Here is a 57,671-nt window from a genome sequence, read left to right as displayed (position 1 = left end):
GCAGGAAGCCGCATTAGAAGCTATGCTTTGCGCTGATAGTCATCGATAAATTTACCCAATGAATACTAGGAATTCCCTGATGTCAGAATTACAAACAATTATTGAGCAAGCATTCGAAGAACGCATGAATATTACCCCCGCAAGTGTATCTTCAGAAGTTAAACAAGCGGTATTAGATGCACTAGCGGCATTAAATGATGGCTCTGCGCGGGTTGCAGAGAAAATTGCCGGAGAATGGGTTGTTCACCAATGGCTTAAAAAAGCGGTATTACTTTCTTTTAGGATTTGGGATAACGAGGTTATCGATGGTGCTGAAAGCAAGTTTTTTGATAAAGTGCCAATGAAATACAGTAACTACAGCCATGCTGACTTTGTAGCTGATGCCGTTAGAATTGTACCCGGTGCATCAGTTCGTACCGGTAGTTACATTGGTAAAAATGTTGTTGTTATGCCAAGTTTCGTTAACATAGGCGCTTATGTCGATGAAGGCTGTATGGTTGATGGTTGGGCTACTGTCGGCTCTTGTGCGCAGATAGGGAAAAATGTACACCTCTCAGGTGGCGTTGGCATTGGTGGGGTTCTAGAGCCTCTACAAGCAGGCCCGACGATCATTGAAGATAATTGTTTTATTGGCGCTCGTTCAGAGATTGTAGAAGGGGTAGTCGTTGAAGAAGGTGCGGTAATTTCAATGGGCGTTTATATTGGTCAAAGCACACGTATTTTTGATCGTGAAACGGGTGAAACCCTTTATGGACGAGTACCTGCGGGCTCTGTCGTTGTACCCGGAAACTTGCCTTCAAAATGCGGAACTTATAGTTTATATGCTGCGATAATCGTGAAAAAAGTTGATGCTAAAACACGTGCTAAAGTAGGTATTAATGCCCTACTGCGTTCGGTATCAGAAGAATAAAATCAGCAATAGTGTTAACAATAAATGATGATGTGCCATTAACCCATAACATTATTTATTGTTAGCAAATACACAAAAAAGCTTATAGTGTGGTTTTTTTGACGCTTTATTCACCACAGTTTAAAATCATCAAAACTCACTAAAATAACATTCCTCAGTACCATTGTAATGATTTAATAATATTAGAGGTTTTATTTTTTATACCTTAAATTCAAACAATTAACCTCTTTTTCTTGCTAGAAAATTTCATACTACATAATTAAAATTATAATTGGCATAACCTTTGCTATAGAGATAACAAGTTATCTTAATTATCACAAAAATTATGAAAAATTTATTAACCCTATACACTATTTTAATTATCACGCTACTATCGGCTTGTAGTTCAACATCCAAAACTATTGTTGAGAAAAAGCCGCTTGTTTCGGACCATTATTTAATGCTGAGTTTGCTAAATCGTCCGATGACACAAGACCAACAAATGATATTGGCCTTCACGGAACAACGTGAAAATAATCAAAGTCTTTATTTTGTCAATGCCATAGCAATAAAAGGCGCCAAGAATGAAGAACAAACAACAAGAGCACAACATAATTACAGTAGCTTAATTACGCAAGACTTTAACTCAGTGCAAATTTTTGGCCCAAACTAAATTATCTTAAACATGCCTTAAATTAATATCATAGGACAAGCTATTTACAAGCTGTCTTGCTCCCATGTCAATTTAGAAAAAATTTGCTGCCATTGCTCATCGAACTCAGCTTCTATAGTGATCGGCAACTCCGTAACAGGATGAATAAAGTCTACACGCTTAGCGATTAGCATCAATCGTTTGAAGCCAAAATACTCACCAAAAAATGGATTTTGCTTATTATCACCATAGTTTATATCGCCAATAATCGGGTGACGCAAATGCGCAAGATGTCGACGTATTTGATGGCGACGACCCGTATGAGGCAGACATTTAATCAACGAATACCGCACACTTGAATATTTACCTAAAGGCACAGGTAATGAAGCGATTGTTATTGACTGATAGTGAGTTTTTGCACTTTGTGCTTCCTTATCCCGGCTAACATTTTTATCACCTAAATCATCAAGTTTCTCTTTTAATGGGTGCTCAATCACACCATCACTCAAAAGATGCCCACGTGTTAAGGCATAGTAAGTCTTTTGAATTTTTCTATCACTAAACGCCTGTCCCATTAAGCGAGCAACATCTTGTGTTAAAGCAAAGAGCAACACGCCTGAGGTCGGTCTATCTAAACGATGTAGAGGATAGACGTACTGGCCAATTTGATCACGTACTAACTGCAAGGCAAAATAGATTTCATCTTTATCCATAAAGCTACGATGAACAAATAGTCCTGCCGGCTTATCAACGGCAACAAGAAACTCATCTTGAAATAAAATTTTTAATATCGGCTTATCAACAATAACCGTACCGGCACTTTTAATGGTCATGCGTAGTTATATTCTCTATTATGCGAAGGCATTAAACTTATAAAACCATGATTAAAATAACTCATTTCAAAAAATTTTAAAATATAGTGAAAAAATATTCACTAACCTTACTCATTTATTAGCTAGATGAGCTATGAATTAGCAAAAATACATAGTGGAGTTAAAGTCTCATTATCTCTATAATGGCGCGTTATAACAACTTATCTCAACTTTAATAGTGATAGAATTATTCTATGAGCACAACTTCCGACCCTATCTCTTCGATTTCAGCACTACTGAGCTTATCTGACTCCCAATACCGTATTTACGATATTGGCCGTCGAGTCGATAAAATATCAACAGAACAATTTGAAAAAATTGAAGCGGCTCAATTACCTTATCCATACCCATCTCAAGGTCATGCTTTACTCGCTATTGCATTTTGGCAGAAACAGGCGAGCAGTCCATATTTATGGTTTGTAAAATTACCGCTTGATGAACGTGGCTTATTAAACCAAGGCGCTCGAAATCACTTTATTGCCATAATAATTGAAGCCTTAGGCAAAGATCTATCGGTCAATCCTAGCGAACAACAAGATGCATTATTGAAAAAAAATCCCTATCACTTCACACCGGCTCAATATAAATTAGCGGCAATAAATAGCACAGTATCGACATCATTAAAGTACCCTGCTAGTAAGTTTTATCTTCCGGTTCAACAATACTTGTCAGGCAAAAACGGCTGGGGAAATTGGCAAGATATTGGTGTACAAGGCTTATCCGACTTTGCATTTAGATTAAGTGAAAATAACAATATCAACATACTCGCTAATGCTATTGCTTTCTTACCAGCGCAAGTATTGCTGCCATTATGCTCGGCATTAGAAAATATTGTTTTGCCCGCAAAGATCATTGAACAGATAACTGCACGCTTTATAAAAACAGACATTACAAGCGATCTTAATATTACTATTGCGCTATTACGTGCTTTAGCCTCAAGTACTGATCATCCATTCTGTCAAAAATTGCTCACTAATTTAATGACGAATAAAACATTAGATGAAGAAATACTCATTATCATCGCCGGTCGCTTATGGCCAATACTAAGTACTGAAAAGATGCTCTTTATCTATTTAGAGCATTTGATACAAAACCATGATAACGAATTATTTTCGGCAATATTTAAAGACTTAGTTGCAATACCGACAATACGCCCCGTACTATTGCAAGCCATTCGTTCACCACAGCGTAGCCCTGACTTGGCTCAAGCCATTGGTATGTTGTTTAAATAAGAGGCTTAGTTATGGAAAACATTTATTACTTACTTTTTATCGGCTTGTTATTTTGGTATTTCGTGTATTTACGAAAAGTAGCAGAATATGCCCGATCACATGCTGATAAGTATTGTAAACATGAGAACTTGCAGTTTTTAGCTATCGCAAGACTATCTAGTAGATTGAGGTTTTCTAAGCAGTTTGGACCACATTGGCTGAGTAATTTTGAGTTTGAATTTAGTGGTGACGGTGAATCAACCTATCACGGCACGATGACCTTAAGAGGCTATAAATTAGATAATATCGATACACCTGCATATCGCGTTAACTAATACTTCTTAGCGTAAATTAGACAAATAAAAGCGACATAATGTCGCTTTTATTTTTAACTATTCAACACTATCCTTGGCTTACTATTCCTTAGCAAGTACTCCATTACTTGCTTATTAATTATCATTAACAAGCTGTGCTTCCTGCACGATATCCTTACTTACCTCAGTTTAAATAATCTCTTCCCTTTTATTTTGCAAAATCCATTTCAGCTATAAGTACAATACGCTGCTTGCAATGTAAATATTTGCTTTCCTTAACTTGTTGTCTCCCTGACAAAATTCAGTTTAATCGAATGGGCAATTAAATACAGGCTGATGAAATTTAACTTTACTATTTTATTATTAGTTTTTTATTAAATAAAGTTAAGAGAAATTATAACCTATTAGAATCATGATGATATAAAGCGCTAACAATAACAAAGTAAAATACCTATCGTCTAAACTGACAAGTTATACAGATATGTCTTACATAGTTAACATCTCACTGGCAATTAGTCTCTCATCTATAGCCATTTTAACGGCATAAACAAATTGCCATATAGACTGACTTTGTAGATAAAATTGGTTACCCTTGCATAACTCACACTGGGTTCTTATTTTAGTTATTTCAGGTTAGCCAATATTGATTAAAGCTAATCTACTTTCCGGAGGTTTTGTGCAACTTATTAAGTCATTATTTTGCTGGCATGGTGTTGATAATCGTCAACGTTTTATCATTATTAGTATTATTTGCTTTGTTACTTTTATTTTTTTAACTGTCAGCTTAATTAATCATAAATTAAGCTCGATGCTGCTACTATTATTCTGTTCAGCTATTTATCTGTTCACCACTCAGCGTCGGCTCAATGATGCTAAATTAAAGAACCAATTGAGCATTATATCTACTACTAGCTTTATTATTACCGGCCTAATAACTATTTTCTTTTATGATCTTGTCAGTTACTGGCTATTATTACTGCCCTTGCTACCGGCATTATTTATTTTAACCTACCCAAGTCAGGGGCAAAAGCCATATATCTTTGGCTATCATGGTCCCGTTGATTTAAGTGACTTGCAGCAAACAACAAAAGTTAACTCGCACACCAGTAGGCGTGTCGAACCAACAATGCACAGTATTAACATTAATCAACCATCAAACAATGAAAGTCAATACTCGGCACCTGCTGAAAATAGCAAGTATAATCCCTCGACCACAAGTAATATTAACCAAGCTGAAAACAGTAAACAGAGTCGTTTTGATCTTGGTGAGACCATTCGATTAACGCTATTAAGCCATAACAATTCAAGGCTTATTTTTGCTGCTATTAGTTTTGTATTACTGCTAGCATTAATCATATCAATGATGACTAATCGCTCTCCAACAGCAGAGATTTATCCTGAAAAGATAAGTGAAGCCCCCAAGAGCACGAATAGTTTTCAGCACTCAATCACTTTACCCGATAATTTTTCGATAATGATGTCTTCAAGCAATGGCATTGTTATTAACTGGCAAGCTGACGTCAATAGTAATCAAGAAGGTTGGACATTAGCCACTGCAACGGGTGATAAAAACTGTGAAAATATAGCCTTTGATAAAGGAGAGGCAATCAGACCTTTCAGTGTCAGCGTAATAGATAGTGATTATTATGCATATTTTTCACCATTAGACACAAAAACATTACTGCAAAATATAGCTTTTAAAAATAAGTTCTCACTCTGCGGCTATAATTTTTCACTAAAAGGGAGTCAAGCAACATTAGGTAAATCTAACTTCTATGCAAACTTAATTGAATATTAATGACTAAAAATATTTAATTAAACCATCAATCTTAGCTCATACCAAGTCTAGTTAGTCTATATAAAGGAAATTAACGGCGGTTATCGAACCGCTGGTGAGCTCCCGAAAGAGGATTTTAAAAAGCTTACAGGCCGCGTTATTGATTTCGATAAGGTTCTCACAGGGATGTGAGTCATTAGAACAACGCAGGAGCAGTTGTCGAGAATAGCCATTATCTTCAATCTGGCCTTATGCCTTCATGGATGTAGGTACTGAGGTTCAGTCTGGAACGGTGAACCTGTGCCGCTAAAGCTTTTAAATTTCATTGAGTGGGAATAAACTTAGTAGCATTGGTATCAGTTATAAAAATACAATCAGCTAAATTTTAGATAAAAAAATGCGGTTCAATGAACCGCATTTCTATAACTAGCTTATCTGCATCCTGCATCAATATATAATGTTCTCGCTTCATCCATAAAGAACTTTCCTTAGTTTTTTAGCAAATCATTTGCTGTCCTAATTGTCCTTAACAGTAGTTATCCTCACTACATCAATTGTCTGTATCCATCATCCTGACGATTATTCCGTAACAATTACTCCCTCTATCCTGATGAGATATCCTATCTCTTCGCTATACTAAGCTTCCTCTGGTATGCCTTTACCGTGATTGATAATCCGTTTGTCTTCCTGACCCTGATAATATTAGCCTAATCTCTATTTTTTAAAAGCTAGTGGTTAAAAAAAATAACAGCAACATTATTTTAACAAACTACAAACTAAAATAAAATATATATAAACAATGAGTTAAATATATCGAGTGGATTTTACTCCACAAAAAAACCATTATATCTTACAGCAATGTAAGACATGTCTTACATTGAATAGGCACATTTAGCCAAACAGATAATAATCACTATGTGTGGATCGTCAAACATAATGAGAAATGCGTCACACGATGAGAAAATTTAACATTTAAGTTACACCTGAGAAAAATTTTGTAACTCGTCAACAATCCAATAAGGTCAGCAAAGCCACCATTGCCGCCAGTCACGAATTCACATTGGCATAACTTCAAAGTACATTGACGACATTAACCCCAAATAATTAGCCTATTATCTAATGCGTGACTTTTTGTTCTGTTACTGAGGTGATTATTAAAAATAATTTCTTTGCTAAACTAAAATAAGGCTATGAAAGTGTGAGTTGATAACTATGTTCAAGTTAAACATAACGGAAAATATCGTTTACTCATATTCAATATGCCCTCGAAAAGCTTACCTCATTCTTTATGGTTTCTCACTCGGTAAACAGCAAACATTTTCACTATATATTGATGAAAAAAAACTTAATATACAACGTCAATATCTAGAGGGTAGAGAGTGCTGTCAGTATCAAAAAAATCATTTAACCGATGTTGATATTACCTTAAACGCATACTTTGATACCCCTTACGGTTCTGTAGAGTGCATTCATTTAGAGAGGGTTAGTAAAAAATATTTAAATGAACTGTCTTATGAGCCATTACTATTTTCTGATTATCCTGTACTAAAGAATGAAGATAGAGTTAAAGCTTCGTTTATAGCTGATATCTTATATAAAGCAGAAGGCATTAAACCGAAAAGATCTGTTGTTATACTTCAAAATGGTCTAAAAAAAACTATTCAGCATAAAGTCGATATTCACCTACCTATCATTGAAGAGCTTGAACATTGGAAGCATTCAAAGCCCGAAATTCCAGCAGTGATACTTAATAAGCATTGTTGTATTTGCCCTTTTGAAAAAGAATGTTTAGAAAGCGTAAAAAAGAATGACAGTATCAATTTACTAGCAAATATGACAAAAAAGGTAATAAGAAAATTTGAGTCTAAAGGGATTTTTACAATTAAGCAGCTTTCATATTTGTATAAACCAAGGCGTAGATCACGTTTTTTGGGAGATAAAAAACCTACCCATCAATATGAATTACAAGCATTAGCTTTGCGAACTAAAAAGATATACACCGATAATTTGAAAGAACTACAAGGGGCAGATACTGAAATATTCATTGATGTTGAGTCGATGCCTGACGATAAATTTCACTATTTAATTGGGATTATAGTATCAAACCCCGACAAAGATGAATGTATCTCTTTATGGGCTGAAAATAAAAAAGACGAGTTAATTATTTGGAAATCCTTTAATGAAATTATCAACGAATCCCCTAAAGCACCAATTTATCATTATGGGAGTTATGAGAAACGTGTAATTAAAGAACTTGGACTACGCTATAACACAGATGTTGATAGTATTAACCTGCGGCTGTGCAATATAAATGAGTACATCTATGGGCGAATTTACTTCCCAACTATAAGTAATAGTTTAAAAGATATTTGTAATTATCTTGGTTATACATGGGACGATGAAGATGCCAATGGATTAACAAGTATTGTTTGGCGACATAATTATGAAAAGACACAAGTTCAAGTAATTAAAAAAAAGCTAATTACATATAATCAAGAGGATTGCCTAAATTTAAAAAGATTGAAAGGTGTTATTTGTGAAATAGCTCTACATGACAAAGCTAACTCTAATGTAATAGCGGTTAATTCTGAAGATCAATGCCTTGATGAAACGAATAATTTAATAATTCAAGATTTTAAGAAAATAATCAAATCTGCTCATGGCATCTATGAGCAATCAAAAATATCCTTGAATAAAAACAGAAAAAAAAATAGGGAAACGATCAAGCATAAAAAATACCTTTACGGCAAAAATAAAAATAGACAAAAAGGTTCGTGTTGTACGTGGAAGAACATGCCCAAAACATAAAAGATTACTAATAACTAAAGATATAATTGCAGAGAAAGTTATTATTGATTTAGTTTGCCATCCAAAAGGAATAAAAAAAACAGTAATTAAATATTGGGGTTATAAAGGTCGATGCACAAAATGTAAGAAGGATATTACTCCTCCAACTATCAGAAGGTTTGGTAAAAGTAGTAAGTATGGATACGGTATTAAAGCGTGGATTGCATATCAAAGGTTAGCAATGAGGTTGCCATACAGGAAAATAACACAACTGCTTGAAGATTCATTCAATCTCACTGTGAGTCCTTCTAGTATTGCTGAACTTTTTATGTCGATAAGCAGTATTTACAAAAAAACAGAAAGTATCATTTTAAAAAAAATTCTAGGTTCCTCTAAAATACATGTTGATGAAACGCTTATAAATATTCATGGTAAAATACAGTATATATGGGTATTTACAGATGGAAATCACGTCATATTTAAGCTTACACCAACTCGTGATTCGGCAATAGTACATGAAGTTTTAAAAGGGTATACAGGGGTATTGATTTCTGATTTTTTTGCGGGATATGATGCCGTAGATTGCTGCCAACAAAAGTGCTTAGTACATTTAATTCGAGATATAAATGATGCTCTTCATAAATTCCCTTTCGATTTAGAGCTTCAAAATTTTATATACAATCTACAGCAAGTTTTATCTCCCATTTTTGGGGCCGTTGATAAGTATGGGCTGAAGAAAAGAAATTTGAGAAAATTTAAAGTTAAGATTGAAAATTTTTATCAATATCATATAGATGAAAACACATACAAATCAGAAGTGACTAGTACGTTTCAAAAGCGTTTCAAACGTTACAGAAATAGCTTATTTGTTTTTTTAGAGAAAGATGATGTCCCTTGGAATAATAATATGGCAGAAAGAGCGCTTAGACACCTTGCTGTACAGAGAAAGATATCAGGATCTTTTTCTGAATCAGGTATGATTAACTATCTAATTTTATTGGGCATAGCTCAAACTTGTAGGTTTAAAAACATCCCTCTTTTAGAGTTTTTAATGTCTAAAACCCAAGATATTGATAATTTTAAAGGAAAGAAAAATATTAGAGGATGGGATATGTAATAACTGAATTTCAATTAAGAGCAAAATTACAAGTAGAATGGTTCATCCTATACAAGACATTTAAAATTCACTCGTATAAAGCTCGCTAACACTTGTCTTTTATTGCCGTGTTTGTGGCATTGTTAGCGTTCTGATATGGACAGCCACTGGCAGCAATGAGCTTGAAGCTAACAATAGACCATACTTAGTTCTCCATTAATAACGGAGAACTATCATGTTTTCTTTAACCGTTTATAAACCAACTGAGCCATGGAATAAAAACAAAATTGTTGGGCAAAAATTACCACTTAAGCTACAACAAATTTGGGCAATCCGAATCAGATTAGAATTAGTGAATAATATAAGAGACCTTGCGCTTTTTAACCTTGCTATCGATAGTAAATTGAGAGGATGCGATTTAGTTACTCTAAAGATTCGAGATATTGCTCACGGAAAAATTATTCAGTCGAGAGTCATTATTGTTCAACAAAAGACGGGATTACCCGTTCAATTTGAACTTACCGAAAATACACGTAATTCAGTTCAAACTTTAATTACAAATTTTCAACTAAACTCAAATGATTATTTATTCAAGTCTCGTATTCATTCATCAGAACACCTATCAACACGTCAGTATGGAAGAATTGTTGATGCTTGGGTTTCCATGATTGGTTTAGATCAAACCCAATATGGAACTCATACGATGAGAAGAACGAAGCCATCATTGATATACAAAAAAACTAAAAATCTACGAGCGTGCCAATTGTTGCTAGGTCATCGAAAGCTTGAAAGCACTGTTAGGTATTTAGGGATTGAAGTTGATGATGCTCTTGAGATTTCAGAGAGTATCGACTCTTAGGTATTGTGCCAGATCCATAACTGGTATCTGGCAACAACGCCACCAAAGCCGCCAGTAACGAAGTTGAGAAGGATGACTTAAAAGTGCAACAAGCATCAATTAACTAAAAATATTTTTCCATATATTATCTAATGAATTTCTTGTGTTATATTACTGAGAAGCCCTCATGATAAGCGGTTATAACTACAAGGAAGCATATGCGTAAAATTGTTAGTTCAGGTTCTCACCTTGAAGAGCCTATTGGCTTTTCTCGTGCTTGTAGAATTGGTAATTCTATCTCTGTTTCAGGAACGGCTCCGATCAATAATGGTAAAACGGTTCATATTGATGATGTATATAATCAAACTAAATACTGCCTTGAGCTTTCAATTACTGCAATAGAGGAAGCAGGTGGTAGTATTCAAGATGTTATTAGAACTCGAATTATGCTCACTGATATTTCCCGTTGGAAAGAAGCTGCACAAGCACATGGAGAGTTATTCTCATCTATTAAACCAGCTTGTACCTTCGTTGAAGTAAGTAGATTCATAGATCTACAATGGCTAGTAGAGACAGAAGTTGATTGTGTAGTATCGTAGCTGCATATTCTCATGCATCGCGATCACCTAATACCATCTAAGCCGATCACCTAATACCATCCATCGCGATCACTCAATACCATCGATGCCGATCACTTTTCGGTCAAAATGGTATTGAGTGATCGGCTTGAATAGTATCGTTCAATATTCACACTCTTTGTCTAGCCAGTAGGTGTTTTTAACCGTTATTCTTTTCATTTTTGATGATGAGAATGACCATGCCAACGGCACCTATTTCAATGCGTAAACTTAAAGAGATTTTAAGATTAAAATACGGCTGTAAACTCAGTCATCGTCAGATAGCAAAAAGCTTATCTGTTTCACCTTCAATCGTATCTAAATATGCCTGTAAATCAGCAGAGCTAGATATTACTTGCTGGCCGCTTGATGAGAAGTGGGATGATCACTCTCTGCAACAAGCGTTCTTCAAAACAAAGCCTCGACTCAAAGGTTTTACGATCCCAGACTGGTCATTAGTTCAGCAAGAGCTACGACCAAAAACCATGACGTTGTTATTGCTTTGGGAGGAATATAAAGAGCGACATGCGGAAGGATTTTACAGTTACACCCACTTCTGCCGCCAGTACAAGGCGTGGCTTAAATGCCAAAAACCCTCGATGCGACAAAACCATAAAGCAGGAGAAAAACTGTTTGTGGATTACTGTGGCCCAACCATGAGTATTGTTGATGGAAGTACAGGTGAGTGCCGTACTGCACAAGTGTTCGTCGCAGTCATGGGTGCATCAAATTATACCTATGCCGAAGCGACTTACAGCCAGAAACTCGAAGATTGGGTGATGAGTCACGCCCGTTGTTTTGAGTTTCTTGGTGGTGTTCCTGAGCTGATCATCCCTGACAACCTTAAAAGTGCCGTCACCAAACCCTGCCGATATGAGCCTGACTTAAACCCAACCTACCAACAACTAGCGACACATTATGATACGGTCATTGTGCCTGCTAGACCTTATAAACCAAAAGATAAATCCAAGGCTGAAGTGGGTGTACAAATTGTTGAGCGTTGGATCATGGCACGCCTTCGTAATGAAACCTTCTTTAGCTTGCGTCAATTGAACCTGAAGATACAAGCATTACTGGTCGATTTAAATCAGAGGAAAATGAAAAAGCATCCTGGCTCACGGCTCAGTCAGTTTGACGCTATCGACAGACCTGCGCTCAAACATTTACCCACACAGCCTTACAGCTATACATTGGTAAAACAAGTTAGCGTGCATATTGATTACCATGTGGAAGTTGAAAAACACTATTACTCTGTGCCTCACACCTTGATCAAGCAAAAGCTTGAAGTCCATGCCTCAGGGAAATTGGTGACACTCTACCATCAAGGCATACGAGTCGCTGTTCATCCCAGATCATACCGAGAAGGTGCACACACTACGCTTGAACTGCATATGCCTATCGCTCACCAAAAACAACAGCAATGGACACCGCAGCGATTTGAGCGCTGGGCAAGTAAATTCGGCAAATCAACGGAGCAGTTTGTTATGCAATTGATGCAAGCTAAAAAGCATCCAGAGCAAAGCTACCGTGCTTGTATGGGGTTATTAAGCCTAGGCAAGAAGTTTACAGACCAACGTCTTGAAGCAGCCTGTCATCGTGCATTAGCCACAGGTGTTACTCGCGTAAAACAAGTAACAACCATCTTAGAAAAAGGCTTAGATAAGCAACCCTTGCCACAAGCTCAAGGTGATTTACTACAAGATATTGCTCATAAAAATATCCGCGGCAACAACTATTACCATTAATAAAAACTAACAAACCAAAGGAAACCTTATGCAAAACATCAATCAACAAGTCAATAATCAGTTAAGTCACTTAAAGCTAAGCGGTATATGTGATGCGCTATTACAGCAATACGAGCAACCCAATCTATACGTTGAACAAAGCTTCGAAGAGCGGCTAAGTTTATTGCTTGAGCATGAAATAACGCAGCGTGATCAACGTAAAATTGACCGACTAACTCGACAAGCAAAGTTCAGAGTTGGCGGCACGCTTGCTCAACTCAACTATGGCGCAGCACGACAACTCGATAAAACTCAGATCCGTTCATTAGCACAAGGTGAATGGCTTCGCCTTCACCAAAACATTTTGATCACGGGCGCAACGGGGTGTGGCAAAACTTACCTCGCTTGCGCGCTTGGTCAAAATCACTGCCAACAAGGGAGTAGTGTTTATTATTTTAGGCTCAAGGAGCTATTAGAAAAGATGTTCTTAGCGCAAGCCGATGGGAGTTATCGAAAACTGATCAACAAGCTTAGCTCTGCCAATTTACTGATCTTAGATGATTGGGGATTAGAGCCATTAACGGCTCAACAACGCAGTGATTTACTGGAATTAATTGATGCGAGATATGACACAAAATCGACCTTAATTGCCAGCCAATTACCGATAGAAAATTGGTATGAAATGATCGGAGAATCGACACACGCGGATGCGATTCTAGATAGGCTTGTTCACGGAGCAATAAAGTTGGAATTAAAAGGCGAATCGATGCGAAAAAAACTAAATTCCTTGACTGATGCCGATCACTCAAGTTAGATTTTACTGAGGTCTACTGGCAGACAAAAAAGTGATCGGCTTGAATGGTATTGAGCGATCGGCATCATGGTATTACGCAGTAGCTATACAAATCATTAAAATCGAATTGTTAATTGGAGAATTTAGGCGTGGGACAGCAATATTCAGAAATATCTGATAGAAACATTCAATTCATAAAAGAACAAAAAATATATTTCGTTGGCACTGCAACTAAAGATAGCCGAGTAAATATCTCTCCAAAAGGAATGGATTCTTTTAAAGTTCTAGGGCCAAACAGAGTCATTTGGCTTAATGTCACTGGCAGTGGGAATGAAACATCGGCACATATTCAAACAGATAGTCGCATGACAATTATGTTTTTAGCATTTGATGGTAGCCCTAATATATTGCGGCTTTACGGCCATGCAAAAGTTATCCATAGAAATGATGTGGAATGGAACGAGCTATCAGCTCATTTTACGTTACTTCCAGGTACAAGGCAGATATTTGATTTATCAGTAGATATTGTTCAAAACTCTTGTGGTATGTCAGTCCCTTTTTATAGCTATAACGAAGATAGAGAACAACTTAAAGATTGGGCTATTAAAAAAGGTGAACATGGCATTGAAAAGTATTGGGAAAAGAAAAACCAAAAAAGTTTAGATGGTTTAGAGTCTAATATTCTTGAAAAAAACATCATACAAACGGACTGAAAGCCGCTTATAAAACCTAAGGAAATATCGTGCAGCTCTTAGGTCAAAGGTTAATACTATCACCATTCGATAACACCGATTTAGATCTTAATCAAACCTGACAGTCGCAAAAGCCACCATTGCTGTCATAGGAACTTTAAATCAAAACGAATTATCTTGGCTAAATGACTATAGATATTTTGCATTTAGACTTCATATCAAAGCAGTATATTAAAATAAATCTAAACCAGGAATAGCTGAATTTTCAGGATGTAAACAATGATGCAAATAAATAGCAAGACCAGCATCACCTGTCCATAATGTGTATCTACCTTGACCATAATGCAAACGATCTCTCTTACACTGCTCAATAGCATGAATTGCAAATTTTCTAGCCCTATCAAGCCAAATAGAGTTACCCGTTCTTTTATATAAATATAAAAAGGCATAACCGTTGCCTGAAGTACCATGACAAATATTAGAGCCTTTTACTAGTGGACCAGCTTGCCACACTAACTCCCCCGTACTTTCAAGTAATTCATCAAGTAGCTTAGAGTTTGAAGAATTATCTTTGGGTGTCATTGCCATTGCAGTAACAATACCTGCGGCACCATGGCACCACTGTACAAGTAGTTTATCAATATTTGGTTTAGTACATAAAACCCAATTAGTTAAATTAGCTTCTCTTTTGGCTGAAATATTTAGTGTAGAAATAGTTCGGTTGATGATGACTTCACTATAACTACTTGGCAATAAATCAATACCTTGTAGTAGGATGTTTGCGTTACCAGATATACCGTGACAAGCTCCATAATAATGTCGTTTAAGGCCAAACACTTGACTTTGCCAATGCCATTCGCCTGTTTCAGTATCTTCTTTCCAATTATCCATTAATGACTTTGCACCTTTAATGAATATACTTTTCCAGCAGATATCACCTGTATTACGATACAAGGCTAATGCAGCATGCATCATTCCACTTTGCCCTGACGTTATCTCATAAAGAGGAAGATCTACTGTTTCTTCCATACATTTCAAAAGGTATTGAGATACTTCTTGATTATCAGGCTCTGCCAATAATCGAGGTACTAAAATACCTATCTCACCTATTTGCAGACCAGATTCTACTGATACATCAGGAGATTTTATGAATGATGAGTGAACGTCTTCAAGTAAATGTGATAAATCACGTACATCATAACCGTAGTTTTTTAAAATTTGTAAACCATGAATAGCTCCAGCCGCTCCTGCATAGGCAGACCATTTAGGTCCAACTCTAGGGTAACTTTCAGCATCGAGGGGATGTGTCGGCCAACAAGCATTAGGTAACAATGATTGTTCAATATCATTAATAATTGATATTACTTCTTTTTGAACAACATTATGATCCCATAAAGTTACGGTAAGCAATTCATGACGTTCCGTATCAAATAACATTAAATTTTTACTCTCTATATAGAACCACTGTATTTTAATACAGTGGTTCTATGTTTATAAATCGTGTAATAAAAGAATTTAACAAGAAAAACTTTGATAAAGAATTATACGCAGTCTTTATTTAGGATTTAATAATATCTTCTTTTTACTACAGAGAGCAAAATCTATCGTTGCTAACTAGAGCTTAAGGTTCATAGCTAATGTTAAAAATAGAATACCAACGGCATAATGAGCATAGGATATCAAACCTGATTGATTATCTCCTCAACTGGCTCCTGAGCCACCAAAGCGGTCATTAATAGCTTTAATAATACTTATTTTTGAACTGAAAATACAATGAAGATGCGGAGTACCTAGGTGGCTTATTTGTTGTTTTCTTGGCATCGCCATAATAAAAACCTCTCAACTATGTAGGTTGCTTTAACCTTAATTGAGAGGCTAAGTTAATTATCAAAGCGATTAATTTGACCAATTAATATCAACAGTAAATTTTGTTAGACGAGAGTTTTTAGTTCTACATTCATCTCTATCATAGTATGAAGGGCAATCAGAGTTAACCGCAGGGTTATTTACTCGTGAACGTAGCTCTAAATCTATTGTACGTAAAAGTTGGTTATTTACCCCATTATAAACCCCTCCTCCGACCAAAGGAATACCAGACCTCCTGGCCCATAATCAGCAGACGAAAAATTTCCATCTTCATCTACAAGCTTTAAAGAGCATGTACCAGCTAGAGTAGAAGTAGAAACAAATGCGGTAAAAATGAGTGGAACTAATGCATATATCTTTTTCATTATTAAAAAATCCTTTGTTAATATTAAAAATAACAGGGATGCAAAAACTCTGAATAGGAATATTTAGAGTAAATTAATAACAATAATGGTTAGAAATAATAATTACGATCAATGTAATAATTGGATGCTCCCTGCGAAATAAATAGGAACATAGACAAAATTTATTGTCAATAATAATTTTTTTTATTAGGGTCTGTTGATCTTTCGTGGTTAAATTTTGTTCGAGATAAAAGCGTTTTAGTCGCGGCGAGTAGTGTGTAGCCTAGTCACTCTAAGCAAATACTACTCAACAATGAGTAAGACGCTTTTAGCCGAATCCTTCGGACAGCGTTTGTTGGTCATTTGTACGGCGTTATCGCCTTTTTATATGGAACAAGCACATGGCAAAGGCTCTGCCTTGTATAAATACCCAACAAAAAGCTGCAAAAACAATCTCGAAAGATCAACAGACCCTAATAGTTTATGGTAATATTATTATGTTTTTTCAAGATGATGGCACATATTAAAATACGGAATATAGCCACTAGTAAACAAGGATGATAACCAGATGAAAAAAACGGCTTTAGCAGCACTTGCTATACTTTTTACTTTTATCCCGCAAACATTTGCAAATTTTAGCTATACCCCGAAAGACAAAAGTCAGGTTGGTTTATATCTTGGTGGTCAAATTTGGCAAAGTGAAGTAAATGGGACTTTTGGTGAAGAAAGTTCACCCATTGATGTTAATTCCAAAAAAGAACAGCAAACAAACTACTTTGTAGCAGTTAAACATCCTTATTCTTTTCTGCCTAATATACGTATTGAAAGTACTTCGCTTAATACCACAAATAAAAAAAGCTTAACACAAGGATTTAGCTTTGGTGGAGAAAGCTTTCCAACTGGTGACGATATTAATACAAACTTTAGCGTTAGTTATGTCGATTACACTTTATTTTACCAGTTGCTAGATAACAGAAATTTTTCATTTGATTTAGGGTTAACCGCAAGGGATTTTAATGGTGATGTTATAGTGACAGGAAAAAAAATTATTGTTGATAATGATGATGATTGCCCTCAAACGTCACAAAATCCGACTTGTCCTACAACATCAACATCAACTTCAACATCAGTTACTTCTACTGGTAAAATAAAAACCAATGACATCGTACCTATGCTGTATTTTGCAACTGACGTTAGCTTACCGTTAAAGAATATAAGCATATTTGCACAAGGCGATTTTTCATTAAAAGATCACCATAGTATTTCTGATTATCAAGTTGGTTTAAGTTACGATCTACTTGATACCAAAATGGGAGATTATCATCTGACATTAGGATATAAGGTAGTCAAAATGGAATTGGAAAATTTAAATAATTTATACACCGACCTTGAATTTAAAGGTACTTTTGTCGGTTTTATTGCACATTTTTAAATACTGCTGATTTCATGGTGTTTTTATGGCAAAAAGTAAGTTTATAGACAATATGTCACTGGCGGCAATGAGCTTGTAGGTGTCGCATTGACTAACTTATGTGCCACCACAGCAGTCATACAACATTGAACTAATAACGCTAGTGGGAGTTAGTTCCATTTTGGAACGTACTCATACCACTTGATTAGTTCGCTACTAGCGCACTATATTTATCACTGATCGTCGCCAAAGCCACCAAGGAATTATTAATGAAAGTTTATGCAGAAAAACTTGTTGAAACAGTAGTAGATAAGATTTGTGATGTTTGCGAACAGAGCGTTATGGTTGAAGTAAATGAACATAAATATGAAGAATGCGGTGAGTTAAAAGCAAGTTTTGGCTATGGCTCAATAGAGGATGGCAAGGTCTATCAGCTCGACTTGTGTGAGAGTTGCTTTAAAACAGCGCTGTATGCACTGAGAGATCAACGCAGAACAGAGTTCATGTTTGATGAAGCAAAAGATTTGTCAGGTGAAAAGTTCGGATTAGTTTCAGATAGTTTTATGATAGAGCAAGAAGAAATCATTGAAAAAGAAAAAGGATCGGCAGAAAGCATTCTGTCAGATGTTAAGATTAACCAAAATGTCAGTGACGATGAATCTTTACAAGATAGTATTGATGAAGATGTGAGCACTAAGTAAATTTCATTTCAGCAGTTAACATGCATTAGCTCAAACCTGGATTGACACTTTCTGTAAATAGGTTTTGATCAAGCCTGACAGTCGAAAAAGCCACCAAAGCAGTCATTTACGTATTTGTATTGACATGGCTTTAAAGTGCTGATTTGACATTACGCTAATGTTTTTTACTAGTAAATCGTGCCTTTTAAGTGCGAATCACCCAAGCGACTACCCTATTGCTTGAAAAAGAGAGTGATTGCTACTTTAATTATTTTGTACTTATTTAAAAGCGGAAGGCTGAGTAAAATTCAGAATAAAAGGTAGAGATATGCTTAAATTGGTTTTGTGTCTTGTGTCAATATTGATGTTGCACGGGTGCTCTCTTGTTAAATCTAATTTTCAGCCGAAAGGCCAAAAGTTATTAAAGATTGCGCTTATTGCTGACAGTCAATTTTTCAGCAAACAGGCTAGACCATTCAGACCAAAGTCATTATGGAATAGTCAAAGTTCGGACTTCATTACTAATGTAACTTTGAGGACTGTTGTTCAAAATGAATTGTCAGAACATTCATTAAGGGAATTACTAAAGAACACTATTGAGAATAAACAACCAGATATTATCCTTTATCTTGGAGATGGTGCAAATAGTGGTTGCCGTGATGAGTTAGAGCCATTATTCAAAGTTTTAGGGGAGCACGAATTTTCAAGTACACCTATATTTTATGTGCTAGGAAATCATGATTATCTTGGTGCTGGAAATACTTCCAATATATCGACTCGTAATATGCTCTGTACACCTGATGTAATGGATGACTTAAGTAAAACGACACTTAGTTCGAATTCTCTTTCTAAATATTCAGCTATCAAGATGATTCATAATTTCAATTATCGTTCTGTCGATAAAATATCGACTCTAGGGTTTGAATATGTAGATAATTATTCAGATAGTTTAGTTGAAGCTTGTGAAAAAAATGGAGTCGTTCAACATGGCGAATCAGATTGCTTCTATGCTGCATATTTAGAAAATGACTTTATAGAACTATTTCTTTTAGATAGCTCAAACTATGGGAATGAGAGCATACTTTATAGTAAGGTTAAGCAAGCTGTTATTGAGTTTAAAGACCATTCTTTTTCAGGAATATCAGGTTTTATAAGTTCCAAACAATGGGAGTGGCTTACTAACGTTAGAAAAAAAAGAGCTTTTAATAGAAGAATGGTTTTTGCTTCACATTACCCGCCAAGTGATATAGGTATATTCGGTAATAATACTAAGTCTATGACTGTTAAAGGGGGAAAAAGAGGTAGAGCTATTTACTTTAACAAACAACATAACAAAATGGTAAAGCCATTATTTTCTTTGATTAAAAATTCAAGTGATATGCCCGTGTGGTTGTCTGCACATACACATGTTAGACAACCTGAACTTAGTGGTTTTGCTAATATACTGGTCAGAAACTATACGGCAAAAGATAGACGAAAGGTCAGAAAATTTCATACATTTAATGTTGGTTCCACAACGGACTATGATCAACATACATTGGTTATCGATTTGCATGAAATATCCGCAACATCTCAAGCTGTACGTTTGATTGATGAAAGTCAGGAATCAACATGTGGCGACCTCATTTTAAGAATAGAAAAGCACATTTCCGCTAACGAAGAAAAATATATGCCTGTGAAAACCAAATCTTCTTATTTATCTTATGTTGGCATGACTACAGATTACAGAACATGGGAGTACGGTGATTACATAAATGCTGCTAAAAATCTTAAAAATTTGATGACTAAATTAGAATTAAATAGGTTAGAAAAAAGCTGTTTAATCTATACGGCTGCAAAAAATGAAGACGATGCATTCAGCTTAGACAAATAGAGCTAAACAGATTATCAATCCATTCAAAAGGACAGATTAAAGATAGAGCCTAGTCATAGCTAATTCTTGCTATGTGGTAGAAATTTCAATAACGGAACATGCACCAATGGCAACTTTGTTTAGGTTTGTTTGTCACCAGCCGCCAATCTCAAGCCAAAGAAGCACCCTCCATCCTAGTCAGGCTGGTGTCGAACAAAGCTCCATTGTGGAAACCGCGAGAACTAGATGCTTACTATGGGGATTGTTATATTGTGGCTGTTGTTAAGTGAGAAAATACTGAAAACATTGAAGGTTGATAAGCTATTTCATTGAGCATAAATCACTTTTATGTGGATTTTCTTAATTAAAGTATAGTTTGTTTTGTCGATTTCTTTTCTTTAGGCAAAGTTATCCCTTATCAAGTATTCGATAATTTTTAATACCTTGTCACGCCTATTAATTCACAAGTTTCATCGGTGGTGCCCGAGGTTTCAACTGACTGATTAAGATTTCGTTGATCACCATCGGCCCACCGCATTCTGGACAGACAAAGACTGGCCCTTGCTTAATAGGCTTTTCTTCAACTAAGTCCTTAGTTTCAGGAATAACTTCAATCACGTTGAGTAATTGACGAGCCTTCACCAAGTTCTTTTTACAACCCGTATTGGCGATCAAACCATAGTGACGAATGCGATGAAAACCTGAAGGTAGTGTGTGTAGCAAAAACCTGCGAATAAACTCATCATTATCTAACGTCATGGTTCGATAATGGCTAGAGGTTTTAGCACGGTAGTTTTTACAACGAAATGTCACACCATTGCTATCACACTTAACTAAGCGACTATTCGATATAGCTACTCGATGGGTATAACGCGACAAGTAGATGAATACTGCTTTTGGCCCAGAAAATGGACGCTTAGCATAGACAATCCACTCTTTTTTGCGTAATGGCGTAAGCCATTTAGCAAACAACTGCTCATTTTCGAGCTCGACATCGTTACCGAAAAACATCAGTGAGTTACTTTGATATGCCTGAGAGAGTTTTTCTAGATACAAGCGTCGAAACAATCTTGATAGCACGCGAACAGGAAGAAAGAAGCCTGATTTACATGATACCCAGTGCTCTGAGTCAGCAGATAAACCACCACCAGGAACAATACCATGCACATGCGGGTGATGAGTCATAGCACTGCCCCATGTATGCAGAACAAATGTCACACCTAGTTTGGCTCCAAGACGTTTTACATCAGCACCAATCGTCAGTAATGTTTCTGCGGCTACTTTCAACAACAAACCATACATCACCGACTTGTTGTAATACGCTAAGTTGGCAATCTCTTTGGGCAAAGTGAACACCAAGTGATAATAATCCACTGGCAACAGTTGTGCTTGCCTGGCTTCAAGCCATCTTTTTGCCGAGCTTGCTTGGCATTTAGGACAATGACGATTACGGCAGGAGTTGTACGATATGTGAATGTGCTCACATGATTGGCAACGTAATATATGCCCACCGAGTACTTGCGTTCGACAGTTTTCAATCGCTGACATGACTTTCAATTGGCTTAAGCCTACATGCCCTTGATGAGTGTCACGCCATTGTTGCCCATGATGACGAAATATATCGGCTATCTCTAACTGAGGACGAGTCATGATAAACGCTCACGACTTATCCTTATATTTTGTTTTATCCTTATTTTCTAGGGCATCAAGCGGGCTGATAACTTCGCGTAACAGATTAGTGGCAACTTGTGCATATAAAGCAGTGGTGCTTAATCTAGAGTGACCGAGTAAGACTTGAATGACGCGAATATCAACATGTGCTTCGAGTAAATGTGTGGCAAAACTATGTCGTAAGGTATGCATAGAGACTTTTTTATTAATCCCTGCTAGTTTAGCTGTTTCTACACATATTCGACTTAATTGTCGAGCAGACATAGGGTTCATGGGATCAAGTCCTGGAAACAACCAACCCTCACGATACATTTGTCCGTGTTTATTGGCAAAGCACCACCAATGTCGTAAATGCTCAAGCAAGGCGGGAGAAAGTTTTGCATATCGATCTTTGTTTCCTTTGCCTTGCTCAACACGAAGTACCATGCGCTCGCTGTCTACATCACTAACTTTCAGAGATACTACTTCGCTAACGCGAAGCCCCGCACCATAAGCTACAGAGAATGCGGCATGATATTTTGGGTGTGCGGCTACCGCAAGAAAGCGTTTCATTTCTTCAAGATTCAATACGACAGGTAAGTTACGTGCAACAGGAATAGTGCTTAACTTTGTGACAAGTTGTGGGCTATCTAACGTGATTTGATATAAGAATTTCAAACCAGAAAGGATGCCATTAATGGTTGTTCCCGTAGCTCCATCATTCACCAAGAACAATTGAAATTCACGCAACTCTTCATGAGTTGTGTTCTCAGGCGAATGTTGTAAATACTCACATAAGCGATTAATGGCTCGGATGTAAGATATTTGGGTTTTCGTGGCAAGTTTGCGCAGACTCATATCTTCGTTAATGCGTTGATGAAGGGCTGGGTCAAAATGTATTGAAATGTTCATAGTAAATACTCCTAGCAAATTGAGGCACAATACCTCAATGCTAAGAGTAGAAAAGAATACAGAAGTTAGAGAATGACACTGGACTAGAAAAGAGCACCATTACCGCGGGAGCGGTTTAGTTCTTTGAGCTTATAGGTGTCACATTGACTGACCTATTTGCCACCAAAGCAGTCATAGACACTTTAAATAAAAGAGGCTGTTGAGACGATCAAATAGTCATACCATTCTTATGCAGCAGGCTAACTTTTGATAATAATCTTCATTCATACTGATTGATACCTAAAGGTTACCATTGACAACTTAGGGTATCACAAGCAACCTACAGGTATCATTTTTGTGTTAATGGAATAAATCAATGAATACTCAAATCATATCGACAGCAATAAACGAACAGATTTTCTTAAAAAGAAATTCACTATTAGGGATATTTGTAGGGTTAATGTTTATATCTTCTCCCTTATACAAATTACTTGAGCCTTTTATTACTCTATATGATTGGTTATACATAACCTTAGGTCTATTAAGTATAGTTTTAGGTATATCTATTGTTTTTACATTATTTAAAACAATAAAATCAATGGGAAATATGGATAGATATACAATATGGTATAGTCATTTTAATGATGAGTATTTTAATCATATTAACAATAAAGGGTTTAAATATTCATTCAATACTTCCTGTGCTTTCCTTGTGTTTTTTTCTGTTTTCGGTCATCACTTTCAAAGCTTTTTAGTTAATCTATCCTTTAGTGACTTTGCTGAGTTTACACTTGGGCTGTCATTTATCAGTTATAGCTTACCAATATTACTTCTATTACGAGGCGAAGATGAATAGTCAATTAGATAATAATATTGCGAAATTACGGAGTAAAAGGAAGGTTTCTCAACAGCAACTTGCTGACTTAATTGGCGTGTCTAGAAAAACAATTAGTACAGTCGAAACAGGTCGTTTTACTCCATCAGTTGTTATTGCTCTAAAACTTGCTAGGTATTTCGAAGTTCCTGTAGAGTCAATATTCGCATTAGATGAATAAATAAAGTCCAATAATTTTATTTATGCTTTTAACTTGTAGTTATAAGTTGAAAAAGTAGATTTCAACACGATTCAGCTAACGACTGCTTTGAGCTTAAACCAGACCCACAAACGAGCAAATATTTTCAATAATATTACACTAAATATGCTCATGGCTTTGCAAAGGCTTAATGTCCGCAATTGGCTCAGCCTGTGTGAAAACGTTTTGATCACTTTTTCGAATAAGTACCGAATACTTATGGTCAGTCAATCTCAAAACAAGATAATAAATCACTCTATATTTGCTATAAAATTCATTAGGTTAATTGATTATATGTTGGCTATATGTCACGTCATATTAAAGGTTCATCTCGCTCCCAAGCAACCCTCTTTCCAGAAATGCTTGAAGATTTTGTCGCTAAAGAAAGTCCTGTTAGAGTAATTGATGTATTTGTCGATGAATTAGATTTAGAAAGCCTTAGTTTTAAAGGAGTTCAATCTAAAGCAACTGGACGTCCTGGTTATCATCCCGCCATATTACTCAAGATTTATATCTATGGTTATTTAAACAGAATTCAGTCGTCACGCTGCCTAGAGCGAGAGACACAACGTAATGTTGAACTTATGTGGCTCACAGAACGTTTGTCACCAGACTTTAAAACGATTACTGACTTTAGAAAAGATAACCATCTTGGAATTAAAAACGCCTGTAAAACGTTCGTTCAAATGTGCCATAAATTCAATATATTTAGTGAAGCGACCGTTGCCATTGATGGTAGTAAATTTAAGGCGTCCAATAACAAAGATAAAAACTATACACCGGGTAAAATAAAGTCACATATTGAGCGAGTAGAAAAACATATTAATAATTATTTTCAGCAACTTGAACAATCCTGACACAGGGGGAGTTCATCAAAATACTCTTCCCAACAAGTTTCTCAATTTTTTTTGTAATGAAAATTTAATCTAGAATGTGTCCAATTACTCGTCGACAACGCTTAACAAGCCATTAGTTATATATTTCAGTATTAAATAAAAATGGTGTTAGATTATAAACATCGCACGTTGAAAACGTTGTGTATAAGAGACAGACTTACATCCATGTAGGCAGGCATTGAATGAAGAGAGTGGTTATTCTCGACAACTGATCCTGCGTTGTTCTAATGACTCACATCCCTGTGAGAACCTTATCGAAATCAATAACGCGGCCTGTAAGCCTTTTAAAATCAACCTTCGGGAATAAACTTAATAGACTTGGTATTAGTTATAAATTAGACCAATAAACACGATATCACTTACTATCTATCGTGCTCATCAATAGTGGTAATTGTATAATATTACTAATAATTAACTTTCAGTTGTTTCTCGATAATAAACCATTAAAGAGCCGGAAACATTGCCAACCGTAACTTCTTTAATAAATTGATAGTTTACATCATTGAAAAATGCTTTATATTTTTTACTGGTCGCATAAACAGCAACACCTTCACTATCTTTATGCTCAGCTAGGATAGTATTTACCGCTGCCATAAGGTAGTGACCAAAACCATGATGTTGATGTAGCGGATGTATGGCGATAAAAGACAGCATGTGGAATTTTTTCAACGGTACCGCGCCTAAGACAATCTTTTCTTTTTCAATCATTTGTTTGGTGCCAAAATATCCAGCACCAAGTAACATTTTTAAACGCCAATGCCAAAAACGCTCAGATGACACACCTTCTTCTGGATTATTTAAACAAGCAGCACCGACCATAGTCTCACCTAAATATAAACCGATCATTGGCTGTTTTGCTTGCCAAAAAGCATTAAGCTCCTCGCGAATAGATGCACGCAAACGTTGTTCATAATCAACTTTATCAGCAGAGAATATTTCAAGAAAAACAGGATCATCATGGTACGCTTGATATAACAAGGATGCGGCTAATTTCAAATCTTCAGCCGAAAGGTAAGCGGCTTTTATATCGACGTTGGCTTTATCAATGACAGCTGATGACATCTAGAATTCCTTATTCAAGTAAGACAATTTTTTTTGTTTTTATTTGTTCACCATATCAGGATAGTAGAAATCAGGTCAAATGTTATTACTTTAGCGAAACACTAAATTACGCTATTTTCGTTAATCGAACACACTATTGTAGCTAAATAGCGTAACTTGGCGAGGTTAATTATGTGTATTAAGGTGTCAATATTGCCTCAAATACGACGATATAATAGTAATAATAAACTAACAATTAATAACCAACTACTACTGCCTCCGTGTTCAGCATAGTATTCGACTTCAATATATTCAGGATCATAGTCAGCACTTTCTAATGGTAAGGCATAAAGCATATTATTATCATTTGCGCTATAAGTTGCTACAACATCACTATAACCCACTTCATATAAGTCAATTAATACGTCGTAATGCTCAGCTAGGTACCCCGAATCTAATTGAGTAACGACCTCAAATTCATCTTCTGTATCTTCTCCTGTAATAAGAAAATTGTCAGTAGAAAAGTATAAAATCCAAGGCCCACCATTTTGACTTAAATATAACTCAGCGTAAACAAGTGCCTGTTCGTTCGCAATTGGCGATAGTATATCGGCGTCGAAAGTAACACTAAAAGTTTGGTAATAACCATCTTCATCAATATCTGAGATCAATTGGCTATAACCGGTGTAAATTGAAAAGCTATAGTGTGACATCCTACTATACTCAAGACCATCGTTCGATAATGTTGTTGCTAGCACTTGTTTTTCTTTTTGCTGATGAACAGCTTTAATATCGACGCGATCCATACCTTTAGATGCTATTTTTTCGCTTACCAATTTAATTTGCTCTATCAATATTATTTTATTCTTTTCACCAGTGGGCATACGCTGTTTTAGTCCTCCGATGGAACGACTTTCACCGTTATTTTTTGCAGGACTTTCGGCAAAAGACATTAGACTTACCAATAACGAAGCCAAAGTTAAGTACATTACTCTTTTTAATTTAAACATAAATAAACAACCTCCATATAAGATATGACGCTTATTTAACCTCAATAATACTGAACTGAAACTGAACAATGTTCATTAATAATTAAGGCGTCAACATGCTGTTAAGTAATAAACTCAGGCAACTTATGTTCAGAAAGCATTCAGTTTAAATCTTTTACACTATGCCCTACTTGGATTACGTTACTCATTCTTTTAAACTGTTTAATTATGTCGTATTGATTAGGTGTCACAATGAAAAAGCAATTATTTATTCTAAGCGTAATAGCCTCACTAATAGCAACGCCTGTGTTTGCTACACTTGAGGTTGCGCCTAATAACATAATGATTGTAAAAGCTAAGTATGCACAAACGAACAATACTAAATCACTTAGTCCGCAACAAGCTGCTCGTATAGTCAAAAACAAATTCGGCGGCAAAGTGCTAAAAGTTAGCAATAGTGGAGCTAAAAATAACCCAAGTTACCGAGTGAAATTACTTAAAGATAATGGTCATGTGATTTCTGTCAATGTTGACGCCAAATCAGGCCGTATATCAGGATATTAATCAATGCGTATATTGCTCATAGAAGATGATGAAAACTTACAAAAACACATTAAAGAACATTTGATCGCGGCAAAATACAGTGTTGATGTTGCCAGTGATGGCGAGTCGGGTTTATTTCAAGGTCAGGAGTTTCCTTATGATGCTGCTATTATAGATTTAGGTTTACCAAAGCTTGATGGCGTTAGTGTTGTGAAATCATTGCGTGAGCAAAACTTCACTTTTCCGATATTAATATTGACCGCGCGTGGCAGCTGGCAAGATAAAGTTTCGGGCTTAGATGCGGGCGCTGATGACTATTTAACTAAACCTTTTCACACTGAAGAACTATTAGCTAGATTAAATGCCTTAATTCGCCGCAGCGCTGGACAAGCCAGTCCGTTAATCGAAAATGGACCATTTTCAATAAACACGGCGAGTATGCAAGTTAGCGTTAATCAGCAAATCATTTCGCTAAGTAGTTATGAGTACAAATTATTTGAATATTTAATGCATCATCTAGGTGAAGTGAAATCCAAAACGCAATTAACTGAACATATTTACGATCAAGATTTTGACTTAGACTCCAATGTCATTGAAGTTTTCATTCGTCGATTACGAAAAAAGCTTGATCCCGATAATCAGTATCAGTTTATTGAAACCTTACGCGGCCAAGGCTATTTACTAAAAGATTTAACATCAATGTCGTCATAATCAGTTCGTTGTCAAAACAAGGTAAGCCTAGTTGTTAAATGCCCTAAAAATGTCACTAAAAGGTGCTCTAAACTCATTAAAAACTAGAGTACTATTTAGTGCTTTGTTAATGATTTTCATCTTGCTACCTATCGTTGGCATAATTATCAGTAATGCTTATGAAAAGCACATGGTTGCTAGCCTTGAAAACGAACTTTCAGCTTATTCATACTCAATTTTAGCTATTATTGAAGTAGAATATAATACCCTAATAATGCCAGAGCAATTATTAGAAACCCAATTCAATGTCAGTCAATCAGGCTTATATGCAGCGCTAACCGCTAGTAAAGTAACTAAAGATAATAATTCTGTCGATAAAAACTTGCTGGCTTCAGAACAACTTTGGAGTTCTCAGTCCTTGTTATCGCCATGGCAAGCAGATAATTTTCAACAACCAATACTAGGAGATAGTGCCTTCTATCAAGCTGAAATTGCGCAGAAAATGCATTTTGTTTATAGTTTAAGTGTCAGTTATGGTAGTGAACAGCACCCTTTCCCGATGACCTTACATATCATTAAACAGCAAGACAATTTAACTAGCATGATGGCAGAGTTTCATCGCCAACTACTATTGGGCTTAGTCGGTTTGATGTTAGTGTTATTAATGATCCAATATCTTTGGTCATTATGGACTTTAAAACCTCTGCAAACATTACAAACCGAACTTAGCCATGTCGAGCAAGGTAAAAGTGAGCGCCTTACCGGTATTTATCCAACTGAATTAAGCCAAGTTACCGAACAATTAAACTTATTATTAAGTGCAGAGCAAAAGCAACGTCAACGCTACCGAAATGCCCTGTCAGATCTCGCTCATAGCTTAAAAACACCATTAGCTGTAATGCAAACTCAAGCACAATTGTCCGCACTGACCCAAGAGCAAATAACTATTATCAATACAATCATTGAACATCAACTGGGCAAAGCACAAAGTGCCGGAAAATCCTCATGGTATTTAGGTACAGCAGTCGCTCCCATTACTAAGAAATTAATTGATAGTCTGAAAAAAATATATCAAGACAGAAACTTATTATTTAAGGTCAATGTTAGCTCAGAGTGCAGCTTCAAAGGCGATGAGGCTGATCTGTTAGAGATACTCGGCAATCTATTAGATAATGCCTGCAAGGCCGCAAATAAAATTATTCAACTGGATGTCAGCCGCAATAGTCAGGGGCTGACTATTGTCATTCAAGATGACGGAGCAGGCATAGCCCCCGAAATGAGAAATAATATATTACAACGTGGTACTCGAGCTGACACATATCAACATGGCCACGGCATTGGTTTAGCCATAGTTCGAGATTTAGTGAATAGTTATCAAGGTAGTATACTCATTGAGTCATCACAGCAGCTATCTGGGGCAAAATTTACCCTGAACTTCCCCGTATAGAAATACTTATGCTTTATTATTGAGTGTTCAGCAGACGTTCAGTTTACAGAGCTTAATATTATCAACAGAATTTAAAAAGTCACCTGAGCAGTTTTAAAACTAAGTTGCTCATCATAGATGACCTTTTAAGCACCCAGCATTAAGGAATGGTAATATGCAAAAATTTAACTTCAAACGTTCATTAAGCTTTCTGGTTTTCTCGCTATCAAGTGCATTGCTTTTTTCAACACCTGCGCTTGCTATTGGCAATATCAATGATGACACCTCCTCTGCTCTGCAAACCGATAATAATAGCGTTTTTAGCAAGGCAGAATTAGAACAAATGTTAGCGCCTATAGCCTTATACCCTGATGCTTTGCTTACCCATATTTTGATTGCTACTACCTATCCTATTGAAGTTGTTGACGCAGAACGTTGGATAAATAAAAACAAACAGCTAAGTTCTGAGGCACTGCTCGATGCTGCAGAAAATAAAGATTGGGATGCGAGTGTTAAAGCTTTACTACCTTTTCCAAGTGTTCTAAAAAAACTGAGTGAAGACCTACATTGGATGCGTAATCTAGGTGATGCTTTTTTACAAGATGAAGCGTTAGTACTTGCTAGCGTACAAACCTTACGTCAACAAGCAGATCAAGCCGGCAACCTTGAAAACATGAATAATGTTAAGGTTGTTCGTGACACTCAAACAATTATTATCGAGCCAAAACAAAACAATATAATTTATGTGCCTTATTATGACACCCGAGTTGTTTACGGGCATTGGCGTTGGTCGCATTATCCACCTATTTTTTGGCGTCAACCTCAACACTTTACTTCACATCACGGGCCTTATTATTGGCATAACCCAGTGCAACTCAGTGTCGGATTATTTTTTGGTGCCGTGCATTGGAGCAATCACCATGTTGTAGTTCAGCACCAGAGTTCTCGCTATTATAAACATCATAGCAATAAAAAAGTGTCGACAAGTTATCAAGCTAAACGTTGGCAGCATAACCCTCGCCATAGAAAAGGCGTTGCTTATCGTACCTCACATATACAGAAAAAATATCGTAGCCATACACCGAGTGTTCAGCAACATAAAATGCTGCGTTCAAAACAAAAACACTTTGTTGATAGCCACCAATACACAAAAAAAAACAGCAGTAGTAAGCATCAAAATTTACAGTATAAGTTAAAAGTTAACCGCGCAGTAAAAATTGATAATCATCAGAATAAGAAAAAAGTTCTTACTAAAAGTATGCCGTATACAGATAACAAATGGCGAGAAACGCCACCAGCAAACATCAAAGCACGGGGGAAACATCTAAGATCGACTAAAACGGCAGAAGTTATTCCGAAAAAATTTAGTCATCAAACTGAGCAGGTTAAATACGCAGACAGAAAAAGTCATCGAAAAATAAGCGAAAAAAACACTCATCAAGCGTCAAGTACAAAAGTAGCCGGTAATAGGCATAATCAAAGCCATAAAGTTCAACACAGTAGCAAGACAAAGAGCAATAAATCTCAACAACAGAGCGTAAAACAGCAAAATTAATCTTTATGCCCATTGAGCCTGGTGGCGGTTACATTAGAAAAAATCAATACCTTACAACTTAAAAGTAAAAAAAAGCAATATCGTTAAACGACATTGCCTTTTTTAACTTATACCAATTCTACTAAGTTTCTTCCCACTCAGTGACATTTAAAAGCTTTAGCGGCACAGCTTCACAGTTCCAGACTGAACCTAAGTACATCCATGAAGGCAAGGCATTGATTTAAGATAATGATATTCTCGACAACTGCTCCAGCGTTGTTCTAATGACTCACATCCCTGTGAGAACCTTATCGAAATCAATAACACGGCCTGTAAACCTTTTAAAATCACCCTTCAGGAACAAACTTAACAGAGTTAGTATTATTGTCCTGAAGCAACTTCAATTCAAAAGCGAGCTTTGGTGAATAAATCTAGCGTTAATCTATAGCGGATATTGAGCAACTTAACTATTAATTACCGCAGACCTGAAAAGTATTGGCTAACTAGCGCTTATTGAGTGCACTATTCAATTGCTGTTAATTTACTATCCACGAAAACAAGCTTTGTGCACTCATCTTTAGTCGTTAAACCATCTTTATGTAAGCGATGTGTACGATAATAAACGACATTAACCGTTTTGCCATTCTCTAAATAAGTTTCATTAAAATCAGCAACCCCCATTTCACGAGTAACATCAGCGAAAGCTGTATTTAATTGAAGACGAGAAATTTTCTTTCTATTTTCGTATTCTCTGTCTTCAAAGCTACCCGAAATTGAATGGCCGTCTTCACCGCCAACAGCAATTACACAACCGGTTAAGCCTAATGTTAACGGTGCAACAATGATTAATGCTAATAATGATTTTTTCATTTTATTTTTCTCTCACTAAAAAGTAATTATTTCATACAGCTATTAGCAAATGTCAAACCACTTTTATAAGTTATTGATTAGAATAAACATTAAAAATTAAAATAGAAATAACTCAAGACATGATTAGTCTTTTTCGCTAAAATATTACCTCTTTCACATTCGAGTTATGCTTTATGACTATATCTGATGAAATTTCCATCATCGCTAACAAACTTGCCAACGAAGGTAAAACACCAAGTGTCGCATTAATTAAAAGCCAACTGAGTCAAACAACACCATTACCTAAAATTATTGCCGTGTTAAAAAACTGGCAACATGAGCCTACATTTATACAAGCTAAACAGCATGATAAAACAATTAAAGCCCCAACGAAGCAAGTGCCAGATGATGAAACAGTAGCCTTATTAATCAATAAGGCCTTAATACCACTGCAACAAGAAGTTGAGCAATTAAAACAACAAGTCAAACAGCTACTAGAGATTCAACAAACGAAGAAATAATAAAATATAGGCCCAATATCACTTATAGATGACCCTATTAGTTAGTTTCTAGCGCTTTGGGTGGTATCCGAGGCGTGAGTTGCTCAATGAAACCGGCAAGTGTATCTGCTAATTTTTTATGCGGCTCACAACCGACCTTTTCCACCCAAACGGCTCCAGTATCATTGCTTATTGAAATAATGTGATCGTCATCATCGGTCATAGCAAAAAATACTGTTAACTTTTGCTTTAATTTTATTTTCATTAAGATGTGACCAATGATATTTTCCTGAAGCCGTGCGAAATCTTTTAAGTTCCAAGCAAATAATAATGATAAATCGCCTTCAACACAGCTAGCATCCAAACTATCACTATAAATAGCGGTAAAATACGCTTTAATGTCATGATGAAGTTTAACTTCTAAAGCTGCTTCAACATTATCAAACGTCAGCGTTTCCGTTACTTTGATAGGCTGCCACAAAGAAAAAATATCTTGATGCACACCTTGCTCACAAGGAGACGGCCAATCTTCAGCTTGTTCAGTAATTGGCAAATGCTGAAATCTTTGTTGATAATCTTGTAGATAATCTTGAGAGAAGCGCCATACAAGTTCATCGAGAGCAAAATTTGATATTTTCATCTAAGCAAAAAATCCTATAAAATAAAACAAATATCGATATTGTGACAACCAGAGAAGAAATCACTCAAAAATGAGCACTTATACAAACGCAAAAGAATTAAGTAACTTAGTTCTTGGAAAAACAACAGACTATTGTAGCCAATATAACCCAGAATTATTGCAAGCGGTACCAAGAAGCTTAAATAGAGACAGCTTAGGTTTAAAAGCTGAGCAGCTGCCTTTTGTCGGTGAAGACGTTTGGTATGGTTATGAATTGTCGTGGTTGAACGATAAAGGCAAACCCGTGGTTGCTGTTGCTGAGTTTAGCTTTCCGTGCACCAGTGCTAATATTGTTGAGTCAAAGTCATTTAAATTATACCTAAATAGTTTTAATCAAACAAAATTTTCTTCTTGGCAACAGGTTGAATCAGCCTTATCTGCTGATTTATCCGCTACTGCTGACGCTATTGCAAACGTCAAGCTATTCCCGGTCAATAACTGCCCTGCTCTTGCCCTATCAGCTGATAATGCCTTATGTATAGATGACTTAGATGTTGAGATCAATCACTACCAGCTAGCACCTGAAATATTGAGTACAGCAAATCGAAACCAAGAAAGTCAGGTTGAAGAATATTTAGTTTGCCACCTATTAAAATCAAACTGTTTAATTACCAACCAACCAGATTGGGCGAGTATTTATATAAACTATAGGGGCAAACAAATTTGCCATAAGAGTTTATTAAAGTACTTAATTTCTTTTCGTCAACATAATGAATTTCATGAACAATGTGTTGAGCGTATTTTTTGTGATATTCAGCGTTTTTGTGAAATTAAAAGCTTATCAGTTTTTGCCCGATATACTCGTCGAGGCGGTTTAGATATTAACCCTTTTCGCTCAACCATTGAGAAAAAAGCACCGAAACTAAGAACCTTAAGGCAATAAACTAAAATAACGTATACTTTTTAGACAATTAAGTAATAAATACAGGCTTGTACTCGCTTTTTATCTTTAGCATATAGCTATTATTAGCATATACTGAAGATATAGCTTTGCTCTTGATGTTAGAGTTATCAGTAACGCGCCTTTTACATCCGTTAGCCTATATTTTAGGGAAAAACATTTTATGAGCGAAAATTCTGTCGCGGAAAAAACCATAAATCATTTAAAGGTACGGCTTGATAGTGCGATTAGTGCTCGTAGCGAGCTCGAAGAAGAACTCAGCACACAATCTGCTTTGTTGACAGGATTTATAGGTAAATTATCGCAAGCTTGTAAAGGCACTGATATATTACTTGATCATAAATTAGCGAAGTTACGCACTGCGCTAAAAAAATCAACTAGTTTTGCTGAGCTAGAATATGAAATTAAAGCCATATCAGCATTATTGCAGCAACATGCTCAGCTAAACGACAAAACCATAGTAAAAATACATGAACAATTACAAAGTTCTGCTACGAGTTTAAAAAAAATTAAAAACATGCCGGCAAGTAACCGCCGTCAATTAAAAATACTAATTGATAAAAACCAACAAAGCCAAGCCACACTAGTTCAATATGTGCCTTTGATGAGTGAGTTTATTGCTTTTTATGCTAATGCATTAGAACAAGCAGAACATAACCAACTAACTATAAGTCCCCTCAATAGTAGTAGCTCAAAAGCCGCTCACAAAACCAATAGTATTGATAGCAACGGTATCACCTCGCCAGCGCTCCAACATGACCAAAATGCATCGTTAGAATTGCTCGAACGATTCAATACTATCCTTAATAGCTTAGCCGCTTCCACCAAGCATAAGTCTAATATCAGTGAGATAAAATCAAGTTTGAAAGGTAAAATTTCAAATCATATCTTGATGACTAAATGCCTCTGTGTTTTTGATCTTATCATAGAAGATTTAAAACTAGAGCGCAGCACTGCAAAATCATTTTTATCTTCATTAAGTGAAACCTTAGCGTCTGTCCAAGCCTCAGTAAATTCAGCAATTGCCAATACAACGACATCAAACATCAAAGGTAAAAAACTTAATTTAGAACTCAAAGATAAAATAAGCGAAATGAGTATCGGCATTAACGGCGCGAGTTCGTTAACTGAAATAAAAGTAGATGTGAATGAAAAGTTGCAAGCAATTGCGAAAACATTCGATAAAAAAACAAAATTAGAAGAGAAGCAAAGCTCAGTCTTACAAGAAAAGTTAAATAAAATGTCCGCTCAAGTTGAGCAACTAGAACTTCAAAGCCAAAATTTTGAAAAGCGTATTCAAGCACAACAGGCCAGAAGTTTGCAAGATGCCTTAACCAAATTAGGCAATCGTGCGGCATTTGATGAACACTTTGCCAAAGAGATTGTCCGATACCATCATAAGAAATTTGACTTAGCGATTACCGTTATCGATTTAGATGACTTTAAACGTATTAATGATTCTTATGGTCATACTGCTGGCGATAAAACCTTGCAAGTTATTGCTAATACCTTAAAAAAAATTATCGCTGAAGATGCCTTTATCGGTCGTTATGGTGGTGAAGAATTTGTACTAATCTTTAGCAATATAGATAAAATAACAGTCATAAATAAACTCAACGTATTGCGGAAAAAAGTGGCAAGTTTACCTTTCACCTTTAAAAATAATCGTGTCAACATTACGCTTTCTATTGGGGTAACCATGATAGAAAGTGATGATAATGTACATTCCGCATTTGAACGGGCTGATATCGCATTATACCAAGCCAAAAAAGACGGAAAAAATAGAGTTATTTACGGATAACAATAAGATTGAGGAAGTAAATTTATGCATATTCAAATTAATCCCGTTGGCAAGATGAATTTGCTGTCTCAAGCTGAAGTTGATGACTTACAGCACTCAGCAAGCAGTGAACTTTATAACCTTTATCGTAATTGTTCGTTAGCGGTACTAAATGCTGGCAGCCATACCGATAATGCCGAAGATATTTATCAGCAATATACCGACTTTAAAATAAAAGTATTAAGACGTGAACGCGGTGTAAAACTAGCGTTGGATAACCCCCCTGAACATGCTTTTGTTGATGGCGTGATCATAAAGGGTATTCAAGAACATCTTTCTGCAGTTTTACGTGATATTCTATTTATTGGTGATCGTTACAACACCAACACTAAAAAAGCTGAAAGTATCACCAATATTACCTTTGATATGCTGCGTAATGCTAACGCAATTATTCCCGATAGTCCGCCTAACTTAATTACCTGTTGGGGTGGCCACTCAATTAACAGTACAGAATATAAATATACTAAAGAAGTTGGCTATCACTTAGGGCTACGGGGTTTTAACATTTGTACAGGTTGTGGCCCTGGTGCAATGAAAGGTCCGATGAAAGGTGCGACATTTGGTCATGCCAAACAGCGTAATGCTACTGGCCGCTATTTAGGGTTAACAGAGCCAAGTATTATCGCAGCAGAACCACCAAACCCTATCGTCAACGAGCTAGTTATCATGCCTGACATTGAAAAACGTTTAGAGGCCTTTGTTCGTATGTCGCATGGTATTATTATTTTTCCTGGTGGCGCAGGTACCGCCGAAGAGTTACTCTACATTTTAGGCATCATGCTACACGTAAAAAATCAAGCTCAAAAGTTACCTATAATATTAACCGGACCGATTGAAAGTGCTGAATATTTCCAGCAAATTGATAACTTTATTGCTGCAACATTAGGTGAAGAAGCACAACAGCTTTATAAAATCATTATTGATGATGCTGAACAAGTCGCCAAAACCTTAATATCAACAACAGAAGAAGTTGTCGCGCATCGAAAACTGACTGGCGATTCATACCACTTTAACTGGTCGCTGGTTATTGAGCCTGAATTTCAACAGCCTTTCGAGCCAGATCATGCCAATATGGCATCGCTAGATTTACACCATAACCAAGGCATAGCTTCATTGGCTGCCAATTTACGTCGCGCATTCTCAGGTATTGTTGCCGGTAATGTCAAAGCAAGCGGTATCAAGTCAATTCGAGATCATGGCCCCTTTATCATCAGTGGTGACAGTGAAATGATGGCATTAATGGATACCCTGCTAACTTCGTTCGTTAAACAGCAAAGAATGAAATTACCCGGTAGTAAATATGTCCCTTGTTACAAGGTCATTGAAGGTTAATTATATGAGGGTTCATTTAATATTGATTGATGCTTTAAATTTGATCAGAAGAATTTATGCTGTACAAGAACGACCATTTCTCTTAAATAATGAATTAGCGGATAACACTAAGCAGCAAGTTCTATCTAATACTGCTAAAGCTTGTGAACAAGCTTTACAAAAAATTATTGAACAATTACAGCCAAGCCATGCCCTTGCTGTTTTTGACTCTCAAAGTCCCTGTTGGCGCTATGATATTTATCCCGATTATAAAAAGGGCCGTAAAAAAATGCCTGAGCATTTGGCTGATAAATTAGCTGATATACAAGACAGATTTATGGCACATCATGTTGACTCCCTAGTTTCAGAAGCTGACGAAGCCGATGACCTCATTGCAACCTTAGCAATTAAAGTTGCATTACGTGGTCAAAACGTAACTATTGTCTCAACAGACAAGTGTTTTTTATCATTACTTAATCCCAATATACAGGTATATGACTACTTTAATCGTCGCTATTTAGATCAAGAATACGTGCTTAATAAGTTCAGTGTAAAGCCGGATAAACTCATGGATCTCTGGACATTAACAGGTGATAGTACCAATAAAATTCCAGGTGTGGCAGGCATTGGGCAAGTAACAGCATCACAATTACTCAATCAATATGGTTCGATTAAAAGTATCCTCAGTGCAAAAGATTTAAAGCGCAGTGTCAGCGATAAACTAGCGCAACATGGTGAACAAATTAGCTTAAGTCGAAAGTTATTAACCTTGAAAATTGATATTCCACTAGGTTTTAATTTAAAAGACATAAGATTACCCTGTGAAAATGCACTTGCCAGCACTTAACAATCTGGTAACATCACACTGTTAATGACATGTTTGCGACTCATCAAGCTACAGTTTTAAAAACATCGTTCAATATAATATCAATGAAAATTATTATTTAAAGCAAGGCTCAAGGAATAAAAGTGAATAAAAAAGTCATCCTCAGAATACTAATAGCCTTAGCCGCATACGGCGTATTTGTCGCCTTAGTGGTCAATTTTTACGATGACAGTCCAGCCAAAATGCAATGGGAAGATCGCGAAGCTTACAATCGTCAATTTATTGCTAAGCTACAGTTAAAAAGTTTTAATTTTAACAGCGCTATTGAACAGCTCGGTAGTCCTGATATTACTGAAGCAAAAATAGTTAACGAAACCAGTTATCAAGTTAGCTTTTACCGCACGCAACATGTCAAGTCAGATGGTATTACCACGCAAGATGAATGCACGGCTTTGCTATTTACTAATGGTATACTAACGGCTATTGGTAAAACAGCCTACCAACAGTTTAAAACCTTATAAACTAGCTAGCCGACAAATCAATACAGTTATAGCTAATATTGTGCCTTATTTAATCCTTTGCCGTACTAAAGAAACGGTATTGCGCTCAACGATTAACCATAAGACTAAAGTTTAAGGTTAAAACTTACTAACAGCTCCGATTAGTTGCTATAATTGCGGCCATTAACTTAGTTGAAGCAATAATATCAGCGCTAGATCAAGTATGACTATTGCTCATTGTTGTATATTCAACCAATAATCTCGATTCTCGCTATTTAAGACAAGCAATATTCAAAAGGTAATTAAACAATGGCTAAACAAACCATAACAGTGATCCCTGGTGACGGCATAGGTCCAGACATTATAGACGCAACAATCAAAGTGTTAGATAAAGCAGGATGTGACTTTGAATATGAATACGCTGATGCCGGTCTAACTGCATTAGAGAACCATGGCGATTTGGTACCAGAATCAACCTTAGCCTTAATTGAAAAGAACAAAATCACCTTAAAAGGGCCATTAACTACACCAGTAGGTGAAGGTTTTACCTCAATCAATGTTACCTTGCGTAAGCAATTTCAACTGTACGCTAATGTTCGTCCGGTGCTGTCGTTTAAAGGTACTAAAGCACGCTATGAAAACATTGATATCATTACTATTCGTGAAAACACCGAAGGTATGTATTCTGGCCTAGGACAAACAGTATCTGCTGATGGTACGCATGCTGAAGCAATGAGTCTCGTGACTCGTGAAGGTGCTGAACGTATTGTAACTTTTGCATACGAAACAGCTATTAAAGAAGGTCGTAAGAAAGTAACTGCCGTTCATAAAGCGAATATCCTTAAATCAACATCAGGGCTTTTCCTAAAAGTAGCACGTGAAGTAGCAGCGCGTTACCCACAAATTGAATCAACAGAAATGATCGTAGACAACTGTTGTATGCAATTAGTGATGAACCCAGAGCAATTTGACGTCATCGTAACCACAAACCTCTTCGGCGATATCTTGTCAGATTTATGTGCAGGTTTAGTTGGCGGCCTTGGCATGGCACCTGGCGCAAACATCGGTAATGGTTGTGCTATATTTGAAGCGGTTCACGGCAGTGCTCCTGATATTGCAGGTAAAAACTTAGCTAATCCGACTTCAGTTATTTTAGCCGCGATTCAAATGCTAGAATATTTAGGCATGGCTGATAAGGCTGACAACATTCGTCGTGCGATTACTGACGTTATCGAATCTGGCGATCGTACTACACGTGATTTAGGTGGTACACATGGCACTACAGACTTCACAGAAGCAGTTTTAGAGCGCTTATAATAGCTCATCATACTGGTAAAACAAAAAAACCAAGCAAGCTTGGTTTTTTTATGTCTGTTTCATTAAAAGCATCTAGAAATGAATAATAAAAAACGCACTAAACTCCTAAGGAATTTAGCGCGTTATTCGTAAAACTATAACCTATTAGCCCGCATAAATATCTAGTGGCGCTGGGGAGAGTAATCTTGCGTGAACAGTGATTTCTTCACGATCATAATATAAGTGTTTCGCATAAAGTTCATATTTTACTTTATGGTGTGAAAAAGCATCTTTGATAGCTTGTAAATCATCATTAACTTGCTGATATCGGCCTTTCATTGGCAACTTTAAGTTGAATATCGCTTCTTTACATTGCCCTTTAAGTAGCCAATCACTCATCAATTTTGCTACGCGTTGTGGCTTTTCAATCATGTCACAAACTAACCAGTAAACATTTTGCTTTTGCGGCACGTATTTAAAACCATCCATAGTACGATGTTTTACTTGGCCACTTTCCATTAATGACTCTGCCATTGGACCATTATCGATTGACGTTACCATCATACCACGACGTACTAATTGATAAGTCCAACCACCGGGAGCAGCACCTAAATCAACCGCATTCATACCTGATGTCAAACGTGTATCCCATTCATCTCTTGGAATAAAATATAAAAAGGCTTCATCTAATTTCAACGTTGAACGACTTGGTGCAGCATTAGGAAATTTTAAACGAGGAATACCCATTACATGTGGCGAAGTATTTTGTGCTAATGAAAAGCCAAATATCACTTCTTTGCCCGATAAAAATAAGGCATGCAATACAGCACCATCTTTATTACCTTTTTCAGTCAATACTTTTTCTTTTCTCAGCGCTTGACGTAATGGTACAGCTAATTTCCGACAGAACTTTGAAAGTTCTTTACCATCATTAGTATCAGGCGTTTCCATGCGCAAATCGGCATATTGCCAATGACTACCTAATGCTTCGCATATTGCCTCTACACGATTGTAATCTGGTAAGTCTATTTTTTCAGTCACGGTGACAAACCATTGACGAGCGAATATAAGTCGACGTAATGGAATTTTTTCCATTAGTATCTCGCCCTCTTCCGGTTTGTTTAAATGAAAATAAACCACACCTTGATTTTTAATCAGCTGAAGATAGCCATAAACTTCATTCCATGAGGCCTTATCTTGAATTTCTGCGCCACATTCTTTTTCAAATCCGGGGCGACAATATAAAACTATTGCAGTCATTTCTATTACTTACCTAACTTATGATCAAACATTTTAGTACCTGCAAATCCAACTAATAGCCATGCAAGTGCAAATGACAGGCCGCCAAATGGCGCCAATTTACCAATACTCAAGACATCGAATAGTGTCTTAATATACAAACTGCCACTAAAACATAGAATGCCCAGCATAAATAAAATACCGCCGGCTAATAACATAGGTTTTGCATTAAGTTTATATAAGATAACGGTTAACATTAACATCAATGTGTGAAAAAATTGATAGCTTAATGCCGTCGTTAATCGTTCTTGTGACGCCAACGGTAGTGTTTGACCACCATGTGCTAACCAAGCGCCGAATAATACAGAAAAACAACCACTGATACCAACAAATATCACCAGTAGTTTAGCAACAGTTGTGTATTTCATCGACAAAGTTCCTTATTTTATCAATCGCAGTGCTTTGATGTTGTTTTAAGTTATAACCCGATTTAACTCTCGGCTTTAAATCATGATCACCATCAGCAAAATAATGTAGCTGACAGTGCGCAGATATCTGATAGCTATTAATTTCTAATTCACTCCCCAGAGCATCTCTTTGACCTTGCAAAATGAGCACGGGTAACTGCGCGTCTTGTAGTGGCTCTAAACGTAATTTCTCTGGTTTTTTAATGGGGTGGAAAGGATACCCTAAACAGATAACGCCAGATATATTTAACGCTTTCATTAAACTTTGCTCTGTCGCTAACGTTGCCGCCACTCGCCCCCCCATTGACTTACCGGCAATAAAAATAGGTAAGTTGGTATCAAGAGCAGCTAAAACGGATTGATAACTTGCAACTAAAACTGGCATTCTATCTGGCGGACGTCTTTTACCATCAAGTTTCCGTTTATCCATATACGGAAAGTTAAAGCGTAAAACACTTAATTGCTGAGTGTTCATCAAAGCAACAAGGGTCTCAAGGTAATCGCTTGTCATATCAGCACCAGCACCATGAGCAAATATGATCAGTGCTTTTGCATTTTCGGCCTCATTTAGTACATTAGTTACTGACAACTCTTTACTGATCATACAATTTTCTCTTCATCGATAATAACTTGTTCATCAGCAACCGTTTGCAAAACCCACTCACGAAATGCGGTTATTTTACCAATCTCCAGTTGTTGTTCTCGACAAACAATGTAATAAGAATTTTTACTGACTAAGACTTCTTTAAAAGGGCAAACTAATCGGCCGTTATCAATATCAGGTTTAGCGAGTACACTATGAGCAAGCGCTACCCCTTGACCATGAATAGCGGCTTGTAACACCATAGCTGAGTGACTAAATATAGGCCCATGATTGACATTGCCGCCTCTGACATCAACATGTTTAAACCAACGTTTCCAGTCCCTGCGCGAGGTATCATGCAACAAAGTATGCTGTGCTAAATCAGCAATTTCATTAAGTGTTTTTTTGCCAGACAATAGCAGTGGCGAACAAACCGGAATTAAATACTCGGTATGCAATTGTTCAGCATGAATGCCGCGCCAGCGACCTCGGCCATAGTATATGGCTAAATCAACATCTTCAGTAAGTGAGTTTTCTGGTTGATCAACCGCTTTAATTCGTACATCAATATCAGGATGCAGTAAGTTAAAGGTATTCAACCTAGGTACTAGCCATTGTATGGCAAAACTCGGTTGCATACTGACGGTAATTGCCCCTTTCTCACCGCGGGCTAGTAACCTCTCTGTGGCATCATGCAACGCATTAAAAATATCTTTAATGTCGAGATAATAGGACTGCCCTTCCTCTGTTAGTAGCAAGGCTCGGTTTTTACGCATAAATAATTTTATGCCTAAATTATCTTCTAAAGCTTTTATTTGATGACTTATTGCCGCTTGAGTGACGAATAATTCTTCTGCTGCCCGAGTAAAACTCAGTTGCCTAGCTGAAGCTTCAAATGCCCTGAGTGCGTTAAGTGGAGGGAGTCTATTAGCCAAGTTACACCTGTATTTTTAGTTATATATAAATATATTAATGCATAAATCATCACATTTTTCACATAACCATGTCGGATTAGTTATTCTAATGAATGACATTATAATTTGTCATTTTAAAAGTTACCAGTATTACCGTAATATGCTCGCCATAGATGAAGGACTTCATCTTTATCCCGAAGCACTCGGGCAGAATCAAACAGGCTCCCAACCCTTGTTTGTATGCAAAAAGAAAGAGTCCCAAAACATCTATATGGACTATTGACGTTTTATTACAGGTGACTTATGAACAACATTTTAAAAATATCAGCTATTGCTATTCTCGCTTTTGTTACACACAACAGCCATGCAACAGAATTAGTAAAAGCACAAGCAATCAATACAGATGAACTCGTTGAAGTGGCTAAGTTAAATTTAGCACAATCAATTAAGTTTAATACGATAGCGATTAACCCTATCGAAAAAACAGCGCGAGCTCAAGTAACAATGAGTCGTGGCCATAGCAGTAAAAACTTAAATAACATTATCAAAACGATCACACTTGCTGAATAAACTAGCTTTACCCAACTACAGTGCATCAATTTCTCTAGAATTAATGCTCGTAACAAAAAAGGTGCTTATGGCACCTTTTTTGTTACCTGACTTATCAATAGCACCTAGCACAAAACATCCTAATGCTAATCTAGCTTTTTAATAATATAGAGCTTTTCTCGTAGGTAATCGACCTCAAATCTACGTTGCGCAAAACGTTTATTATCAAGTTCATGGTTGGCAATACATTCAACACTAAAGCCGGAGAACAAGCATTTAACATCGACGCTATTAAGTGAAAATGGTGGACCCGTTAATTGCTCGCTAGGAAACTCAACGGTGACTAAAAATAAACGGGTATTTGAAGAAAAAAATGTTTGCAAATGATTTGCATATTGCACTTGCATTACCGGAGGCAGTGCTATTAATGCTGCACGATCATATATCCAATCGACTTTATTGATAGCATCCGCCCAGAGCTTAAAAAAATCACCTTGGTATAATGTCAGCTGATCAGCAGAGTATTGCTTAAACTCGCCAAACGTTTGCTTTTGATATTCAATATCATTGTCGATAAAGAAGTCCCGACAAGCGATGTCACTTAATTCACTGCCCGTTACTCGCATATACTGTGCTAAATAAGCCATGTCATGCGTTTTACCACATAGCGGCACAAATACATGCTGATCAGAAGCTAAGATCAAGTCAGTAAAGTATTGAGTTAATAGCGGATGCACATCATCTTGGTGGAAACCAAGCTTATTGCGTTCCCAACAGTTATGCCAAAAGCCACTTTTCATTTATTTCGCCCAAAAACTTAATTTGATAAATTAACTAGGAAAAATGCGGTTATTCTGCCAAACCTTACTCATTATTGCGTCAAACGACAACGAAGCTGCTTTTGAAAACTTTTCAGCTAAACCTTTTTTCGTCGCATATTTTATTTGCACTAACTTATGGGATTTAGCACGAGCTTGCAGATAATCATCACTGGTTTGTAATTCATCAACAAGGCCTAAATCTTTTGCTTGCGTACCAAACCAATGTTCGCCCGTTGCCACCTTTGCAATATCAAGACTTGGACGATGTTCACTAACAAAGTTTTTAAATAATATATGGGTTTCTTCTAGCTCTTCAATGAATTTTTCACGACCTTTGTCGGTATTTTCACCGAACATAGTCACCGTGCGTTTAAATTCACCAGCAGTGAACTGCTCAAAATCAACATCATTTTTCTTTAATAGCTTATTAAAATTAGGTACTTGAGCAATAACACCAATAGAACCAATAATGGCAAAAGGCGCCGATACAATTTTATTAGCAACACAGGCCATCATATAGCCACCACTCGCGGCCACTTTGTCAACCGAAGCAGTCAGTGGAATATTATGCTGACGAATACGATCAAGTTGTGATGATGCTAAACCATAACCGTGTACCATGCCACCGCCACTTTCTAAACGAACAAACACTTCATCAGTTGGTTTTGCTACGGTTAAAATTGCACTTATCTCTTCACGTAAAGAGCTCACTTCTTTGGCATCTATACTGCCATTAAAATCGACAACAAATAAACGAGGTAACGACGCTGGTTTATCTTCACCGGATTTATTGGCTTTCTTCTCGAGTTTTGCTTGCTCTTTAGCCGCTTTTTTATCTTGTTTTTCTTTTTCTTTAAATTCTTCTTTCGAAAGTAAATGATGGGTAATATCTTCTTCAACTTCAAGATATTGCTCTGATAAATCAGTTACCTCTAACTCACCTTTCTTTCCACCTTGTTTCATTGCTGATGAGGCAATAGCAATAATAATGGCAATAACTGCAATGACAAAAGTGATAGTTTTAGCTAAAAACAAGCCGTATTCATACAAAAATTCCAATGTGTCTCTCCTAACTGACAAACTAACTCACGTTAGCTTTACTGTTGCGCTTTAATTTCTAAAATTATGATATCTAACAATATGGGGGATATAGTTTATAAAAAAAGGGCCAATAGCCAATTATGTAAAAAAGTTACTCAGTAGTATTAATAACTCTGGATATTGCAGCAATATATAGGGGTTTAATACCAATAATGTCTTTTATCCATAGCTAGCGTCAAATAATACAAAGCTAAACCCTGTTGATTAGATATAAAAAAGCCCTCATATGAGGGCTTTATTAAACATAAGTTAATTTAACTATTGTTTTACAACTTCAGGGTCAGTAATTTTAATTAATTGTCCCATTGAAGCAAAGAATGTTGCCACCTGTGTTTGCATTTCTTGTGTCGCACGAGCACTCAAGACAGCATCTGGTGATGCAGCATTAGGTCGTGGGTCAAGAATAGAGCTGTGATGGCCATTAACAAACCTAACCACGCCAGAGCCATTTGTATCTTCACTTACACCTTGCAGGCCTAAGAAAGCAATGGCAGGCTCAGTTCCGCCCATAGGAGTAAATGGTGCTGTATTAGTGACGGTTTGGTCTGAAAGGTTATCAACACCGTTACCCACAACTTCAATAAGATGTGTCGGTGTTTGTGTCGCTGCCAGTGCTTGTACATAAGCAATAGGGTCACCTGAATCCGTTACCGTTTGTGCCGCAAAAGTAAACTGGGCAAAACCAGCATCTAAGGTTGCTCGTTGTTCGCCGGTTATAGCATCATAAAAAGTTGAATAAAGTGTTTCTAATTCCTCTTGAGTTGCCGTTGAGCGACCTTTGTCATCCAATGGATATTGTGAATCAACTAAAGCTTTAAAATCCTCACTTAGTGAATAAGTTAAATTTGACTTCGCTAAAGCTTCAAATGCTGGGGATTCAATACCAAAATTCGCTAACATTAAACCTGGCATCGCTAATGAGGTACTAGAGATTTTAAATAAACCATCAACTTGAGGATCTAATGGTGTATTGGCTAACCCCACGGTATTCATACCATAGATACCACCTAACGAATGCCCTAACAGATGTACTTTACTGCTATCAATTTTAACGCTGTTATCTGCACTGCCTAAAAAGTTCATGCCTAAACGTAAACCTAGTAAATCAGCGGTACTTTGGCGTGTATTATCACGCATGGTCAACATACTACCTAAATTAACATAATGTAATGTTGAAACCGTACTGGTGTTAATCTCATCACCTGGATTAGTTGGATCAAGATCAAAACCGCGACTACCGTGTAATGGTTGGTCAATAGCTATCGTAGCGATACCATATAACGACAGTAAACCGGTAATAGGTAACATCTGCTCTTTGGTTGAGGTAATGCCATGCACTAGTATTGCCACTGGCCAACCGTTTGCAGGCTCTTCTAATGCTGGTAAATTCATGCTTGCACGAACTGCATTGGCAACAGTCAAATCAGGTGTGGTCATTTGCACATCAATTGGCAACATGGCACTGGTTGCTGGAATGGGGTTGAACTTAGTTAAGTTACGCTCAGTATCAATCTCCGCTATGGCAGGGTTCGAACTAGAGCTTAAATCACGCAAGCCAAACTCCATACAAAAACCATCGTTAGCATCTAATGGACCTGCCGGGATCAACCCTGGATTCGCCGCTGCTAAACCTGCAAGTGTCGCCCCTGAGTCACAACGGGCACGCCACCAATCATTAACCGGTGCTAATGCGTTTTCTGCTGACGGTAAAGCTGAGTAATAAGGTAGCGTAATTGAACCTTGAATATAATTCGCTGCTGAATATAACGGAACTAATGATGCAGGAATAGCATCACCTAAAACGTTAGCAACTGACATACCGGTATCAGCGACACCAATCGCAGGAATACCTTGCTGAGCATCAGCAATCATTTGCGGTAAAGCAACTTTAGCCATAACAGCTTTAACGGTACTTAATACCCGCGTCGTTGATTGTGTCGTCATTGCAGCACTATAAATAATACTATCGCTATCAACACCAGCGGCAACAACAGCAGCTTCGTAGCTATTCACTGCACCCTGCAGTACCAATTGTGAAGCACTGCCTAGCGGTAACGTATTAATATCTTGGCGTGCTAATTCATAGGTTGTCGAGCCAGCAACAGCTTTACCATTATCGTCACGAAGATTATTTGTCATCACCATAACGTAAGTCGTTTCAGCCTTAAGTGGTTGGGTCGGGACAACGACCACATTGTCACCTGATTTTTGTGTAACAAAATGCTGACCAAAAACGAGTTCACCAACAACTTTACAGGCTAAACCGCGGGTAACACTTGCACAATCACTATCATTAGCATCGCCCCCCATGATTGTTTCAAAAATGCGCACTGAAGCGGGCTCTGAGGCACTATCGCTGTCTAGCGAAGTACCCGCAGGAAACTCAATGGCCAGAGAAAAAGGTTGAGATATTGACCAACCGTCAAGTGCGCTAATAGCAACAAAGGGATCAGAGCCATCGGTTGGATCAGCAACGGGGATTTCTAATGTACCATCTACGGTACCAGAAAAAATCAAATCATTCGGAATAGAAAGTCCGGCAGCGCCAGCAGCTGGATCAAATTTAACACGAGCTGATGGTGTGATGGCAGGACCGTTTTCAACAACTTCATTTTCAACATCTTTGATGGTTTCATCGCCACAAGCACTTAAACCTAATGTACTGGCTATTGCGAGACTGAGTACTAGCTTATTCATTTTATCTCCCCACGGACTAGTCTTTATGTATATACCTAACTATGTGTTTAAGAATATATTTATTATTTTTCGTTCTTATTGTTGATTTTCATACTTATCCTAGTACTACCATCAACTTGTTCGACCAGTCAAACTTAACTCAAGAATAGATCAAGTGCTAGTGATTTTTTGATTTATTCGCAGTTTTTCCTCAGCAAATGCACTTTACTGACGAAAACACTCGTCAATATAGCTGACAAAGTAGTAGAATTATTAACAAATTTTTTTAGCAACTAATCATATGTTTGACTATTCAATTACCCCACAAATTCTAGCAAATAAAACCATTTTAGTTACCGGTGCAGGTGCAGGCATTGGTCGCCAAGCGGCATTAACCTATGCCGAACTAGGCGCAACGGTCATTTTATTAGGCAAAACTGTCGCGAAACTGGAAACCGTTTATGACGAAATACTAGATAAAGGCTACCCAGAGCCGGCAATTGTGCCACTTGATTTCAAGGGAGCAACAAAACAAAATTATATTGATTTAGCAGCGACGATAGCGAACCAGTTTGGACAGTTAGACGGTGCATTGCTTAATGCTTCAATGTTAGGTGAGCTAACACCTTTTAATCAAATTCATCAGCAAATCTGGCAAGATGTTATGCAAGTTAACGTTAACGCACAGTTTTTACTCACTCAGGCTTTAATACCGGAACTTTTAAAAGCTGACAATGCATCTCTGGTATTTACTTCATCAGGTGTTGGTAATAAAGGTAAAGCTTATTGGGGCGCCTACAGCGTGTCTAAATTTGCCACTGAAGGTATGATGCAAGTTATTGCTGATGAATATGAAAATAGCACATTACGCATAAATGCTATTAATCCTGGCGCGACAAATACCAACATGCGTTCAAGTGCCTACCCTGCTGAGAATAAAGCGAATATAGCATCGCCCGCTGACATTATGCCACTTTACGTATATCTGATGGCTGATGATAGTAAGGCAGTCAATGGTCAGAGATTAAACGCACAGGGTTAACAGAATAAAACTGAATTCCCCTTGCTTTTAGGAAAACCAAATCCTTCAATCTAAAAGTAGCAATATCGAAAAAATCGCACGCAGTTCAGTACATAAAAAAGGCCAACATGACGTTGGCCTTTTTCGTTGATCGTTTATTTGCTAAACAATGCGCTTAACGTAATTCACGTCGTAATATTTTACCAACATTGGTTTTCGGTAAATCATCACGGAACTCAACAATTTTTGGTACTTTATAATTCGTTAAGTTTTCACGGCAATATTTAATTAACGCTTTTTCCGTTAAGTTCGGATCGGTACGAACAACAAATATTTTTACAATTTCACCAGAAACCTCATGAGGTACTCCTATAGCTGCGGCTTCTAATACCCCTTCATGGCTGACAACAACTTCTTCTATTTCGTTTGGAAAAACATTAAAACCAGAAACAATTATCATATCTTTTTTACGATCAACAATTTTGAAGAAACCATTTTCATCCATACAAGCAACATCACCTGTTGCTAGCCAACCATCTTTTAATACTTCATCTGTTGCTTCTTGGCGTTTGTAGTAACCTTTCATGACTTGTGGGCCTTTAACCCACATTTCACCCGCCTCACCAATTTCAGCTTCGCTACCATCTTCTTTAACAATACGAATATCGGTAGATGATGCTGGCAAGCCAATACTGCCAGTATAATGTTGTTGATTATAAGGGCAAAGTGTTACCAGCGGCGCGCATTCCGTCAAACCATAGCCCTCAAGTAAACGTGATTTCGTCACGGTTTCCCACTTTTCAGCGACTGGGCGTTGTACCGCCATGCCGCCGCCAAGCGATAATTTTAAATTAGAGAAGTCGAGTTCACTAAAACCTGGCGTATTTAACAAGCCATTAAAAAGCGTATTTACCCCGGTAATAGCGGTAAAATTATATTTATTTAGCTCTTTGACAAAACCTGGCATATCACGCGGATTAGTGATCAATAAGTTGGTGCCACCAAGGGTAATAAAGGTTAGGCAATTAGCGGTTAACGCAAAGATATGGTAAAGCGGTAAAGCGGTAACAACTAATTCTTTACCTTCTTCAAGTTGTGGTTTAATTGCCGCTTTAGCTTGCTCTAAATTTGCCACCATATTTCGGTGCGTTAACATCGCGCCTTTTGAAACACCTGTTGTACCACCGGTATATTGCAAAAAGGCTAAGTCATCGCCACTTAGCTCAACAGGGCTAAAGCTTAACTTATGCCCTTTCGCTAACGCCTTATTAAAATGCTCAACATTACTAAGATTAAAGGCTGGCACCATTTTTTTAACGTATTTAACAACACCGTTAACGATAGCACCTTTAATGGTACCTAAACGATCACCAAGCGAAGTAAGAATTACTTTCTCCACCGGCGTTTTCTCAATAACTTTTTCCAAAATACTGGCAAAGTTTTCAATAATTAAGATCGCTTTAGTATTTGAATCTTTTAATTGATGCTCTAATTCACGTGGCGTATATAACGGATTAACATTAACAACGGTTAAACCAGCTAACAAGGCGCCGAAGAGTGCAATAGGGTATTGCAAACAGTTAGGTACCATAATGGCAAATTTATCACCTTTAACTAAACCGAGATCTTGTTGTAAATATGCAGCAAAGTCAGTGGCTTGTTGAGCAAGTTCACGATAGTTTAATTCCGCTCCCATATTAATAAACGCTGAACGCTCAGCATACATCTTGGTATATTTATGAAACATATCAACAATGGAAGCGTACTTATCAGGGTCAATTTCATATGGAACGCCGGGAGGATAACTCTTCTCAAGCCAAATTTTTTCCACTGTGCCTTTCCTCTTTTAATTCTTATGCATAATTTTAATGATACGTTTTATCAAATTTTCACTGGTCGATCCAGTAAATTTAAACACTTGTTTAAATTTAACAGATAATTACTCCGCTTATTATAGATGAACTGGCTAAAACCTTATCTTATCTCTGGTTACTTTTTCTGTTCAATAAGTTGAGCAATTAACTTCGCTGTCTGCTCGGCTTGTTCCATATGAACATGGTGGCCCCCCAATAATTTATGCACCTGTAGGTTTTGATACAGAGGTCCAAAGCATGCTAAACCGGTTGTAACCATCTCCATGCCTTTATCGCCATAAACCAGTTGCACTGGTGCAGTTATATCAGTAATAAGCTGTTTAGCTTGCGCCAAGGTAAATCGGTACGGTGAGGTGGCGCGTAAACGGCTATCTGCACGCCAAATAAAGCCATTGTCAGTCTGCTCAATACCACGTTCAACAATAAGAGCGGCATATTTAGCCTTTAAGTCCGACACCGACACTCTAGCAGCAACAGCAGACTCAATACTTGCATGTTTGTTTTTAGGCTTTGCATGACGCGTTAAACGACTTAATAGTCCTTTGCGCAATTGTGCTGTGCTCTCTTTGGCATCCGAGGTTAAAATACCGATAGCATCAATTAAGGTTAAGGATTTGACATGTTCGGGAAATGCCGCAGCAAAAGCAGACGCTACCATGGCTCCCATAGAGTGGGCAACAATATCAATTTCTTGCCACTGCTGAGAGCGAAATAGAGCAATAAGATCATAGACCCAGTCCAAAAAATGATAATGTGCATCAAGGCTGCGATGACTGGATAATCCATGTCCTGGCCAATCGATGGCAATAACATGATAATCACTTAAATAAGGTATCAAAGGCTGAAAGCTTGCCGCATTGTCTAACCACCCATGTAAGCATAAAAGTAGTGGCTGTTGTTCATTACCATTACTGACACCACAAATATTTTGGCCATTAACATTAAATGTAACGGCTTTCATGACACTAGTATTTAACATATAAACCCTTTATTAAGTAAGGAGTTATAGCTCCTTAAGATCTGCTAGCAAACGATACTTTACTCAGGCGATATGTTGCAAATAGCCCTGCAATAAACCACAGTAACACCCATATTATTTCTGGAATGTAGGTAATATTAGCTAAAGCCGCACCATCACCTCGTGCTTGACCATCCAGTAAATACAAAGGACTCATTAAACTGTTAGCTAACACTAATAGTCCGGTCATTTTTAGTAGCGTCTGAAGATATTTTTGTGATGAGTATTTTAACTGAGCTAGCACTAAACTGAGCAGTACCAGTACAATAAACAAGGTTAATAAATCTCGTACCCAGAAAAGAATGCTACCAGCTAATAAGGCCACTAATAATACCGAAAAAGCCTGTGCAGCCTTACGATGAACAGATGCCAAAGAAAAGAATAAACAGCCCCATAATATAGCGCCACCATAGCCCATTAAACTGATAAAAAAGGCTGAGCCACCACGAGTGGTACACAAACCTGCCCCGTTAGGAAATAATTGGATCTGCACAATGTCTCCCCCGGTGAGTAACGCCGTTAAACCGTGGCTAATCTCATGAAAATAACTCTCTAACCACTTAAAGGGGATAGAAATGAAAGGCAGTTGCAAAATAATAAATGCTGTAAGTAACATCAGCCAGAATTGATATCTTTGGCGAAAGCTCAAAGCATTTTTTGTAGAAGATACTGTAGGTTTTTGCTCAGATGAATTAGGCAAATAAATCAACACCAAAAACTTGTTCAATGTTATCGCGCGCAGCAAGAGTATCAACCGATTGATAAGCGGCTACTGCCAATTTATTTTGATTCGATGGTGCATCATATGCGCTGTTATAACTGTTTTGCTGGTTACTTTGTTGTGCGTTGTTATTACCAGCATTACCATAAGGAGGTGGTTGCTCACGCTCAATTAAAGCAATGACCTGCTCATCAATATCGAGACGCTGGCGGGTGTCGACATCAGCTTGTGAATTTTGACTTTTATTTTCTTCAGCGCTCTGCGTTTCACGCGCAGCTACTCTTGCACGCTGCTCTTGGGCTTGTACAGAAGAATTATTCCCTAAAGCAATAGGCGCTTGGGAGACAAAATTGGCGGAATTATTAACTTGCATAAAGTTTAATTTAACAAATTTCTAGTCAAGGTGAAAACTATTTTTTATTTTGATAAGCATAACTTGATAGCAATCAAGTTATTTTACTCGCGCCCCGGCAGTTTTTTCCATGACACTGTATCGCGAACATATTTAGGTTGGGCATGCTCTGCTGCTACACTATGTTCGACAAAATCAACTTGGCCTATGGTCAACATTGCTTGAGCTGTAGGGAATAAAATCTCAGGGGAATCGTTATTTGACTTTAACTCCGTCAATGCTGAATATGCATTCCAACCGGTTCCTACGCCATAAGCAGGCAGAGATAAGTGACTATAATATTGAGCAACTAACTCAGGTTTTAACACCGTCTCTTCAGTTTTTGCTTGCATAATACCTTGCTCATCAACTTCAAAGTAGCAGGTGTAAACTTCTGACATGCGGGCATCGATTGCAGCAATAACTTTATCTTGGCCTTTTTCATCATAGGCTTGTTGAGCCATGGCTTGTAATGTTGAAACGCCGCGTGCATTTAACTGCGCCGAAAATGCTAAACCTTGGGTTACACCGATGCCAATACGCACACCGGTGAAGCTTCCGGGTCCCTGACCAAAAATAATGCCATCTAACTCAGTTAATTTGCAATTAGCTTGCTTTAATACGCTATCAACCATAGGTAATAAACGTAAACTATGAGACTGAGGACAGAGTTCATATTCACTAAACTGTTGTTCCAAATATTTAATTGCTACTGAACAAGCTTCAGTTGAGGCATCAATGGCCAAAAAATTCACGTCAAAAACCTTTTTAAAATAAAATTGCTGTTAATTGGCCGAGTTTATCATTATTTTATCGATTGCATGAGCAATCTTTACGATTAAACCTGACTTTATTTTTTGCAGTATTTTGCCTCAATAGCTGTTTTATGTCAGTTGCGATAAAAAGTCAGCAGCCTGATTAATATTTCGGCTTCGCTTCATATCAGGCAAACTTTTTAAAAATACTTGCCCATACGGGCGATTTACCAGTCTATCATCACAGATAACTAATATACCTTTGTCATTTACATCACGAATTAAGCGCCCTACTCCTTGCTTTAATGCGATAACCGCTTGTGGCAATTGGATCTGCACAAACGGGTCTTTACCTTGTCTTTTGACATCTTCACTACGAGCTTGCAGTAAAGGGTCATCAGGTGATGCAAACGGTAATTTATCGATGATCACACAGGTTAATTTATCACCCCGCACATCAACACCTTCCCAAAAGCTGGCCGTTGCCAGTAGCACGGCACTGCTTTGCGCAACAAACTCTGCTAATAACTTTCGCTTGCCCATTTGTCCTTGTACCAACAATAAATTATCAATATTATCAGCCAATAACTCGGCAACTTGATGCATAACGCGGTAACTGGTAAATAGCATAAAGCAAGCGCCTTTACTGGCCTCTATTAATGGTATAGCAAGTTCGCTTAATGCTTTCGCGCGGTTTTGGTCATTTGCTGCAGGAAGATAACGCGGAATAATTAATTGCGATTGCTTAGCATAGTCAAATGGGCTATCAAGTAATAAACTAGCTGAGTGTTCAATACCTAAGTGACGAGAGAAGTGCTTAAATTCGCCATCAACAGCCAATGTTGCTGAAGTGAATATCCAGCCAGCACCAGAGTCTTTAACATAATTGCCGAACTTATCTGCGACCGACAAAGGCGTTTTATGCAAAACCACATGCCGTGCTGTGGTTTCATACCAGAAGCTCATGCCCATGGCGTCAACATTCGCCATGACATCATATTGTGCTAATAAGTTTACTGCCCTATCAAAACAATTATCAATGGCTTCATTACGCGAAAGACAAAGTTTTATCACTTGATAAAGAAAGTCTAAATCGGTTTTTAATAAGCTAAAGGCATGAGAAAATCGTTGCAGCTTATGCTTTTCACGCCAATTACCTCGCTCGGGGTCGTAGTTAAATAGCAAGCGAAATTCTTGACTGGTTTTTAACAGCTTTTCTGCTGCCTTACCTAATTGTTTTACGTCAGTTAGTTCACTGCGATATACCTGTAAAACATCACTACTAAGGTCAAGTAACTGGCGAGTAGAAAACGCCTCTCCAAAATATTCACTGGCTATATCAGCAATTTGATGTGCTTCATCAAAAATCATCACATCAGCTTTCGGAATGAGCTCACCAAAGCCAGTATCTTTTAACGCCATGTCAGCAAAAAACAAATGATGATTCACCACGACTAAGTCTGCAGCAATGGCTTTTTCTCGCGCTTTTATTAAATAGCAGTCATCAATATTAGGACAATCTTTAGCTAGGCAATTATCAACAGTACTGGTGACAAAAGGAAAAACAGCTGAGCCTTCATTAACATTAACCACCTCACCAATATCGCCACTGTGTGTACCATTTGCCCAAGTTCGCACTTTGACAAAATCAGCTAACGTTTCGGCATCAAGCTGGCCTCGTGATTGTTGATATTGCTCTAAACGATATAAGCAAAGATAGTTCGCTCGTCCTTTTAACAAGGCAATTTGAGCATTGCTAGCCAATGCTTGACGAATTAATGGCAGATCTTTATGAAACAGTTGTTCTTGCAGATTCTTGGTTCCGGTAGAAACAATGATTTTTTTCTGACCCTGATCATTTTCAGCATGAGCTTTATTCGCTAACAGTGCTGGGATTAAATAGGCAAAGGTTTTACCGGTTCCCGTACCCGCCTCAACAACAAGCGAAGTTTTTTTCTCGATAGCATTAGCCACCTCAAGTGCCATATCAAGCTGAGCTTGGCGTGGAGAAAAACCCTTGATCGCTTTAGCTAAAGCACCTTGATGGGAAAATGCATGTTCTACAGCACTCATGAGATATAACATTGATAAATTTGCGCTTATTATATACCCATATGACTTCAAGATGCGCGTTTACAAAGAATAAAAATACAATAAATAAACCTTTAACGACCATACTATATCTCGAATTTAGACAAAAAGATCTAAATGGGGTTTACCATCTTTTTCTTCCAATGGTGAGCTTTCACTGTCTTCAAAGACATCAATATGTTGACCGGTATTATCTTCAGGTACCTTAGAAGCTTTGATAACTTCTGGCGTATCATGGTCTTTGTTTTTCTCTTTCTCTTTGTTAGGTGTTTTTTTAGCGACAGGTTTATTAAAATATAAAGCAGGATCTTCAAATCCTTCAATGTCATCAGACACATCATTGGTTGGTGATGTTTTTTCTGGTGCTTTAACTTTTAAATCCGCAGGTTTAATCGGCACAGGTACAACGCGTGTCAATGCGGTAGTAAAAATATCCATTGCGACCTCCCTCTTAATAAGGTTATAAATAATACGGTTATCAAAATCAAATAAATGTCAAATACAGTTACAACATGGTTATCGGCATTAATAGCTCAAACTTTAACCTACTAACATTACCTCTGCTTAGATAAAAATAATACTAACTTAGTTCAAAATATAATATCGAGTTAAAATTAAACACTTGCCCTGACAGAAAAATCCACGTAATGTAAAAGCCAAATTAAAGTAACTACTTTAAAAATCTTGCTAGCTTTGCTAAACAATAAAAAGTAGTAACTCCATAACTTACACCAAATACTAATAGAGTAAACAACACATGACTTTAAACTTGATTGCTATTCATCTTCATCACCATCATACGGATTAGCTGCTCAGGTTTATTCGCTGAGGGGCTATGAACCTTTCAGCGGTGTAAGATAAATAAAATTAATGTCTAAACCCCCGAAAGAGTTCATCTCTCTCGGGGGTTTTCGCATTTTTATGACCTTGAAATTGTATATACATGATATTTTTTCAGCAGTTTTAGCCACATAAAAGCGCGATTTAACAGGACAAAATATTTAAAATTTAATAGGAAAACACCATGACAACTGAACCACGCTTAAGAATTGCAATGCAAAAATCTGGTCGTTTAAGCGACGACACACAAGCACTATTGAAACGCTGTGGCCTTAAACTCAATGTTTCGGATCGCCGTTTGTTGGCACATGTGACTAATATGCCAATCGATATTATGCGCGTACGTAGTAGCGATATTCCAGGACTTGTTATGGATGGCGTCTGCGACTTAGGCATTGTCGGCGACAATACGCTTGAAGAAACGGCATTAGAGCGCGCGTTAATGGGGCAAAAATCACAATACATTCGTACCTCAGGCTTAAATTTTGGTGACTGTCGTTTATCAATCGCCATGCCAGAAGGTTTTGATTATCAAGGTATTAAAAGCTTAAATGGCCTAAGGTTTGCCACAACCTACCCACAATTACTTAATCGTTATGCCAAAGAGAATGGTATCAAGGTTGAGTTTTGCTTATTAAAAGGCTCTGTTGAAGTCGCACCACGGGTCGGTTTATCTGATGGTATTTGTGACTTAGTGTCAACGGGGGCAACACTCGAAGCGAACGGCTTAGTTGAAGTGGAAGAAATTTTCCGCTCAAAA

Annotated in this window: 55 protein-coding genes and 1 pseudogene (2 of these 56 cut by a window edge); 34 read left to right on the top strand and 22 right to left on the bottom strand. The window is 37.2% G+C overall.

Translation table 11 applies throughout. The annotated features are described in order from the left end of the window. From glnD to FGD67_RS00610, 3 genes are all read left to right on the top strand, one after another. On the top strand, positions 1-49 hold the end of the coding sequence (gene glnD / locus FGD67_RS00620; RefSeq protein ID WP_257173203.1) for a [protein-PII] uridylyltransferase. Its footprint begins 2,576 nt before the window's first position; only the last 49 of its 2,625 coding nucleotides appear in the window; its start codon lies off the left edge, out of view; the stop codon is at positions 47-49. Positions 50-79: 30 nt separating this feature from the next. Next, positions 80-910, top strand: a complete 831-nt coding sequence (dapD, locus tag FGD67_RS00615; RefSeq protein WP_257173202.1) for a 2,3,4,5-tetrahydropyridine-2,6-dicarboxylate N-succinyltransferase — start codon at positions 80-82, stop codon at positions 908-910. A gap of 325 nt (positions 911-1,235) precedes the next feature. Next, positions 1,236-1,562, top strand: coding sequence for a hypothetical protein (locus tag FGD67_RS00610; RefSeq protein WP_257173201.1), 327 nt, complete (start codon positions 1,236-1,238; stop codon positions 1,560-1,562). Positions 1,563-1,606: 44 nt separating this feature from the next. Here FGD67_RS00610 and truC read toward each other — a convergent pair whose 3' ends face one another. Next, positions 1,607-2,374 (bottom strand): tRNA pseudouridine(65) synthase TruC, encoded by a 768-nt coding sequence (truC, locus tag FGD67_RS00605; protein ID WP_257173200.1) that lies wholly within the window; start codon positions 2,372-2,374, stop codon positions 1,607-1,609. Positions 2,375-2,607: 233 nt separating this feature from the next. Between truC and FGD67_RS00600 the strand changes: the two genes are divergently transcribed. The 10 genes from FGD67_RS00600 (at position 2,608) to FGD67_RS00555 (ending at position 14,283) form a co-directional block, all read left to right on the top strand. Continuing rightward, positions 2,608-3,645: a DUF3549 family protein gene (locus FGD67_RS00600; protein WP_257173199.1), complete on the top strand. Its 1,038-nt coding sequence runs from the start codon at positions 2,608-2,610 to the stop codon at positions 3,643-3,645. An 11-nt stretch (positions 3,646-3,656) separates the two neighbouring features. Continuing rightward, on the top strand, positions 3,657-3,959 hold the full coding sequence (locus FGD67_RS00595; RefSeq protein ID WP_257173198.1) for a DUF3301 domain-containing protein: 303 nt from the start codon (positions 3,657-3,659) through the stop codon (positions 3,957-3,959). A 655-nt stretch (positions 3,960-4,614) separates the two neighbouring features. After that, on the top strand, positions 4,615-5,736 hold the full coding sequence (locus tag FGD67_RS00590) for a hypothetical protein (protein WP_257173197.1): 1,122 nt from the start codon (positions 4,615-4,617) through the stop codon (positions 5,734-5,736). Between the two features lie 1,191 nt (positions 5,737-6,927). Continuing rightward, entirely contained in the window at positions 6,928-8,523 is a 1,596-nt protein-coding gene (locus tag FGD67_RS00585) for a TM0106 family RecB-like putative nuclease (RefSeq protein WP_257173196.1), read from the top strand. After that, entirely contained in the window at positions 8,408-9,619 is a 1,212-nt protein-coding gene (locus FGD67_RS00580; RefSeq protein WP_306556806.1) for an IS66 family transposase, read from the top strand. The genes FGD67_RS00585 and FGD67_RS00580 overlap by 116 nt, the downstream gene beginning before the upstream one ends. Positions 9,620-9,833: 214 nt before the next feature. Next, positions 9,834-10,457 (top strand): tyrosine-type recombinase/integrase, encoded by a 624-nt coding sequence (locus FGD67_RS00575; protein ID WP_257173195.1) that lies wholly within the window; start codon positions 9,834-9,836, stop codon positions 10,455-10,457. Positions 10,458-10,654: 197 nt separating this feature from the next. Next, positions 10,655-11,035, top strand: a complete 381-nt coding sequence (locus FGD67_RS00570; RefSeq protein ID WP_257173194.1) for a RidA family protein — start codon at positions 10,655-10,657, stop codon at positions 11,033-11,035. 218 nt (positions 11,036-11,253) lie between these two features. Next, complete coding sequence (istA, locus tag FGD67_RS00565; RefSeq protein WP_257173193.1) at positions 11,254-12,798, top strand: IS21 family transposase; 1,545 nt, start codon at positions 11,254-11,256, stop codon at positions 12,796-12,798. A 28-nt stretch (positions 12,799-12,826) separates the two neighbouring features. Then, positions 12,827-13,591, top strand: coding sequence for an IS21-like element ISShfr5 family helper ATPase IstB (gene istB, locus FGD67_RS00560; protein WP_257173191.1), 765 nt, complete (start codon positions 12,827-12,829; stop codon positions 13,589-13,591). A gap of 128 nt (positions 13,592-13,719) precedes the next feature. Continuing rightward, positions 13,720-14,283, top strand: a complete 564-nt coding sequence (locus tag FGD67_RS00555) for a pyridoxamine 5'-phosphate oxidase family protein (protein ID WP_257173190.1) — start codon at positions 13,720-13,722, stop codon at positions 14,281-14,283. Between the two features lie 210 nt (positions 14,284-14,493). On the opposite strand, the gene FGD67_RS00550 is transcribed toward FGD67_RS00555, so the two are convergent. Beyond that, entirely contained in the window at positions 14,494-15,699 is a 1,206-nt protein-coding gene (locus FGD67_RS00550; RefSeq protein WP_257173189.1) for a LanC-like protein, read from the bottom strand. A 1,047-nt stretch (positions 15,700-16,746) separates the two neighbouring features. On the opposite strand from FGD67_RS00550, the gene FGD67_RS00545 reads away from it, so the two are divergent. The 4 genes from FGD67_RS00545 to FGD67_RS00530 all read left to right on the top strand — a co-directional run bounded on the left by FGD67_RS00545 (position 16,747) and on the right by FGD67_RS00530 (position 20,436). Beyond that, on the top strand, positions 16,747-16,962 hold the full coding sequence (locus tag FGD67_RS00545; protein WP_257173188.1) for a hypothetical protein: 216 nt from the start codon (positions 16,747-16,749) through the stop codon (positions 16,960-16,962). Between the two features lie 78 nt (positions 16,963-17,040). Further along, positions 17,041-17,904 carry a hypothetical protein gene (locus FGD67_RS00540; protein WP_257173187.1) on the top strand — a complete coding sequence of 288 codons (864 nt, stop codon included), beginning with the start codon at positions 17,041-17,043 and terminating at the stop codon, positions 17,902-17,904. A 248-nt stretch (positions 17,905-18,152) separates the two neighbouring features. Beyond that, positions 18,153-18,584: a hypothetical protein gene (locus FGD67_RS00535; RefSeq protein ID WP_257173186.1), complete on the top strand. Its 432-nt coding sequence runs from the start codon at positions 18,153-18,155 to the stop codon at positions 18,582-18,584. Positions 18,585-18,891: 307 nt separating this feature from the next. Beyond that, positions 18,892-20,436: a metallophosphoesterase gene (locus tag FGD67_RS00530; RefSeq protein WP_257173185.1), complete on the top strand. Its 1,545-nt coding sequence runs from the start codon at positions 18,892-18,894 to the stop codon at positions 20,434-20,436. Positions 20,437-20,871: 435 nt separating this feature from the next. Here FGD67_RS00530 and FGD67_RS00525 read toward each other — a convergent pair whose 3' ends face one another. Both FGD67_RS00525 and FGD67_RS00520 read right to left on the bottom strand, forming a co-directional pair. Next, the gene (locus FGD67_RS00525) at positions 20,872-22,065 is read right to left on the bottom strand and encodes an IS91 family transposase (RefSeq protein ID WP_257173184.1); all 1,194 of its coding nucleotides are present in this window, start codon (positions 22,063-22,065) and stop codon (positions 20,872-20,874) included. Between the two features lie 9 nt (positions 22,066-22,074). After that, complete coding sequence (locus tag FGD67_RS00520; RefSeq protein ID WP_257173183.1) at positions 22,075-22,977, bottom strand: site-specific integrase; 903 nt, start codon at positions 22,975-22,977, stop codon at positions 22,075-22,077. A 355-nt stretch (positions 22,978-23,332) separates the two neighbouring features. Here FGD67_RS00520 and FGD67_RS00515 point away from each other — a divergent pair, with 355 nt between their 5' ends. The 3 genes and pseudogenes from FGD67_RS00515 to FGD67_RS00505 all read left to right on the top strand — a co-directional run. Continuing rightward, on the top strand, positions 23,333-23,812 hold the full coding sequence (locus FGD67_RS00515) for a hypothetical protein (protein ID WP_257173182.1): 480 nt from the start codon (positions 23,333-23,335) through the stop codon (positions 23,810-23,812). After that, on the top strand, positions 23,805-24,011 hold the full coding sequence (locus FGD67_RS00510; protein ID WP_257172028.1) for a helix-turn-helix transcriptional regulator: 207 nt from the start codon (positions 23,805-23,807) through the stop codon (positions 24,009-24,011). Before FGD67_RS00515 ends, FGD67_RS00510 begins: the two co-directional genes overlap by 8 nt. A 323-nt stretch (positions 24,012-24,334) precedes the next feature. Further along, positions 24,335-24,877: pseudogene (locus tag FGD67_RS00505) on the top strand (transposase); the annotation flags it as partial. 459 nt (positions 24,878-25,336) lie between these two features. On the opposite strand, the gene FGD67_RS00500 reads toward FGD67_RS00505, so the two are convergent. Next, positions 25,337-25,987: a GNAT family N-acetyltransferase gene (locus FGD67_RS00500; RefSeq protein WP_257173181.1), complete on the bottom strand. Its 651-nt coding sequence runs from the start codon at positions 25,985-25,987 to the stop codon at positions 25,337-25,339. Positions 25,988-26,184: 197 nt separating this feature from the next. Further along, positions 26,185-26,976, bottom strand: a complete 792-nt coding sequence (locus FGD67_RS00495; protein ID WP_257173180.1) for a choice-of-anchor H family protein — start codon at positions 26,974-26,976, stop codon at positions 26,185-26,187. 231 nt (positions 26,977-27,207) lie between these two features. Here FGD67_RS00495 and FGD67_RS00490 point away from each other — a divergent pair, with 231 nt between their 5' ends. The 4 genes from FGD67_RS00490 (at position 27,208) to FGD67_RS00475 (ending at position 31,169) form a co-directional block, all read left to right on the top strand. Beyond that, the gene (locus FGD67_RS00490; protein WP_257173179.1) at positions 27,208-27,519 is read left to right on the top strand and encodes a PepSY domain-containing protein; all 312 of its coding nucleotides are present in this window, start codon (positions 27,208-27,210) and stop codon (positions 27,517-27,519) included. Between the two features lie 3 nt (positions 27,520-27,522). Then, positions 27,523-28,209 (top strand): response regulator transcription factor, encoded by a 687-nt coding sequence (locus FGD67_RS00485; protein ID WP_257173177.1) that lies wholly within the window; start codon positions 27,523-27,525, stop codon positions 28,207-28,209. A 31-nt stretch (positions 28,210-28,240) separates the two neighbouring features. Next, positions 28,241-29,635: an ATP-binding protein gene (locus tag FGD67_RS00480; protein WP_257173176.1), complete on the top strand. Its 1,395-nt coding sequence runs from the start codon at positions 28,241-28,243 to the stop codon at positions 29,633-29,635. A gap of 154 nt (positions 29,636-29,789) precedes the next feature. After that, positions 29,790-31,169, top strand: coding sequence for a DUF3300 domain-containing protein (locus tag FGD67_RS00475; protein ID WP_257173175.1), 1,380 nt, complete (start codon positions 29,790-29,792; stop codon positions 31,167-31,169). A 501-nt stretch (positions 31,170-31,670) separates the two neighbouring features. On the opposite strand, the gene FGD67_RS00470 is transcribed toward FGD67_RS00475, so the two are convergent. Further along, complete coding sequence (locus tag FGD67_RS00470) at positions 31,671-32,018, bottom strand: DUF3192 domain-containing protein (protein WP_257173174.1); 348 nt, start codon at positions 32,016-32,018, stop codon at positions 31,671-31,673. A 173-nt stretch (positions 32,019-32,191) separates the two neighbouring features. Here FGD67_RS00470 and FGD67_RS00465 point away from each other — a divergent pair, with 173 nt between their 5' ends. Continuing rightward, the gene (locus FGD67_RS00465; RefSeq protein WP_257173173.1) at positions 32,192-32,518 is read left to right on the top strand and encodes a hypothetical protein; all 327 of its coding nucleotides are present in this window, start codon (positions 32,192-32,194) and stop codon (positions 32,516-32,518) included. A 37-nt stretch (positions 32,519-32,555) separates the two neighbouring features. On the opposite strand, the gene syd is transcribed toward FGD67_RS00465, so the two are convergent. Beyond that, positions 32,556-33,137: a SecY-interacting protein gene (gene syd, locus FGD67_RS00460; protein WP_257173172.1), complete on the bottom strand. Its 582-nt coding sequence runs from the start codon at positions 33,135-33,137 to the stop codon at positions 32,556-32,558. Positions 33,138-33,207: 70 nt separating this feature from the next. Here syd and queF point away from each other — a divergent pair, with 70 nt between their 5' ends. The 6 genes from queF to FGD67_RS00430 all read left to right on the top strand — a co-directional run bounded on the left by queF (position 33,208) and on the right by FGD67_RS00430 (position 39,871). After that, entirely contained in the window at positions 33,208-34,059 is an 852-nt protein-coding gene (queF, locus tag FGD67_RS00455; protein WP_257173171.1) for an NADPH-dependent 7-cyano-7-deazaguanine reductase QueF, read from the top strand. Between the two features lie 181 nt (positions 34,060-34,240). Then, on the top strand, positions 34,241-35,878 hold the full coding sequence (locus tag FGD67_RS00450; protein ID WP_257173170.1) for a GGDEF domain-containing protein: 1,638 nt from the start codon (positions 34,241-34,243) through the stop codon (positions 35,876-35,878). Between the two features lie 24 nt (positions 35,879-35,902). Beyond that, complete coding sequence (gene ppnN / locus FGD67_RS00445) at positions 35,903-37,249, top strand: nucleotide 5'-monophosphate nucleosidase PpnN (protein WP_257173169.1); 1,347 nt, start codon at positions 35,903-35,905, stop codon at positions 37,247-37,249. Between the two features lie 4 nt (positions 37,250-37,253). Beyond that, a complete protein-coding gene (xni, locus tag FGD67_RS00440) occupies positions 37,254-38,075 on the top strand; it encodes a flap endonuclease Xni (RefSeq protein WP_257173168.1) in 822 nt (273 codons plus the stop codon). 122 nt (positions 38,076-38,197) lie between these two features. Continuing rightward, positions 38,198-38,575: a DUF3192 domain-containing protein gene (locus FGD67_RS00435; RefSeq protein WP_257173167.1), complete on the top strand. Its 378-nt coding sequence runs from the start codon at positions 38,198-38,200 to the stop codon at positions 38,573-38,575. Between the two features lie 288 nt (positions 38,576-38,863). Beyond that, a complete protein-coding gene (locus FGD67_RS00430; RefSeq protein ID WP_257173166.1) occupies positions 38,864-39,871 on the top strand; it encodes an isocitrate dehydrogenase in 1,008 nt (335 codons plus the stop codon). A gap of 144 nt (positions 39,872-40,015) precedes the next feature. Here FGD67_RS00430 and rlmM read toward each other — a convergent pair whose 3' ends face one another. Genes rlmM through FGD67_RS00410 form a run of 4 tightly spaced genes read right to left on the bottom strand, consistent with a single transcriptional unit; the run spans position 40,016 to position 43,074 of the window. Continuing rightward, positions 40,016-41,110, bottom strand: coding sequence for a 23S rRNA (cytidine(2498)-2'-O)-methyltransferase RlmM (rlmM, locus tag FGD67_RS00425; protein ID WP_257173165.1), 1,095 nt, complete (start codon positions 41,108-41,110; stop codon positions 40,016-40,018). A 5-nt stretch (positions 41,111-41,115) separates the two neighbouring features. Next, complete coding sequence (locus tag FGD67_RS00420) at positions 41,116-41,517, bottom strand: DUF423 domain-containing protein (RefSeq protein ID WP_257173164.1); 402 nt, start codon at positions 41,515-41,517, stop codon at positions 41,116-41,118. Next, positions 41,495-42,160 carry an alpha/beta family hydrolase gene (locus FGD67_RS00415; protein WP_257173163.1) on the bottom strand — a complete coding sequence of 222 codons (666 nt, stop codon included), beginning with the start codon at positions 42,158-42,160 and terminating at the stop codon, positions 41,495-41,497. Before FGD67_RS00415 ends, FGD67_RS00420 begins: the two co-directional genes overlap by 23 nt. Beyond that, positions 42,157-43,074, bottom strand: a complete 918-nt coding sequence (locus tag FGD67_RS00410; protein WP_257173162.1) for a transcriptional regulator GcvA — start codon at positions 43,072-43,074, stop codon at positions 42,157-42,159. The genes FGD67_RS00415 and FGD67_RS00410 overlap by 4 nt, the downstream gene beginning before the upstream one ends. A 282-nt stretch (positions 43,075-43,356) precedes the next feature. Between FGD67_RS00410 and FGD67_RS00405 the strand changes: the two genes are divergently transcribed. Further along, positions 43,357-43,623 carry a hypothetical protein gene (locus FGD67_RS00405; protein ID WP_257173161.1) on the top strand — a complete coding sequence of 89 codons (267 nt, stop codon included), beginning with the start codon at positions 43,357-43,359 and terminating at the stop codon, positions 43,621-43,623. 125 nt (positions 43,624-43,748) lie between these two features. Here FGD67_RS00405 and tmpT read toward each other — a convergent pair whose 3' ends face one another. From tmpT to FGD67_RS00390, 3 genes are all read right to left on the bottom strand, one after another. Continuing rightward, complete coding sequence (tmpT, locus tag FGD67_RS00400; protein ID WP_257173160.1) at positions 43,749-44,402, bottom strand: thiopurine S-methyltransferase; 654 nt, start codon at positions 44,400-44,402, stop codon at positions 43,749-43,751. Positions 44,403-44,432: 30 nt separating this feature from the next. Further along, positions 44,433-45,482 carry a protease SohB gene (sohB, locus tag FGD67_RS00395; protein WP_257173159.1) on the bottom strand — a complete coding sequence of 350 codons (1,050 nt, stop codon included), beginning with the start codon at positions 45,480-45,482 and terminating at the stop codon, positions 44,433-44,435. A 300-nt stretch (positions 45,483-45,782) separates the two neighbouring features. Next, a complete protein-coding gene (locus tag FGD67_RS00390; protein WP_257173158.1) occupies positions 45,783-48,221 on the bottom strand; it encodes a VolA/Pla-1 family phospholipase in 2,439 nt (812 codons plus the stop codon). Between the two features lie 280 nt (positions 48,222-48,501). Here FGD67_RS00390 and FGD67_RS00385 point away from each other — a divergent pair, with 280 nt between their 5' ends. Beyond that, on the top strand, positions 48,502-49,242 hold the full coding sequence (locus FGD67_RS00385; protein WP_257173157.1) for a YciK family oxidoreductase: 741 nt from the start codon (positions 48,502-48,504) through the stop codon (positions 49,240-49,242). Between the two features lie 154 nt (positions 49,243-49,396). On the opposite strand, the gene fadD is transcribed toward FGD67_RS00385, so the two are convergent. From fadD to FGD67_RS00350, 7 genes are all read right to left on the bottom strand, one after another. Then, complete coding sequence (gene fadD, locus FGD67_RS00380) at positions 49,397-51,052, bottom strand: long-chain-fatty-acid--CoA ligase FadD (protein ID WP_257173156.1); 1,656 nt, start codon at positions 51,050-51,052, stop codon at positions 49,397-49,399. Between the two features lie 158 nt (positions 51,053-51,210). Next, complete coding sequence (locus FGD67_RS00375) at positions 51,211-52,074, bottom strand: alpha/beta fold hydrolase (RefSeq protein ID WP_257173155.1); 864 nt, start codon at positions 52,072-52,074, stop codon at positions 51,211-51,213. A gap of 34 nt (positions 52,075-52,108) precedes the next feature. Then, positions 52,109-52,813: a M50 family metallopeptidase gene (locus tag FGD67_RS00370; protein WP_257173154.1), complete on the bottom strand. Its 705-nt coding sequence runs from the start codon at positions 52,811-52,813 to the stop codon at positions 52,109-52,111. Next, entirely contained in the window at positions 52,806-53,207 is a 402-nt protein-coding gene (locus FGD67_RS00365; RefSeq protein ID WP_257173152.1) for a hypothetical protein, read from the bottom strand. The genes FGD67_RS00370 and FGD67_RS00365 overlap by 8 nt, the downstream gene beginning before the upstream one ends. An 83-nt stretch (positions 53,208-53,290) precedes the next feature. Continuing rightward, on the bottom strand, positions 53,291-53,980 hold the full coding sequence (gene tsaB, locus FGD67_RS00360) for a tRNA (adenosine(37)-N6)-threonylcarbamoyltransferase complex dimerization subunit type 1 TsaB (RefSeq protein ID WP_257173151.1): 690 nt from the start codon (positions 53,978-53,980) through the stop codon (positions 53,291-53,293). Positions 53,981-54,109: 129 nt separating this feature from the next. After that, on the bottom strand, positions 54,110-56,053 hold the full coding sequence (locus tag FGD67_RS00355; protein ID WP_257173150.1) for an ATP-dependent DNA helicase: 1,944 nt from the start codon (positions 56,051-56,053) through the stop codon (positions 54,110-54,112). A 117-nt stretch (positions 56,054-56,170) separates the two neighbouring features. Further along, complete coding sequence (locus FGD67_RS00350; RefSeq protein ID WP_257173149.1) at positions 56,171-56,509, bottom strand: hypothetical protein; 339 nt, start codon at positions 56,507-56,509, stop codon at positions 56,171-56,173. Between the two features lie 586 nt (positions 56,510-57,095). On the opposite strand from FGD67_RS00350, the gene hisG reads away from it, so the two are divergent. Next, positions 57,096-57,671: the 5' portion of an ATP phosphoribosyltransferase gene (gene hisG / locus FGD67_RS00345; RefSeq protein WP_257173148.1), read on the top strand. 324 nt of this gene lie beyond the right edge of the window; only the first 576 of its 900 coding nucleotides appear in the window; its start codon is at positions 57,096-57,098; its stop codon lies beyond the right edge, outside the window.

It is taken from the genome of Colwellia sp. M166, from assembly GCF_024585285.1.
Lineage (GTDB): Bacteria > Pseudomonadota > Gammaproteobacteria > Enterobacterales > Alteromonadaceae > Cognaticolwellia.
This window is presented reverse-complemented; position numbering and strand designations above follow the sequence as displayed.

What these genes read in the sequence shown, in the direction of transcription:
- FGD67_RS00355 (WP_257173150.1), bottom strand. Translation starts at nt 56,053, where the DNA reads ATGAGTGCTGTAGAACATGCATTTTCCCATCAAGGTGCTTTAGCTAAA.
- FGD67_RS00365 (WP_257173152.1), bottom strand. Translation starts at nt 53,207, where the DNA reads ATGCAAGTTAATAATTCCGCCAATTTTGTCTCCCAAGCGCCTATTGCT.
- FGD67_RS00550 (WP_257173189.1), bottom strand. Translation starts at nt 15,699, where the DNA reads ATGTTATTTGATACGGAACGTCATGAATTGCTTACCGTAACTTTATGG.
- FGD67_RS00490 (WP_257173179.1), top strand. Translation starts at nt 27,208, where the DNA reads ATGAAAAAGCAATTATTTATTCTAAGCGTAATAGCCTCACTAATAGCA.
- FGD67_RS00390 (WP_257173158.1), bottom strand. Translation starts at nt 48,221, where the DNA reads ATGAATAAGCTAGTACTCAGTCTCGCAATAGCCAGTACATTAGGTTTA.
- tmpT (WP_257173160.1), bottom strand. Translation starts at nt 44,402, where the DNA reads ATGAAAAGTGGCTTTTGGCATAACTGTTGGGAACGCAATAAGCTTGGT.
- dapD (WP_257173202.1), top strand. Translation starts at nt 80, where the DNA reads ATGTCAGAATTACAAACAATTATTGAGCAAGCATTCGAAGAACGCATG.
- rlmM (WP_257173165.1), bottom strand. Translation starts at nt 41,110, where the DNA reads ATGACTGCAATAGTTTTATATTGTCGCCCCGGATTTGAAAAAGAATGT.
- FGD67_RS00470 (WP_257173174.1), bottom strand. Translation starts at nt 32,018, where the DNA reads ATGAAAAAATCATTATTAGCATTAATCATTGTTGCACCGTTAACATTA.
- FGD67_RS00520 (WP_257173183.1), bottom strand. Translation starts at nt 22,977, where the DNA reads ATGAACATTTCAATACATTTTGACCCAGCCCTTCATCAACGCATTAAC.
- FGD67_RS00570 (WP_257173194.1), top strand. Translation starts at nt 10,655, where the DNA reads ATGCGTAAAATTGTTAGTTCAGGTTCTCACCTTGAAGAGCCTATTGGC.
- FGD67_RS00530 (WP_257173185.1), top strand. Translation starts at nt 18,892, where the DNA reads ATGCTTAAATTGGTTTTGTGTCTTGTGTCAATATTGATGTTGCACGGG.
- FGD67_RS00430 (WP_257173166.1), top strand. Translation starts at nt 38,864, where the DNA reads ATGGCTAAACAAACCATAACAGTGATCCCTGGTGACGGCATAGGTCCA.
- FGD67_RS00465 (WP_257173173.1), top strand. Translation starts at nt 32,192, where the DNA reads ATGACTATATCTGATGAAATTTCCATCATCGCTAACAAACTTGCCAAC.
- FGD67_RS00575 (WP_257173195.1), top strand. Translation starts at nt 9,834, where the DNA reads ATGTTTTCTTTAACCGTTTATAAACCAACTGAGCCATGGAATAAAAAC.
- FGD67_RS00375 (WP_257173155.1), bottom strand. Translation starts at nt 52,074, where the DNA reads ATGTTAAATACTAGTGTCATGAAAGCCGTTACATTTAATGTTAATGGC.
- FGD67_RS00610 (WP_257173201.1), top strand. Translation starts at nt 1,236, where the DNA reads ATGAAAAATTTATTAACCCTATACACTATTTTAATTATCACGCTACTA.
- istB (WP_257173191.1), top strand. Translation starts at nt 12,827, where the DNA reads ATGCAAAACATCAATCAACAAGTCAATAATCAGTTAAGTCACTTAAAG.
- FGD67_RS00600 (WP_257173199.1), top strand. Translation starts at nt 2,608, where the DNA reads ATGAGCACAACTTCCGACCCTATCTCTTCGATTTCAGCACTACTGAGC.
- FGD67_RS00385 (WP_257173157.1), top strand. Translation starts at nt 48,502, where the DNA reads ATGTTTGACTATTCAATTACCCCACAAATTCTAGCAAATAAAACCATT.
- syd (WP_257173172.1), bottom strand. Translation starts at nt 33,137, where the DNA reads ATGAAAATATCAAATTTTGCTCTCGATGAACTTGTATGGCGCTTCTCT.
- FGD67_RS00495 (WP_257173180.1), bottom strand. Translation starts at nt 26,976, where the DNA reads ATGTTTAAATTAAAAAGAGTAATGTACTTAACTTTGGCTTCGTTATTG.
- FGD67_RS00525 (WP_257173184.1), bottom strand. Translation starts at nt 22,065, where the DNA reads ATGACTCGTCCTCAGTTAGAGATAGCCGATATATTTCGTCATCATGGG.
- FGD67_RS00475 (WP_257173175.1), top strand. Translation starts at nt 29,790, where the DNA reads ATGCAAAAATTTAACTTCAAACGTTCATTAAGCTTTCTGGTTTTCTCG.
- queF (WP_257173171.1), top strand. Translation starts at nt 33,208, where the DNA reads ATGAGCACTTATACAAACGCAAAAGAATTAAGTAACTTAGTTCTTGGA.
- FGD67_RS00585 (WP_257173196.1), top strand. Translation starts at nt 6,928, where the DNA reads ATGTTCAAGTTAAACATAACGGAAAATATCGTTTACTCATATTCAATA.
- FGD67_RS00510 (WP_257172028.1), top strand. Translation starts at nt 23,805, where the DNA reads ATGAATAGTCAATTAGATAATAATATTGCGAAATTACGGAGTAAAAGG.
- FGD67_RS00540 (WP_257173187.1), top strand. Translation starts at nt 17,041, where the DNA reads ATGAAAAAAACGGCTTTAGCAGCACTTGCTATACTTTTTACTTTTATC.
- FGD67_RS00350 (WP_257173149.1), bottom strand. Translation starts at nt 56,509, where the DNA reads ATGGATATTTTTACTACCGCATTGACACGCGTTGTACCTGTGCCGATT.
- truC (WP_257173200.1), bottom strand. Translation starts at nt 2,374, where the DNA reads ATGACCATTAAAAGTGCCGGTACGGTTATTGTTGATAAGCCGATATTA.
- FGD67_RS00415 (WP_257173163.1), bottom strand. Translation starts at nt 42,160, where the DNA reads ATGATCAGTAAAGAGTTGTCAGTAACTAATGTACTAAATGAGGCCGAA.
- FGD67_RS00450 (WP_257173170.1), top strand. Translation starts at nt 34,241, where the DNA reads ATGAGCGAAAATTCTGTCGCGGAAAAAACCATAAATCATTTAAAGGTA.
- FGD67_RS00420 (WP_257173164.1), bottom strand. Translation starts at nt 41,517, where the DNA reads ATGAAATACACAACTGTTGCTAAACTACTGGTGATATTTGTTGGTATC.
- FGD67_RS00535 (WP_257173186.1), top strand. Translation starts at nt 18,153, where the DNA reads ATGAAAGTTTATGCAGAAAAACTTGTTGAAACAGTAGTAGATAAGATT.
- FGD67_RS00500 (WP_257173181.1), bottom strand. Translation starts at nt 25,987, where the DNA reads ATGTCATCAGCTGTCATTGATAAAGCCAACGTCGATATAAAAGCCGCT.
- FGD67_RS00405 (WP_257173161.1), top strand. Translation starts at nt 43,357, where the DNA reads ATGAACAACATTTTAAAAATATCAGCTATTGCTATTCTCGCTTTTGTT.
- istA (WP_257173193.1), top strand. Translation starts at nt 11,254, where the DNA reads ATGCCAACGGCACCTATTTCAATGCGTAAACTTAAAGAGATTTTAAGA.
- FGD67_RS00515 (WP_257173182.1), top strand. Translation starts at nt 23,333, where the DNA reads ATGAATACTCAAATCATATCGACAGCAATAAACGAACAGATTTTCTTA.
- ppnN (WP_257173169.1), top strand. Translation starts at nt 35,903, where the DNA reads ATGCATATTCAAATTAATCCCGTTGGCAAGATGAATTTGCTGTCTCAA.
- FGD67_RS00595 (WP_257173198.1), top strand. Translation starts at nt 3,657, where the DNA reads ATGGAAAACATTTATTACTTACTTTTTATCGGCTTGTTATTTTGGTAT.
- xni (WP_257173168.1), top strand. Translation starts at nt 37,254, where the DNA reads ATGAGGGTTCATTTAATATTGATTGATGCTTTAAATTTGATCAGAAGA.
- FGD67_RS00485 (WP_257173177.1), top strand. Translation starts at nt 27,523, where the DNA reads ATGCGTATATTGCTCATAGAAGATGATGAAAACTTACAAAAACACATT.